Source organism: Stappia sp., assembly GCF_048268045.1.
Classification (GTDB): Bacteria; Pseudomonadota; Alphaproteobacteria; order Rhizobiales; family Stappiaceae; genus Stappia.
On the sequence record NZ_JBLWWG010000009.1, the window covers coordinates 115344 to 173014 of the forward strand.

Sequence of the window (57671 nt, forward strand, 5' to 3'; positions counted from 1 at the left end):
CGAGGCCGTCCCCGTTGCCTCCTTCATGTCGGACGCGGTCGAGCTTGCCGGCGAACTGGGACGCGGCGGCGGGCTCGGCACGCTTGCCTATTCCGGCGAGGGCAGCAATCTGCGGGACAGCTGGTCGCGCGATTTCGCCAGCCGTTTCCTCAAGGCGCGGGAGCTGGTCGCGAGGGCGGGCGCGCGTCTGGATGAAGGCGCGAGCGCCGACGAAGCCGAAACCGGAACATCCAGACCGTGACGCCGGATTTCACCTCGCTGAAGTCGAAGCTTCTGGCGGCGCTGGCTGCGGCGGCCGGGCTCGCGGTCGTGGCGACGCTGATCACCAATGTGACGCTGGGCAGCGTCGGGCGCACGGTCGCCGACCTTGCCTCGGACACCCTTGCGACATCGGCCGGCAGCGCCCGGCTTGCGGAAATCGGCCAGGCGATCCGTGTCGATGTGCCCGCGCTCGGCGATGCACGCACAAGATTCGACCGCGAGAACGCGATGCGTCGCCTCGATGGCCACTTCGCGGCCCTGCGCGACCAGCTTGCCGCTGGCGCCGGGCCCGCGGGCGGGTTTCCCGGCCTGACGCAGGTGCTGTCGGGGGTCGAGGCGAACGTCCTCGAGCTTGATCGCAACGTCTCGCGCCGCTTCCGCCTGGCCGAGGCGCGCAAGGAGAACACGGCCCGTCTCAACCGGCTGCATGGCGACTTCCTGCTGGAAATCGACCCGCTGCTGGTCGACGCGCAGTTCAACGTCCAGAGCGCGCTGGAGACCGGCGACGGGGCCGCCGTCGAGGAGCCTTGGCGACGCGGGCGCGTCGCGCGGGAAGTGCGCATGACCGAGGCCCTCGGACGGCTGCACGCAAGCGCCAACCTTGCCGTCGGCATGATGCTGCGCGGCGTCGGCGAGACTGACTTCCGGATGATCGAGAACCTGCGCGGCCGGCTCTCCGAGGCGGTGGAGGAGGGCAACACCAGTGCCGAACTCCTGGCCGGGAACGCCAGCACCATCACGCTGCGCCAGATCTGGAGCGACATCGCCGGCTTCGCGTCCGGGCCGGACAGCCTGCTCGACCGTCGTCTCGCCGAAAGCGGCCTGCTGGCGCAGAGCATCCAGTTGCAGGAGACCAACAGCGCCCTGCTGAAGGAACTCGGCGACATCGTCGCCGGCGCGGTGCGCGAAACCGGCCGCAGGTCGAGCGCGGCCTCGCAGAGGATCGGCGAGATCATCGTCGGCGGCAGGCTCTTCAACGCCCTCGGCACGGCGGTGCTGCTGGCGCTGTTGGTGCTGTTTTCCTATGTCTTTGTGCGTGGCCGGCTGTTTCGCCGCCTGATGCAGGTGCTCTCCTCCATGCGCCGGATCGCCGCCGGCGAGACGGGGATCGAGGTGGCGGTCTCCGGGCGCGACGAGATCGGCCAGCTTGCCGATGCGGTGCGGCTGTTCCGCGACCGGTCGCACGCGCTCGACCTGCGCGCGCGGGAACTGCGGGAGACCAATGCCACGCTGACACATGAGGTCGCGCGCCGCCGGCAGGCGGAAACGGACCTGCGCGAGACCCAGGCGGAACTCGTTCAGGCAGCAAAGCTCGCAGCCCTTGGCCAGCTTTCCGCCGGCATCGCCCATGAGTTCAACCAGCCGCTGACCGCGATGCGCTCCTATGCCCACAACGCCATCCGCTATCTCGACCGCGAGGATGTGGAGAAATGCCGCGAGAAGCTTGGCGACATCGAGCGGCTGATCAAGCGCCTGTCGGCGTCGTCCAACCACCTGAAGACCTTCGCGCGCCGGCCGCAGGAGGTGCTGAGCCGGCATGACGCGATGGAGGTCCTGACAAACGCCCTGTCGCTGTTCGGCGAGCGCATTGCGCGCGAGGGCGTGCGCGTCGATATCCGCCACCCCGACCACAGCGTTCATGTGATGACCGAGCCTGCCCTACTTGAGCAGGTGCTTGTCAATCTCGTCAGCAACGCGCTCGACGCGATGGGCGATACGCCCGCGCCGGTGCTGAAGCTGAGGGTCAGCGAGACGGCCAAGCTTGCCCGCATCCGTGTCGAGGACAATGGCGTGGGGCTCGACGAGGCGACGCTGGGAAAACTGTTCGATCCGTTCTTCACGACGAAGCCCCCGGGCGAGGGGCTGGGTCTTGGACTTTCCATTTCCTACAATGTGATACGCGACCTGGGAGGGCGGCTGGACGTGAGGGCGAGAAAGGGAGGAGGCGTGATGGCGACCGTGGAGCTGTTCAAGTCATGAGTGCGGCGCAGGTGATCCTCGTCGACGACGAGGCGGAAATTCGCAACGCTTGGGCGGAAACGCTGGCGCTGGACGTCTACGAGCCGCGCGCCTTTGCCGACGGACGCGCCGCGCTTGCTGCGCTCGACGCCAATTGGCCGGGCGTTGTCGTCACCGATCTGCGGATGCCGGGCATGGACGGCATGACGCTTCTGGCCGCGGTTCAGGCGGTGGATGCGGACATCCCCGTCATCATCGTCACGGGGCATGGCGACGTGCCGATGGCGGTCGCCGCCGTGCGCAAGGGGGCCTATGACTTCATCGAGAAGCCGGCCGAGCCGGAGGCGCTTCTGGCCGTGGTCGAACGCGCCATGCGGATGCGTGCGCTGGTGCTGGAGAACCGGCGGCTGTCGCGCAAGGCCGGCGAGGCCTATGCCATCGACAAGCACCTGATCGGCAACAGCGAGGCGATGCGCCGGCTGCGCCAGCGGATCACGGCGATCGCGGCGGCCGACGTGAACACGGTCATCTATGGCGAGACCGGGTCTGGCAAGGAGGTCGTCGCTCAGGCGCTGCATCGGCTCGGTCCCCGGCAGGGCGGGCCTTTCGTTGCGCTCAACTGCGGAGCCTTGCCCGACACGCTGATCGCCAGCGAGCTTTTCGGCCACGAGCCGGGCTCCTTCACCGGTGCCGACCGGCGGCGCATCGGACGGCTGGAACAGGCCAGCGGTGGCACGCTGTTTCTCGACGAGATCGAGAGCATGCCCGTCGCCCATCAGACGCAGCTTCTGCGCGCGCTCCAGTCGCAGACCATCGAGCGACTTGGCGGCAAGGACGAGATCCCCATCGACGTGCGGGTGGTGGCGGCCTCCAAGGTGGACCTGGAAGCCGCATCTGCGGATGGTGGCTTCAGGGCCGACCTCTACTACCGCATCGCGGTCGCCAGTGTGTCGTTGCCGCCGCTTCGCGAGCGCGCCGAGGACATTCCCGTCCTCTTCATGCACTACGCGAGCCGCATGAGCCGGAAGATGAACGCGAAGCTGGCGGAGCCGGATCCGGGCTTTCTCGACGGGCTGCGCGAGAGGAGCTGGAAGGGCAACGTGCGTGAGCTTATCAACTTCGCCGACCGCTATGCGCTGGGCATTGGCGCGGAACCCGCCGCCGACGCCTTCGGCGCGGTTTCGACGCGCAGCCTGCCCGAGCAGATGGATGCCTTCGAGAAGCGGGTGCTGTGCGAGACGCTGGCGCGCACGAAGGGGCGCATCCAGGAAGCCGCCGATGCGCTCGGCATTCCCCGCAAGAAGCTCTATCTGCGCATGCAGCGCCACGGCATGGGGCGGGAGGAGTTTCTTGAGGAGGATCGTGTCGAAAGTGACACGTAATATCTCATGATTGGGTCAAAAATGACCCGAGAAACGCAAGCCGTCTCTTGCGAAACCTAACGAAAATCAATGATTTGGGCGAAATTGTGCGGGACGTCGCCACTTGGCGCGAAGGTTGCTCTGCTGTCAATGCGACACATTGGTCGCGACAGGCTTATTGGGAGGATCTTTATGCCTGAGAAAAAGACAAGCCGGCTGCGCAAGTTCGGTTTCGGTGCCGCGATGGCGGCGCTTCTGGCGTCCACGCCACTGCATGCGGCGGACGACAAGCTGGTCATCGTCACCTCGTTTCCCTCGGATCTGACGGACGTCTTCAAGACGGCCTTCATGAAGGAGAATCCGTCGGTCACCGTCGAGGTCGTCAACAAGAGCACGTCTTCGGGCGTGAAGTTTCTGATCGAGACCGCGCAGAACAACCAGACCGACATTTTCTGGGCTTCGGCGCCGGATGCGTTCGAGGTGCTGAAGGGGCAGAACCTGCTCACCAGCTACTCGAAAGAAGTGGAGGGCATCCCGGCGGACCTGAACGGCTATCCGATCAACGATCCGGACGGCAAGTATCTCGGTTTCGCGCTCTCCGGATACGGCTTCATGTGGAATACGCGCTACATGGAGGCCTATGGCCTTCCGGCGCCCAAGGAGTGGAGCGATCTCGAAAAGCCGATCTACCACGGTCATGTCGGCATCTCGGCTCCCTCGCGCTCCGGGACGACCCACCTGACCGTCGAGACCCTTCTCCAGGGCGAAGGCTGGGATGAGGGCTGGAAGACGCTGAAGGCCATCTCCGGCAACGCCAAGACGATCACCGAGCGCAGCTTCGGCGTGCCGGACGGCGTCAACAGCGGTTCCTTCGGCATCGGCATCGTCATCGACTTCTTCGGCTTCTCGTCGAAGGCGTCGGGCTTCCCGGTCGACTTCCACTACCCGAGCGTGACAGCGCTGGTGCCGGCGAACATCGGCATTGTCGCCAACTCGCCCAATGAAGGGCCGGCGCAGAAGTTCATCGACTTCCTGCTGTCGGAGAAGGGGCAGGCTCTGCTGTTCGATCCGAAGATCATGCGTCTTCCGGTCAACAAGAACGCCTATGGCAGCGCTCCCGAGGGACTGCCGAACCCGTTCGACGGATCGATCAAGACCGAAGTCAACTTCGACAGCGACATCTCCGAGAAGCGCTACAACGTCGTCAACTCGCTCTTCGACGTGATGATCACCTATCGTCTCGACGGCCTGCAGCAGGCGACGGCCGCCATCCAGGCGGCGGAAGCCGCCCTCGCGGATGCCGGCGGTGAGAACGCCGAGGCCAAGGCCCTGATCGAGCAGGCCCGCGGTCTTGTCGACGAGCTTCCGGTGAGCGCCGAGCAGGCGAGCGATCCGGAATTCAACGCGATCTTCAAGGTCAAGCGCAAGAAGGCCGACACCAAGGTCGAGGGCCGTCAGGCCGAGGTCGAGCAGCAGTGGGACGAAATGGTGGTGAACAACTACCGCAAGGCGATCGAACTCGCCGAACAGGCCCGCTCGATGCTCTGAGCAAGGCTCAGCCTGCCGCAGAAAACCCGTGAAGAGGTGCCCCGCAAAGGGGCGCCTCCAGCCTGCCCGCTCCCGCGGGCAGGCGCGGGTGGCCTGCATGCTATCTCACCCGATGGAGCATCCCTCATGTCGTCCGCAGCTCTCCGGCGACCGGTGTTCAGCGTTTCCCTTGGCCCTTATGTCGTCGCGGGCCTTGTGTTGCTGTTCCTCGGAGCCTTTCTTGCCGTCCCGGTCCTGAAGGTCATCCAGGTCGCCTTTCAGGATCCGGCTTCCGGTGGCTTCACCCTGGTCAACTTCCAGGACTTCTTCGCCAGTTCGCTGTTCCGCCAGTCGTTCTTCAACTCGATATATGTGGCCTCGGTCTCGGTGGTCATCGCTACCGCGATTGCCCTGCCGCTTGCCTATTTCACGACGCGGTTCAATTTTTCCGGCTCGGTGATCATCCAGACGCTGGCCTTCGTGCCGCTGATCATGCCTCCGTTCATCGGCGCGGTCGCGATGCAGCTGCTCTTCGGTGCCAACGGCAGCGTCAATCTGCTTCTGCGCCAGTATTTCGGGATCACGATCCCCTTCATGGAAGGCCTGAACGGCGTCATCTTCGTTCAGAGCATCCACTACTTTCCCTTCATCCTGATCAACCTGTCGGCAAGCCTGCAGAACATCGACCGGTCGATGGAAGAGGCGGCGCAGATGCTCGGGTCGAGTGGCGTGCGCATGTTCCGCCGCATCGTCTTTCCGCTCGCCATGCCTGGCTACATCGCCGGTGCGTCGCTGGTCTTCGTCAAGGTGTTCGACGATCTGGGTACGCCGCTGCTGCTCAACGTCAACACGATGCTGGCGCCGCAGGCCTATCTGCGGATCTCCTCCGTCGGCATCTCCGATCCGATGGGCTACGTCATCTCCTGCATCCTGATCGTCTTCTCGATCTTCGCGATGTGGGTCTCCTTCCTGGGGATGCGCGGCAAGGATTACTCCACGACCCAGAAGGGCGGCGGCGGCCTGTCGAAGCGCGACCTGAGCACCCATGAGGCGGTGCTGTGCTACATCGTCGTGCTGTCGCTGCTCGCCATCGTGCTGGCACCGCATCTCGGCCTGCTGTTGCTGTCCTTCGGCACCGTGTGGTCCTTCGGCGTCCTTCCCGACGGCTACACCCTGGCCCACTACGAGACGGCGCTGACCTCGGCCTGGGGCTTCATCCAGAACACGCTGCTCTACGCCGGCCTTGCCGGGCTCATCGACATCCTGCTCGGCACGGCGATTGCCTATGTGGTCATGCGGACCAATGTCATTGGCCGCAAGTGGCTGGACTACATGGCTATCTCGGCCCTTGCCGTGCCCGGTGTGGTGCTCGGCATCGGCTATCTTCGGGTCTTCTACGGCGTCGAGATGCCGGTGACGGGCCAACCGCTCGCCACCTGGTGGGGCATCATCGTCATCGCGCTCGCCGTGCGGCGGCTGCCCTATGCGTTGCGTTCGTGCACCGCCGCGCTCCAGCAGATCTCGCCATCGCTCGAAGAGGCGGCGGAGAATCTTGGCGCGCCGAAGCTGCGCACCGTCCGGCGCATCGTCGTGCCGCTGATGGCGAGCGGCCTTGTCGCCGGCTTCGTCACCAGCTTCGCGACCGCGGCGGTCGAGCTGTCGGCGACGATCATGCTGGTGGCGAGCGAGCGCGACGCGCCGCTGGCCTATGGCCTCTATCTCTTCATGCAGTCGGCCGCCGGCCGTGGCCCGGGTGCCGCGCTCGGCATCATCGCCGTCATCATCGTCGGACTGGCGACCTATCTGTCGCATCGCCTCGTGGACAATGCACGCCGCAACCAGACGGCCTCGGGGAACAACGGGGGAGGACACTGAAATGAGCACGACAAAGACCGAGGCGGCTTCGACCGGCGGGGAAATCGGCAGCCGTGTCGAGCCGGTCGCCATCGACATTCGCGACCTGTCGCTTTCCTTCGGAAGCACCGAGGTGCTCAAGGGCATCGACCTGAAGGTCGAGCCGGGTGAGTTCTTCGCCTTTCTCGGCCCCTCGGGGTCGGGCAAGTCGACGCTGCTGCGCGCCATCGCGGGCTTCGGCCCGACACCGCGCGGCAGCATCCTGCTCGGCGACCAGGATGTCGTCGGCCAGGCTCCCTGGAAGCGCAACGTGGGCATGGTGTTCCAGAGCTACGCGCTCTGGCCGCACATGACGGTCGCACGCAATGTGGCCTTCGGCCTCGATGAGCGTCGCGTGCCCAAGGCGGAAAGCGCGGAGCGGGTGAAGGCGGCGCTGGAGCTCGTCGGCATGAGCCAGTACGCCGACCGCTATCCCTCCCAGCTTTCAGGCGGGCAGCAGCAGCGTGTCGCCCTTGCCCGAACGATCGTGGTCGAGCCGCGCGTGCTGCTGCTCGATGAGCCGCTGTCCAACCTCGACGCCAATCTGCGGGTGCAGATGCGCCAGGATCTGCTGAAGCTGCAACGCCGGCTCGGCATCACCACCATCTTCGTGACCCACGATCAGGAGGAGGCCAACACCATCTGCGACCGCATCGCGGTCATGGCGGATGGCGTGGTGCAGCAGGTGGGCAGGCCCGACGATGTCTACGACAATCCGACCAACGCCTTCGTCGCCAACTTCCTCGGCACCGCCAACGTGCTCGAAGGAACGGTGGAACGCGCGGGGAAGGGCGCCGTGTTTCGCGGAACGGGTGGTGTCTCGCTGCCCTGCGCCGACGACGCACAGGCCGGCCCGGCGAAGCTCGTCGTGCGTCCGCAGAGCATCTCCATCGTCGAGGGCGGCGCGCCGTCCGGAGAGGATGCCGTTCTTGAGGGCGTGGTCAGCGCGGCCGAGTTCCTTGGCGGCATGATCCGCTACATGGTGGACGTCGCCGGCCAGACGCTGCTGGTCGATGAGCTTCACACCAAGGGCAGCGGGCGTCGCGAACAGGGCGAGCCGGTGCGCCTTAGGGTTCGCCACCGGGAAGCGGTGCTGATCAGGGGCTGAACAAAAAAAACGGCCGGGGCGTCCTGCGGGAGCGCCCCGGCCTGGCCGGTCCGGGAGGAGTTGGGGCCGGCGGCCGGCGGGGATCGGGCTAGTGGCCGATCATCCATTTGTGCCGGGTCGGCGTGGGCTTCTTCGGTCCCACCTTGCACAGCGCGCAGCCGCAGCCGGCAAGATGCTTGCGGTTCACCACCTTGGGCTCGCTGGTGCTGGCGTCGGAACTGTTCAGCGCCCGGCGAAGTTTGGAATTCATCATGTTGAGCCGGGGAGCGGCCACATCGCGGGCGCTCGGTGCGCTGCAATCAGGACAGGCGCAGGCCTCGCCCGCGTTGCTCATCTTTTCCCAGCTGTCGAACGGTCCGCATTCTTCGCAGACGTAGTTGTAGAGAGGCATGGCTCGATCCAGGTCGTTTGTCCGTTGATGGGCAGCGGACGGAGAGCGACGTGTCCCCCCGTCCGCCAAGGGTCACATCATTCCGTCGAGAAGCAGGTAGCCTGGCATCCACCCCGTGACGATGCCCGCCACGAGGGTCAGCAGGGCGGTGGCCCTGAGGACCGGCTTCTGCAGGCCGAGCAGCAGGAAGTACATGAACCAGAGCACGGCCCAGATGGCCCAGTTAAGCCCGAGCCAGACCTCGCCGAAGGTCTGGGCGGAGGCAAGGCTCTGGGCGGCCACCGGCACCACGGTGATGGCCACGAACAGGCTGAACCAGCCAAGTCCGCGCCCGTCGACCGAGACGATGCGGTTGTAGGCCACCCAGAGATAGGTGGTGGTGAAGAGCAGCGTCAGCGCGCCGGCCTTCACGGAGGTCGCGTCGGCATTGGCGCCGAAGGCGGAACTCAGCGCGACGCCGAAGGTGACGACGCCGGAGACGACGTTGATGACGACGATTTCCCGATCCTGGATCTTGCCCATCAGCCAGAGGCCGTTGAGGAAGAGGACCGCGCCGACATAGAGCAGAGCGAAGCCGAGCAACATGGCTCATTCCTCCGAGTGAGGGTCCCGACCGGGGCGCGTGCGCCCCGGTCGGGACACCGGGATGGAACGGTGGTTCGCGGCCGAGCGTCAGCTCGTTTTCGCGACGTCGGCTCCAATTGCCTGCTTTATCGGACCCGACGCATTTGGCCGGATATCGAAGTCGAAGATGGCCGTCGGGATGGCGAGCGTCGCGCATACATTGGGGATGTCGACAATGCCGGCGATGCGTCCTTCAACTGGCGCGGTGCCCAGGATCATGTAGGCCTGTTCGCCCGAGTAGCCGAATTTCTTCAGGTATTCGATGGCGTTGAGACAGGCGCGCCGATAGGCGACATGGGCGTCGAGATAATACTGCTCGCCCGTGTGCTCATCGACCGAGATGCCCTCGAAGATCAGGTAGTCGTCGAAATGCGGATCGATCGGGCTCGGCTTGAAGATGGGGTTGATGACCCCGTATTTCGCCATGCCGCCCTTGATCACGTCGACGCTGATGTCGATCCAGCCGGCCATCTCGATGGCGCCGCAGAAGGTGATCTCGCCATCGCCCTGGGAGAAGTGGATGTCGCCCATGGAAAGGCCGCCACCCTTCACGTAGACGGGGAAATAGACCTTCGAGCCGCGCGACAGGTTCTTGATGTCGCAGTTGCCGCCATGCTCGCGCGGGGGAACCGTGCGCCACGCCTCGGCCGCCGCCTTGCGGGCCGCATCGCCCTTCATCTGCCCCATCAGCGCCGTGTCCGAATACGGAAGCGCGGCAAGCGGGGGCACCCGGTTCGGGTCTGTCGCGACGAGTTCCGCCTCGCGGCGGTTCGCCTCGGCGAGCAGCTTGTGGTCCGGCAGGCAGCCGATCAGGCCGGGGTGGATGATGCCGGGATAGCGCACGCCGGGAATGTGGCGCGAGGTGGTGTAGATGCCCTGGAAGTCCCAGCAGGACTTGCTGGCCTCGGGGTAATGCTCGGTCAGGAAGCCGCCGCCGTTCTCCTTGGCGAAGAGGCCGTTGAAGCCCCACTCGGAATCGGGCTTCGCACCGATATCGAGAATGTCGACGACAAGCAGGTCGCCCGGTTCCACGCCCTCGAAGCCGAACGGACCGCTCAGATAGTGGACGCGGGTAAGGTCGACATCTCGCACGTCATTGGCGCTGTTGTTGTTGCCGATCTGGCCACCGGTCCAGTCGTGGCACTCGACGCGGATCACCTCGTTGCGCTTGAAGGTGTCGATCATTGGAATGTCGGGATGCCAACGATTGTGCGTCTTGATCTCGTGGTCTTCCGGCGCCTTGTTCAGGTCGACCGAGAATACTGTCTTGGGCATGGTTTCCTCCGGTTATGCAGGCAGGGACGAGCAGGGGATGCTCGCCCGCTAGCGCGTGTCCCGTCTTCGGGCGGGCGCACGGCTGCACTTGCGGAGGTTAGGTGGCCATTGTAATTCCAGCGGCTCCGAACAGGGGCTTTCCTGTAATTTTTTGTAACTGGCGCGTGATCGGACGTCGTGTGTCTGCACGGTCGCCGGAACCGGCTTGTCGCTTGAGATGCAAAGGAAAACCTTGCTTCCTGTGACGTTGGAGCCTGCAGACGCGCCCCGCGACGCATCGTCACTCCTCACCGGCCGCGCGTAAAGCGGCTGCGACTTTATCCGGGGTGCTCGACCCCCGTGCGCGAATGCGGCTATCGTTGTTTCATGCAGAGTGATGACACACGATCCCGCATTCTCGTGGTCGACGACGACCGGCTGCTTTGCAACTTCCTCCTCAAGTTCCTGACGGGGGAGGGTTTCGTCGTCGATTGCGCCAACGAGGGGCGCGAGATGCGCCGTGCGCTTGCCGACCGTCCCTTCGATCTCGTCATTCTGGACCTGACCTTTCCCTCCGGCGAGGACGGCGTGACACTCGCGCGCAACCTCAGGTCCCAGCACGACGTACCGGTCATCGTGCTGTCGGGAAAAAACTCCACCATCGACAAGGTCGTCTGCCTCGAGCTTGGTGCCGACGACTATGTAACGAAGCCCTTCGAGCCGCGCGAACTGCTGGCGCGGGTCAGGACGGTGCTCAGGCGCAGCCTGCGCCAGATCGACGTCGCCGCCGTCGAGGAGGCCTCGGAGGCGATCTATTGTTTCGCCGGCTGGCGGCTCGACCCGGCAAGCTATCAGTTGAGCTCTCCCGAGGGCGAGCCGATCCGGCTCACGAGCCAGGAGTTTCAGGTGCTGGCGGCGCTCGTGCAGCGGCGTGGACGCATCCTGTCGCGCGAGCAGATCCTGGAAATCGTCGCCAACCGGAACTGGACGCCCTACGACCGCAGCATAGACGTGCTGATCGGCAAGATCCGCCGCAAGCTCAATGACAATGTACGCGAAATGCAGTTCATCAAGACGGTCCGGGGCGTCGGCTACGTCTTTGCTCCCCCGGAGGGGGGCGTTGAAACAAGGGGCAGGTAGAGGCTCACTGTCGTTCCCGCGCCGGGGGCGCTGTCGATGCCGAGCCGCCCTCCGACATGGCGCAGGAAATTGTCGACCATCGGCAAGCCCAGGCCGCAGCCGGCTCCGGCGGGTTTCGTCGTGAACAGCGGGTCGAGTGCGCGCATCCGTACCGCCGGCGTCATGCCTTCGCCTGTATCCCTGATCGAGAGAACGCAGTAGTCCCCCGGCATCAGGCCCGCGGTGGCGGTCTCGGCGTGCCGTCCGAGGTGCCTGCGTTCCAGCCGAAAGACGATCGTGCCCCCCTCCGGCATCGCGTCGCGGGCATTGAAGGCGAGGTTGAGCAGGCCGGTCTCGAGCTGTCCGTGGAGGATTTCGGCCGGGAAGGGCCCATCCTCCATCTCAAGCCGGATGTCGATCCGCTCTCCGAGCGTGCGCTCCAGCACGCGCACGATGCCCGGGAGTTCACGCGAAAGATCGACGCGTACGACGCTTTCCTCCGGCGGTTGACCAAACCGCAGCAGTCGGGTCGTCAGGTCCGTGCCGTTCGACACGGCGGCGAGCGCGTCGGAAACGAGGTCGGTGAGATCCTCATCGGATGAGACCCGCTCTTCCAGTAGCCGCAGGTTGCTCAGGAGAACGGCAAGTACGTTGTTGAAATCATGAGCGATGCCGCTGGTGAGCTGGCCCATGGCCTGCATGCGCTGCGCCTGGCCGAGGCGTTCCGCCGACCGCGCCTTGTCGCGCAGGAGCTGGATGCGTTCGAAACAGCGGTTCAGTGTGGCGAGCAGATCCTCGCTGTGAAAGGGCTTCATCAGGTAGTCGTAGGCACCGGCCTGAAGCGCCTCGACCGCCGTCTCGACCGATGCGTAGGCGGTGATCATGACGCAGACGAGGTCGGGATCGCTCTTGCGGAGCCGCCGCACCACATCGATGCCGTCGCCGGTGCCGAGGCGCACGTCGACAAGCGCCACCGCGACCGGCTCGCGCGCGAGACAGGCCAGCGCCGTGTCGCCGTCATGCGCCTCCACCACCCGATATCCCTCGAGTACGAGCAGGCCGGCCAGGCTTGCCGCGAAATCGGCGTCGTCGTCGACGATCAGGATGCTGCGTTCGACCGCAGGGGAAAGCGGCATCGCCGCGCTGTCGCTGCCGGGCGCGTTCATGCTGCCTCCTCCGGCAGGATCAGGGTAATGCAGGATCCTTCGCCAGGCGCGGTTTCGAGCATCACCTCGCCGCCATGGGCCTCGACGATGCGCTTGACCAGCGGCATGCCGAGGCCGACGCCGAATGCCTTGGTGCTGAACAGCGGCTCGAAGACCCGCCCGATCACCTCATCATCCATGCCCGCGCCATTGTCGCTCACCGACAGCAGGACGCGGCGATGCGCGCGCCGTGTCGCCACGGTGATCCGCGTGTCGTGCCCGGGCATCGCCTCGCAGGCCTGAATGGCGTTGGTCAGGACATTCGAAAACGCCTGGCGCAGCCTTTCGCCGTCGGCCGTGACACGGCAGTCGGCGGCAAGGTCGAGCGCGATGGTGGCGCGGGTCTTCTCGCTGAGTTCCGAGATCTGGGTTGCGACCCAGCGGTCGATCGAGAGCGGGGACGGGTTGAAGCTGTGTCGGCGCGAGAAGTCGAGCAGGTCCTCGATGATGCGCACGCAGCGCCATACGTTGCGCTGCAGGCGCTCCAGTTCGCCGGCGACGGGTTCGCCGCTGTCCTTGAGCGAGCGGCGCAGGATCTCGGTCGAGGTGGCGAGCGTGCCCAGCGGGTTGCGCAACTCGTGGCTGACGGTGGCCGTCACCTTGCCGATGGCGGCGAGCCGTTCGCTGTTGGCGAGTTCAAGTTGCGCCTGCTGGAGCTTTTCCATGGAGGCCATCAGGTCGCGCTCGGCCAGTTCCCGACTTTCTTGCGACAGCACGATCCACCAGGCGCCGATGCCCAGCAGCGGCAGCAGCGCCAGGAAGAGGTCGATCAGAAGGTTCTCGCTCTTGAGGTGGGGCTGTCCGGTGCCGGGCTCGATGAGCCGATAGGTCAGGAGCATGGCCGCCGCCGTGACGATGGCGAGCGAAAACAGCACGCCGCCGACCTTGAGCAGGCGCTGGCGCGTGTGCGGGGCGATCTTGTCGCGCAGGCTGCGACCGACATAGTTCGCCCGGGACTCCTCCAGCGTGATGCCGGATGATTTACAGACGTCATGGCAGTGGGAATCGAGGCTGCAGCACAACGAGCAGATCGGCCGCTGGTAGAACGTGCAGCGGACCATGTCCGGCCGCTCGTAGTCGACGCCGCAGAGCTCGCAGCGCACTTCCAGCGCGCCCGCCTTGGCGACCGGCTCGGCCGGGCGGGCGATATAGGTGCGTCCGCGCGTGCCCACGCCGATGGCGATGGCACTGAGCAGCGACGAGACGAAGGCGACCGGAGCCGCATAGGCCTGCGCGATCTCGCCGAGCTCGCCGGTGAAGCAGATCACCGCGACCAGCGAGCCGAACGCCATCGAGCCGCAGCCGACGGGATTGAAATTCGGCAGGTAGGCGCGGCGGAACTCGGGGTAGGGCGGGCTGATGCCGATGGGCTTGAGGACGGCAAGGTCGGCGAAGATGGCACCGACCCAGGCTGCGGCGATGACCGAATAGACCGCGAGCACCAGCTCCAGCGTCTGGAAGATGCCGAGCAGCATCAGCAGCAGCGAGATCAGGATGTTGAACACAAGCCAGACCACCCGGCCCGGGTGGTAGTGGGTGACGCGGGAAAAGAAGTTCGACCAGGCAAGTGAGCCGGCATAGGCGTTTGTGACGTTGATCTTCACCTGCGAGATCAGCACGAAGACCGCCGCAGCCGCCAGCACGATGGCCTGGTCCGAGCTGACGTAGCCATAGGCCAGGATATACATGTGGATCGGCTCGAGCGCGGTTTCGCTCGAGAGGCCGCTGGTGATGGCGACGGCCGCGAGGAAGCTGCCGCACAGGATCTTGAAGCCGCCGATGAAGATCCAGCCCGGGCCGGCGGAAATGACGGCGGCCCACCAGCGCACCCGGTTTTCGGGCGTCTTGTCGGGCAGGAAGCGGAGATAGTCGACCTGCTCGCCGATCTGGATGGACAGGGCGAAAAGCACGCCGAGCGCGGCGCCGAAGGACAGCACGTCGAAACCGCCGCCGGCATTGTGGAGGCCGGCGAAGGAAACCCACTCGCTCGCCGTTTCCGGATGTCCCAGCGCGATGGCGACAAAGGGCAGAAGCAGCATCGCGATCCAGATCGGCTGCGTGATCATCTGCAGCCGGCTGATCATCGTGATCCCCATGAAGGTGATCGGGATGATGACGAGCGAGGAGAGGATGTAGCCGAGCACGAGCGGCACATCGGCGAAGAGCTTCAGCGCCTGCGCCATGATCGCCCCTTCGAGGGCGAAAAAGATGAAGGTGAAGGTGGCGTAGATCAGCGACGTGATGGTCGAGCCGATGTAGCCGAAGCCGGCGCCACGCGTCAGCAGGTCCATGTCGATGTTGTGCCGGCTCGAGTAATAGGCGATCGGCAGGCCGGTGACGAAGACGAAGAGACAGGTGACGAGCACTGCCGGCAGGGCATTGGCAAAGCCGTAGCTCAGCGTGATCGCCCCGCCGATCGCCTCTAGCGCAAGGAAGGAAATGCCGCCAAGCGCGGTATTGGCGATGACAAACGGAGACCAGCGCCGAAAGGACCGCGCCGCGTAGCGCAGCGAGTAGTCCTCGAGCGTCTCATTGGCGATCCAGGAATGGTAGGATCGCAAGGCTGGCAGATGCGGCAGGTCCATCAGCCGGTCAGAGGCGTGATGGGGTGCCGTTGTGCAGGTGTGATCCGTGTCATGGGACCGAGCGTCTCCCCCCGATGAGCTGCGCCGGTTGCGTGCTTTCTTGTTTTGCCGGGATCATAGCAGCATCCGGGGGCTCCGCTCCAGAGCGCGTATCTATCTCTGCACGGAGGAAACGGTCGCGCCGGGCGCACTCGCCGGTGTAGTGTGCCGCCGCGCCGTGCGCAGCCGCAATCCCGCCCGCACTCCGACGAACGTTCCGGCCCCATGAACCTGCGTCATATCGAGGTCTTCCACGCGATCCGGCTTGCCGGGTCGATCAACGCCGCCGCCGTCCGGCTCAATGTTTCCCAGCCGGCGCTCAGCCGCACGCTGAAACACGCCGAATCCCTGCTCGGTTTCAAGCTCTTCGACCGCGTGAAGCAGCGTCTCGTCCCGACCAAGGAGGCGGAGTTGCTGTTCGAGGAGGCGAAGGACGTGCAGGTCGCGCTTGACCGGTTCCGCGCGCTTGCCCGCAATCTCGGCCGCAATCCGGACAATGTCCTGCGCGTCGGCTTCCTGCCGAGCCTTGGTGTCGGGCTCGCGCCCCGCGTCATCTCGCGCCTGCCGCTGCATTGGGAAGGCTTCGAGCTGGAGGTGTTCACCCACCACTACGATGTGCTTGTCGAGCGGCTTCTGGCCTTCGACCTCGATCTCGCCGTCGCCTTCTCGATCGCGGAAATTCCGGGGGTGAACATCATGACGGTGGGCAAGATGCAGCTCACCTTTCTGGAGACCGATGATCCCGCCGTGCCGGTCGAAACGTCGGCGAAGCACCTGCGCGACATCGACATGGCGGACCTTGTCGGCCTGGAGCGGGAATCGCCGGTGGGCGTGTTCCTGCGCGCCGCCTTCGAGGGGGTCGGCGTGCCGTATGAGCCGAGACTGTCGGTCCACACCTATTCCGTCGCCGCCGCCTGTGTCAGCGAGGGCATCGGCTGCGCCATCGTCGATGAGTTCTCGGCCCGCTTCACACGGGGCGTGCGGCTTCGCCCGCTCGAGCCGCCGCTCGAATTCACGATCACCGCGCTGACGGCGGAAAACCGCCCTCTGTCCAACGCCGAGGAAGTGTTCCTCAAGGTGCTGAAGGTCGCCTGCCGGGAACTCAATCCGTCCGCCTGATCTGCTCAGGCGGCGCCGCGCCGCAGGAAGCGGCCGCCGCGAGCACCCGTCACCTTGCCATCCTCGAGCACGGCCGTGCCGTTGACGAAGACATGGGCGATGCCGGCGGACGGACGGTCCGGTGTGTCGTAGTCGGCAAGGTCCAGCACCTCTTCCCGGTCGAAGGCGACAAGGTCGGCAGCGAAACCGCTTTGCAGCCGGCCGCGTCGGGCGATGCCGAAGACCTGCGCCGGCAGAGAGGTCATCTTGCGGATCGCCTCCTCCAGCGGCAGCACGTTGTCCTCACGCACGTAGCGCCCGAGAACGCGCGGGAAAGTTCCCCACAGGCGCGGGTGCGACTGCGGCCCGGGAATGCCGTCGGAGCCGATCATGGTGCGCGGATGCGTCATGATGCGGCGGATGTCCTCCGGCGACATCTGGAAATAGACGCCCATGGCCGGGGCAAGACGGCGCGCGGCCTCTTCTTCATCGCAGCCCATCTGCTCCGCCGCATGGGAGAGCTCCTTGCCGTTGAACTCGGGATGACTGCGGGAGTTGATGACGAGAATGCGCTCCGCGTGCCGCGTCAGCTCCGGCAGCAGCACGGTCGAGCTTGCCTCGTAGGGATAGACATCCATGGCGATGTCCTGATGGCGCAGCGCCTTGTCGATCATCGAGAGCGTGCGTTGCGAGCGGCCGTAGTTGTGCCGGCCGATGCACTTGTGGTGCGAAATCACGACCGGGACGCCGGCCTGGCGGCCGATGTCGATGGTCTCGCCGACGGCCTCTTCGACCTTGTCTCGCTCGTCGCGCATGTGGGTGACGTAGAGCGCGCCGGGAAAGGCCGCCAGCTCGCGCGACAGCGTCACGATCTCGTCCGTGGGAGCCGAGCGCGCGACCGGATAGGCAAGCCCCGTGCTGAGACCGAGAACGCCGGCCTCGAGCGCCTCGCGCAGCAGCGCGCGCATTTTCTCGATCTCGGCCTGGCTCGCCGGAGCCTCCGTGTCCTCCATCGACATGGCGCGCAGTGTGCCGTGACCGGCAAGGGCGGCGACATTGACGGCGACATTCGCCGCGTCCACGGCCTGCCCGTACGCGGCGAAGCTGTCGAAACGATAGTCCTGAGGATCGCCGAGCAGGCCGAGCGGGGGCACCAGTCGCGGCGGGTTCTTGTAGGGAGCGAGGCTGATGCCGCAATTGCCGACGATGACGCTGGTCACGCCCTGCGTGATCTTCGGCTCCATGCCGCTGTCGTCGAGGACGGCCCGGTCGTCATGGGTGTGCACGTCGATGAAGCCGGGTGCGAGGCAGAGACCGCCAAGATCGCGGATCTCCCGGGCGCGCCAGTCGGAAACGTCGCCGACCGCGAGGATATGCCCGTCGCCGATTGCGACGCCGCCGCGGACAGGCGGGCGGCCAAGACCGTCGTGGATCTCGGCGTTGGCAAGCAGCAGGTCGCAGGTGTTCTGGGGCATGAGGTTTCCTCCCGGTCGGGCGCGTGGTCGGATATCAGGCGGCAAGCCCCTCGGGCCGGCGCTTGTCCGCTGCAAGCAGCGGCTCCAGGGCCGAACCGAGCGCGAGCAGGCTTTCCTCGCCAAAGGGCTGGCCCATCAACTGGATGGCGAGCGGCAATCCCGCCTCGTTGAAGCCGGCGGGCAGCGACAGCGCACAGGCTCCGACGTAATTCGCCGGGCGACCGAAGAGCGCCAGCGGCACGGTGGTCTCGTCGACCTCCGCAACCGGGACCGCCGCGAACGGCAGCATCGGGGTCAGCAGGCCGGCGAACGGGCGCATGAACTCGGCATAGCGCCGCTTGGTCTCGCGGTAGTGGGCGAGCGTGGCGATATAGGCGTCCGCGCCGATGCCTTCGCCGGCGAGAATGCGCTTGCGGACATGGGGGCCGAACGGCCGCGCTTCGTCATGGATGTAGTCGCGGTGAATGGCAAAGGCTTCGGCGGCGATGATCTCGCCGTTGCGGCGGGTGAGGTCGTCGAAGTTGAAGGGCAGGGAGACTGGGACGAGCCTGACCCCGAGCGCGACGAGCGCCTCCTTGGCCCGTTCGAATGCGGCCTGCATGTCCGGCGAGAGCGCGATGGGGAAGTCATCCTCGCGCATGACCGCCACATGGAGACCGTCGACCGCCTGGCGCCGCCAGGCGCCTGCCTCGAGCAGGGGGGCGGCAAGCGTAGCGGGATCGTCCGGGTCGGGGCCGCTAAGCGCTTCCAGCAACAAAGCCGCGTCTTCCGAGGTACGTGTCATCGGTCCGACGGAATCGAGCGTGCCGGAGAGCGGGAAGCAGCCCTTGAGGCTGATGCGACCGTAAGTCGGCTTCAGGCCCGCAAGGCCGGTGAGGGCTGCGGGAATACGGACGGAACCACCTGTGTCGCTGCCGATCGCGGCCGGCGCAAGGCCGGCCGCGACGGCAACACCCGATCCGCTGGAAGAGCCGCCGGGAATGCGATGTGTTTCGCGATCCCAGGGGTTCCAGGGGGTTCCGCAGATCGGATTGGTGCCCCAGCCGCCAAAGGCGAATTCGACCATGGCGGTGCGGCCGATGGGGATCATTCCTGCAGCGAGAAGACGCTTCATGACCGTTGCATCGGTCGTGGAGCGCCGGCCGGACCACGCGGCGCTGCCCACGGTGCAGGTCTCGTCGCGCCAGTCGACGAGATCCTTCACCGCAATGGGCAGGCCGTGCAGCGGACCGTAGACAACGCCGGCGGCACGAAGCCGGTCGTGGCCTTCGGCCATGGCCATCGCCTTGTCAGCATCGACATGGACAAAGGCTCCCAGCGCCGCATTGTGGGCGGTGATCCGATCCAGGAAATGCGCAGTGATCCTGGTTGCGGTGAGCGACCCTTCTGTGAGGGCCTTGGAAAGCTCCGCAAGGGAGGTGAATGACAGGTCCATGTCCACTACTTCTTCTTTTGGGGGAGAGCTCCAGGCCCGGCGGCGAACCGCCGGGCCGGGCGCGTGATTACTTCCGCTCGGTCCAGGCCGGGATCGGGTAGATCGGCTCGGAGACCGCGACTTCCTTCGGCCACACGGTGACGAGACCCTTGCCCGGCTGAAGCTGGACAACGGGGAACGGCATCTTGAGCTGCATGCCGGTCTCGTCGATGGCGTAGGGGCCGGCGAGAACGGTGACGTTGTCGCTGAGCTCCATGGCTGCCTTCTTCAGGTCGGCTGCCTCGAGGCTGTTGGCCTTTTCGATGATCTCGCCGGCGATGACGCCCGCGCCATAGGCGAGGACGGTCTGGAAGTCCGGCTCATAGGAGACGTCCGGGAACAGTCGCGCATAGGCCTTGAGGAAGCCCTCGCGGTCGAGACCGGCCGTCACCTCCCAGTTGATCGTCGGGTGGAAGTTGGTGTGGCTGTAGATGTACTGGGCATCGTCGCCGATCTCGATGAACTGCGGCGTCGAGGCGTAGACCATGAACGTGAAGGGGAAATTCACGTTCATCTGGCGCATCTGGCGCACCATGGAGATGAGGTCGCCCTCATAGCTCGTCGGGAAGAACACGTCGGCACCGGCGGCGCGCGCCTTCTGCAGCAGCAGGCTGAAGTCCTTGGTGCCCTTGGGATAATCTTCCTTGAGCACGACTTCCATGCCGAGCTTCTTGGCGATGGCCTCGGCACCGTCGGCAAGGCCGGCGGGGAACGGCTCGTCGACGTTGACGATCGCGACCTTCTTGCCGCCAAGCGCGTGGGCGGCCTCGAGGCCGGCGCTCGGCATGCGCGACACCGGCATCTGGGTGGCGGAGACGATGTTCTTGAAGCCCTGGGCATAAAGGGCATCGGAGGCGGCCGACCAGATCACCATGAACTTGTCGAGGCGCTCGGTCACCGTCGCCGCCGCGGCACTCAGCGTCGAGCCGAAGGGCGCCATCAGCAGGTCGACGTTCTCGTTGGCGATCAGATCCTCGTAGACGCGGGCGACCATCTGCTTGTCGCTGCGGTCGTCGCGCTTGACCAGCTCGACGAGACGCTTCTCGCCGTTGACGGTGAGGCCGCCATTGGCGTTGACCTCGTCCACCCAGATCTCGACGCCACGCACGCCCGACTGGGAGGCGAGGGCGAAGTTGCCGGAGGAGGAGACGGTCATGCCGATGCGGATCGGATCCGCGGCCTTGGCGGCGGTCATCGGCAGGACAAGGCTTGCGGCAAGCAGCGTGCCTGCCAGGAAACTACGCTTGGTGATGGTCCACATGATTGTCCTCTCTGGTTTTTTTGAGTTGGCGGATGGCGTCTTCAGACGTCGATCCGGTAGTTCATCCACTCGGCGACCATCTCCTTGAGCTGGCCGTCGGTGGCAAAATCCTCCCGGGTTCCCTCGGCTTTGTTGCGACCGAGCTCCAGGACGTGGAGACGGTCGGATACGGCCGCGCATTGGCGGACGTTCTGGTCGACGAGGATGATGGTCGCGCCCTGGTCGGCCAGTGAGCGGGTCAGGGCGTAGATGTCCTTCGAGATCTTCGGTGCGATCATCGCCGTGGGCTCGTCGAGAAGGATCACCTTGGGATCGGTGACGAGCGCGCGGGCGATTTCCAGGAAGCGCTGCTGGCCGCCACTCATGGCGCTGGCCGGGCTGGAGCGGCGTTCCTTGAGGATCGGAAAGCGGTCGAAGATGCCGTCGATCGCCCGCTCGATGCGGGCCTTGTCCTTTCGGAAGGGCCAGCAGCCGAGCAGCAGGTTGTCATAGACGGAAAGGTCCGCGAAGACACTGCGGTTCTGAGGAACGAAGGAGATGCCGGCGAGCGCGCGCTGAAAGGCCTTGAGGCCAGTGATGTCGCGGTCGCCAAGCCGGATGCTGCCCGTGCGCGTCGACAGGAGACCGAAGATGGTCTTGAGAACCGTCGACTTGCCGGCGCCGTTCGGCCCGATGATTCCGGTCACCTCGCCGGGGCGGGCGTGGAGTGCCACGCCGTTGAGAACCGTGATGTCGCCATTGTAGGCGACGCTGATGTTCTCCATGCTGAGTTCAACGCCATCCATGATCAGGCTCCCAGATAGGCTTCGATGACGTCGGGGTTCTTCTGGATGGCGGCGGCGTCGCCTTCGGCGAGCACCTTGCCTTCGTGCATGACCAGAATGTTGTCGGACAGTTCGTAGACGGAGGTGAGGTCGTGGCTGACCAGCAGGACCGAACATCCGACCTCCTGGGGCATCTCGCGGATGATGCCGATCAGCAGCAGCGCAAGGCTCGGGTTGACGCCGGCAAAGGGCTCGTCGAGCAGCACAAGCTTTGGCTCCGCGACCATGATGCGGGCGAGTTCCAGCAGCTTCTGCTGGCCGCCGGACAACTCCTCCGCGTAGTTGTGGCGCAGCCGGTAGAGCTCGACCTTGTTCAGCCAGTGGGCGCTGAGCTCGGCGACCTCGGCGTTGCCGAGCCCCTTGCTCAGCAGGGCGACCGAGAGGTTTTCCAGCAGCGACATCTGCGGAAAGATGCGCGGCACCTGGAACGTGCGGCCAACGCCCTCGGCGAAGACGGCGTGGGGCTCCTTGCCGATCAGGCTCTTGCCGTCGAGCTCGATGGTGCCGGAGGTCGCCTGGTAGATGCCGTTGACGCAGTTGAGCATCGTCGTCTTGCCCGAGCCGTTCATGCCGAGCACGCCAAGGATGGAGCGGTCGGGGACGGTGAGGCTGATGCCGGCGAGAGCCGTTACGCCGCCGAAAGTCTTGATGAGGTTTTCGATTCTGAGCATGTCCTCACCTCTGCTTCTGGATGCCGAACAGGCCGGCGGGGCGGATGAGGATGACGGCGATCAGCAGCACGAAGCCGAGCAGCATCGCCACGGTTCCGCTGAAGAAGACCATCGCGGTCTGCTCCGCCAGGCCGAACAGGATGCCGCCGGCGACCGCGCCGATGGGGTGGCCGAGGCCGCCGAGAACGATCACGATGAAGCCGATCAACGTGTAGTCCTGTCCGATGAAGGGGGAGAAGGAGGGGAAGATCATCGACACAAGGATGCCGGTGATGCCCGCCAGCCCCAGCCCGAGCCCGAAGGTCAGCGCCGAGAGATGATCGAGATCGACGCCGACGATCTGCACCGCGTCCCGGTTCATGATGATGGCGCGCAGCGCCTTTCCGGGCATGGTGCGATAGAGGAAGAAGGCGAGTGCCGCGGTGATGACGATGCTGACGGCGAGGCCGAGCAGCTTGGTCGTCGGCAGGATGACGTTGCCGAACATCAGGAACGGCGGCTCGAGCGAATAGTTGAGTGAGCGCGCGTCCGCCTCGAAGACGAGCAGCATCAGCGCGCCGAGCACGAGCGACAGGCCGAACATGACGAGCAGCGAGGCGTGCTCGGGGTCATTGGAGCGCGCGAGCCGCTTCACGAGGATGAAATAGAGGCCGTAGCCGGCGGCGCCGAAAACGGCGAACACGAGCGGCATGGCCATCAGCGGCGAGAGGCCGAGCCAGGTCTGGGCGAAGAAGGCGCCATAGGCACCGAGCACGATGAACTCGCCATGGGCGAAGTTGACGACGCGCAGCACGCCGAAGATGACATTGAGGCTGACACCGATCAGCGCGTAGATCAGCCCGACGACGATGCCGTTCACAAGGCCTTGAAGCAGAAGGTCATTCATCTTTTTCAATCCTGTCAGGCTTACGGGATGAAGCGGCGGAAGCGCGAGAAGCGCTGCGCGAAGGCACCGACGATGCCGCGCGGCAGGAGCAGCATCAGGCCGATGATCACGAGCCCGAGAATGAGCAGGTTGAGGGTCGGGAACTGGCGCCAGATGAGCTGGTCGATGCCATAAAGCGCGCCCGCGCCGATAATCGGTCCGACGAGGAAGCCGAGCCCGCCCGCCATGGCATAGACGATGCTCTTGGCCGTCACGAGCAGGTTGAAGGAGGAGTCGAGGTCGATCGCGTTGGTGTACCAGGCCTCCACTCCGCCCACGAGCGCGGGGAACATGGCGGCCATCAGCCAGGCCTTGAGGCGGGTGCGCACGACGTTGACGCCGACAACCTCGGCTGCCTCGCTGTCATCGCGGATGGCGCGGAGCGCGACACCGAGGCGCGACATGGAAAGCCATGTGCCGGCGGCCAGCGCGCCGAGGAGAACGGCGAACATGGCGTAATAGGCGGCGACCGGATCATTGGCGCTCGACAGGATGAGGCCGAGGCTGCCGCCGGTGATCTCCGAAGGCATCAGCGAGATCGTCAGTTTCAGCGCCATCGCCAGAGCCAGGCTGACGATGCCGAAGTAGACGCCGCGCAGCTTCAGGGTCGGCGCGAGCAGCAGACCGAAGGCAAGCCCGGCGAGCGCAGCGCCGGCAAGAGCGACCGGAATCGGCAGGCCGAAACTCTTGTAGAGAGCACCGGTCGCATAGGCGCCAATACCGTAGAATGCGACATAACCAAAAGGCATATATCCGGCCATTCCGGCTACGAAGTTGAACGATGTGGCCATCGTAAGCCAGAGCATCATGTAGAACATGAAGGAGAGATTGTCCGTAAACATCGGCGCGGGCAGAAACGCGACGATGATTGCGGCAACGACTCCGGCCCAGATCAGGCGTTTGGTCCGGTTGGTGTTTTCCGGAAGCGATGAGGCGGCAATAGGCGGCCGTTCGGCCGCGATTTGCGGATCCGCTGACTGTTCTGACACTGTTGACCTCTGTCGATATTGCTTTTTTTTGAAGCGTATCCCGGTGCCCGGGTCCTGTCCTATCGCAATTGCGCGAAACCTCATAACCTGATGACATAACTTTCCGGGATTTGTGATGCTTCATGCGGCAGCTTGTGGTGCATTTCACGTCATATCAAGACATAAGCATGTCTTTATATCGCTTGACTTTGGCTGTCGCGAGGCCCACTCTTCGGGCGTCGTGGTTCTCTGGACGTCGCGATGACGTCGGAGCTAAGAGGGAATCCGGTGCGCCTGTCCACGCGACAGGCAAGACCGGAGCTGCCCCCGCAACTGTGAGCGGCGAGCCGAAGTCCAATTCGCGTCACTGGAACCGCAGGGGTTCCGGGAAGGCCGGACGGAAGCGTTGACCCGTGAGCCAGGAGACCTGCCGCGACAAGATAGTCGTCCCTGGGCGGGGTGTCCCGGTGGTGCGCTTGCGCTTCCGTCGGCGACCTGTCGCGGAAGATCATGGCATGCGTCCGCTCGGCCTTTGCCCCCAACACATTGGGGTTTGAAGCCGATGTCTCTACTTTCTCTCGCAGTCAGCACTCTTGGAGCGCCGCGGATCGGCCCGCGGCGGGAGCTGAAGTTCGCACTCGAATCCTATTGGTCCGGCAGGTCTGACGCGGCATCGCTGCAAGACGCGGCGGCCGGTCTGCGCGCCGCCAACTGGGCCCGCCAGCAAGCGCTTGGCGTGACCAATATTCCTTCCAACGATTTCTCGCTCTACGACCATGTCCTCGACACCAGCGTGATGGTCGGCGCGATTCCGGACGTCTATGGCTGGGAGGGCGGCGAGGTGCCGCTCGATACCTATTTCGCCATGGCGCGGGGCAGCCAGGGAGCAGGCGATCAGGCCTCCTGCGGTCATGGACAGCGATCCGCCGGGACCGGCGTTCCCGCGCTCGAGATGACCAAGTGGTTCGACACCAACTATCACTACATGGTTCCGGAGTTCGCGGCCGGCCAGAAATTCACGCTCGCCTCGACCAAGCCGCTCGACGAGTATCTCGAGGCAAGGTCGCTGGGATTTCAGACGCGGCCGGTCCTGCTTGGTCCCGTAACCTTTCTGAAGCTCGGCAAGAGCGCCGATCCGGGGCTCGATCCGCTGTCGCTTCTCGACGGCCTGCTCGATGTCTATGTGGAGCTTCTCGCCCGGCTCGCCGAGGCCGGCGCGGACTGGGTGCAGATCGACGAGCCATGCCTTGCGACCGACCTTGAGCCAGCGGCGCAGGACGCTTTTCGCCACGCCTATGCCCGGATCGCCGGAGAGGTGCGGGGCCTCAAGGTGATGCTCGCCACCTATTTCGGCGCGCTTGGCGACAATCTTCCGCTTGCCGCGTCGCTCCCGGTCGCCGGTCTGCATGTCGACCTGGCGCGCGCGCCGGAACAGCTCGACCAGGTGCTGGAGAGCGTGCCGGCGGACACGGTCCTGTCGCTCGGTGCGATTGACGGACGCAACATCTGGCGCGCCAATCTGCCGGCGCTTCTCGACCGGCTCGAACCGGTGGTCGAGAAGCGCGGTCTCGACCGGATCGAGATCGCCCCGTCGTGCTCGCTGCTGCATGTGCCGATCGATCTTGATCTTGAAACCGGTCTCGATGCCGACCTGAGGGACTGGCTTGCCTTTGCCGTGCAGAAGATGGACGAGCTGTCGACGCTCGGAAAGGCGCTGGTGAACGGACGCGAGGCGGTTGCTGAGCGGCTCGCTGCATCCGCATCCGCCGTGGCGCGGCGCGCCTCGTCCGCCAAGGTGCACGATCCGGTGGTGAAGGAGCGGCTCGCCGCGATTCCCGCTTCGGCCAGCCGCAGGGCCAGCGCCTATGCGTCGCGGGCACGCCTGCAGCATTCGCAGTTCGGGCTGCCGTTGTTCCCGACGACGACCATCGGCTCCTTCCCGCAGACCGCGGACGTGCGCAAGGCGCGTGCCGCCCACGCCAAGGGCACGCTCGATTCCGCCGGCTACGAAGGGTTCCTGCGCGAGGAGACCCGGCGCGTCATCCGCTGGCAGGAGGACATCGGTCTCGATGTGCTCGTCCACGGTGAATTCGAGCGCAACGACATGGTGCAGTATTTCGGCGAGCGCCTGTCGGGTTTCGCCTTCACGAAACACGCCTGGGTGCAAAGCTACGGCTCGCGCTATGTCCGGCCGCCGATCCTCTTCGGCGACGTCTCGCGGCCGAAGCCGATGACGGTTGGCTGGTGGCGCTACGCGCAGTCGCTGACGCAACGGCCGGTCAAGGGGATGCTGACCGGTCCGGTCACCATCCTCAACTGGTCCTTCGTACGCGATGACATCCCCCGCAGCGAAACCTGCCGCCAGGTCGCGCTTGCGATCCGCGATGAAGTCGCCGATCTCGAGACGGCCGGCGCGCGGATGATCCAGATCGACGAGGCGGCATTACGCGAAGGATTGCCACTGCGACATGCGGACTGGAAAGCCTATCTCGACTGGGCTGTCGGCTGTTTCCGCCTGGCGTCTTCGGGCGTCGAGGACGAGACCCAGATCCATACGCACATGTGCTACTCGGAGTTCAACGACATCATCGAGGCCATCGCGGCGATGGATGCGGATGTGATTTCCATCGAGACCTCGCGCTCGAAAATGGAGCTGCTCGATGCGTTCCAGGGGTACAGCTATCCGAACGAGATCGGGCCGGGTGTCTACGACATCCACTCGCCGCGCGTGCCGACGGTGCGGGAAATGGCGAACCTGCTGATGCTCGCGCGCGAGCGGCTTTCCGACGCACAGCTCTGGGTCAATCCCGACTGCGGCCTGAAGACCCGCAAGTGGGACGAGGTGCGCCCGGCACTCGTGAACATGGTCGAGGCCGCACGCCAGTTGCGCTCGCTTGCCCGGGAGGCGGCGGAATGACGGCCGAAGCGCCGCTCGCGGGACGTGCCGCCACCGCCTGACCGGCGATATCGCATGAACAGGGCCCGTGCCGGAGCGATCCGGCACGGGTTTTCGCTGTCTCAGTCCCAGGCGAGCGCGCCGCCGTTCTGGTACTCGATCACGCGGGTCTCGAAGAAGTTCTTCTCCTTTTTCAAGTCCATCGCCTCGCTCATCCAGGGGAAGGGATTGTCCGTCTCCGCAAAAACCGGAGAGAGGCCGAGCTGCGCGCAGCGCCGGTTGGCGATGAACTGCATGTACTGCTCGCAGGCAGCGGCATTCAGACCCAGGAAACCGCGCGGCATCGTGTCCCGTCCGTAGGACGCCTCCAGGTCGGCCGCCCGTTTCACCATGTCGCGCAATTCGTCCTGGAACGCCGGTGTCCAAAGATGCGGGTTCTCGTGCCGGATCTGGTTGATCACGTCGATGCCGAAGTTCAGGTGAATGCTCTCATCGCGCAGGATGTATTGATACTGCTCGGCGATACCGACCATCTTGTTGCGCCGTCCAAGCGAGAGGATCTGCGCGAAGCCGGTGTAGAACCACATCCCCTCGAAGACGACGTAGAAGGCGACGAGATCGCGCAGAAACGCCTGATCCGCCTCCGGCGTGCCCGTCTCGAACGAGGGGTCGTCGAGATGACGTGTGTACTCCAGCGCCCAGGCGGCCTTGTCGGTGATCGAGGGCACTTCCCGGTACATGTTGAACAGCTCGCCTTCGTCGAGGCCGAGGCTCTCCACGATGTACTGGAACGTATGGGTGTGCACCGCCTCCTCGAAAGCCTGGCGCAGCAGATACTGCCGGCACTCCGGGTTGGTGAGATGGCGGTAGATCGCCAGCACGATGTTGTTGGCGACAAGGCTTTCCGATGCGGCGAAGAAGCCAAGATTGCGCTTCACCATCCGCCGCTCGTCCTCCGTGAGACCGTCGCGCGATTTCCACAAGGCGATATCGGCCTGCATGGAAACCTCGGTGGGCATCCAGTGGTTGTTGCAGCCGGAGAGATATTTCTCCCAGGCCCATCGGTACTTGAGCGGCAGAAGTTGGTTCACGTCGGCGCGCGCGTTGATCATGCGCTTTTCGTCCACCGTGACGCGGGCGGCTCCGCGATCGATGGCGCCAAGACCTGTGGCATCCGCTGCGGGAAGCGGCGAGGACGGGGCGGCGGGCGCGGCCGCCGTGCCGTTGTCTGACCAGTCGAGCATGTCTGTCTCCGTTGTCCGGTGTGTCTTGAGGGCCGCTTACTGGCAGGCTTCGCAGTCGGGATCGTCGATGGCGCAGGCCTGCACCTGTGTTGCCGGGACGGGGTCAAGCGGGGCGGACGCCGGGCCGCCGGCGGAGACGGCGTTGAGCTTGCCGTCCGTGCCCTTGAGGGTCGACTTCTCGACGTGGGTCGCGGAGCTGGAACGCAGGTAATAGGTGGTCTTCAGCCCGCGCTGCCATGCGAGCCGATAGGTCTCGTCGAGCTTTCGGCCCGACGGATTGGCGACATAGAGATTGAGCGACTGCGCCTGGTCGATCCACTTCTGTCGACGCGCGGCGGCCTCGATCAGCCATGATGCCTCGACTTCGAAGGCCGTTGCGTAGAGAGCTTTGAGATCATCGGGGATACGGTCGATCCTGCCGACGCTGCCGTCGTAGTACTTCAGGTCCGAGACCATGACCTCGTCCCACAGACCGCGTGCCTTGAGGTCGCGAACCAGTGCCGCGTTCACCACGGTGAAGTCGCCGGACATGTTCGATTTGACGAAGAGGTTCTGATAGGCCGGCTCGATCGACTGGGAGACGCCGCAGATGTTGGAGATCGTTGCCGTCGGCGCGATCGCCATGCAGTTGGAATTGCGCATGCCGACGCGCCTGACGCGCTCACGCAGGGAGTCCCAGTCGAGCCGGGAGGTGCGGTCGGGCACGAACCCGTCGCGCGCCTCCGCCAAGAGATCGAGGCTGTCGAGGGGCAGGATGCCCTTCGACCACAGCGAGCCTTCGAAGCTTGCATAACGACCGCGCTCGGCGGCAAGCGCCACCGAGGCCGAGATCGCGTGGAAGCTCACGGCCTCCATGCTCCGGTCGGCGAAGTCGACGGCCTCCGGCGAGGCATAGGCGATGTGCTGGGCCTGGAGCGCGTCCTGGAAGCCCATGATGCCGAGGCCGACCGGGCGGTGGCGCAGGTTGGAGCGCCGGGCCTCCGGGATCGTGTAGAAATTGATGTCGATGACATTGTCGAGCATCCGCATCGCGGTGGCGACCGTGCGCGCCAGCCGGTCGTGGTCGAGACCGTCCGCGGTGACATGGGCGGCAAGGTTGACCGAGCCGAGATTGCAGACGGCGACCTCGTCCTCCGCCGTGTTCAGCGTGATCTCCGTGCACAGGTTGGAGGAATGCACGACGCCGACGTGTCCCTGCGGAGAACGGATGTTGCAGGGATCCTTGAACGTGATCCAGGGGTGCCCCGTCTCGAACAGCATGGTCAGCATCCGCCGCCACAGGTCGACGGCCCGCACCTGCCTGAACACCTTGATCTCGCCGCGCGCGGCGCGCGCCTCATGGGCCTCGTAGGCGGTCTTGAAGGCAGGGCCGTAGAGATCGTGAAGCTCCGGCGTCTCGTCGGGCGAGAACAATGTCCAGGCCGCATCGGCCTCTACACGCTCCATGAACAGGTCCGGCACCCAGTTGGCGGTGTTCATGTCGTGGGTGCGCCGGCGGTCGTCGCCGGTGTTCTTGCGCAGGTCGAGGAATTCCTCGATGTCGATGTGCCAGGTCTCGAGATACGCGCAGACCGCGCCCTTGCGCTTGCCGCCCTGATTGACGGCGATGGCTGTGTCGTTGGCGACCTTCAGGAAGGGAACGACACCCTGGCTCTCGCCGTTGGTGCCCTTGATATGAGCGCCGAGCCCGCGCACCTGCGTCCAGTCGTTGCCAAGTCCGCCGGAGTATTTGGCCAGCAGCGCGTTGTCCCGGATCGCCTTGAAGATGCCGTCGAGATCGTCCGAGACGGTGGTCAGGAAGCAGGACGAGAGCTGCGGGTGGCGGGTGCCGGAGTTGAAGAGTGTCGGCGTCGAGGTCATGAAGTCGAAGGAGGAAAGAAGCCGGTAGAACTCGATGGCGCGGGCTTCCCGGTCTATCTCGCGCACGGCGAGCCCCATGGCGACGCGCATGAAGAATGCCTGCGGCAGTTCGATGCGGGTGCCGCGCGCATGCAGGAAATAGCGGTCGTAAAGCGTCTGCAGGCCAAGGTAGTCGAATTGCATGTCGCGCTCGGGCGCGAGTGCGGCGGCAAGAGTGGCGAGATCGAAGCGGGCGAGCTCCGGATCGAGAAGTTCCTCCTCGATGCCGCGTCGCACATAGGCGGTGAAATAGGCGCCGTAGCGTTCCGCCATCTCCGCCTGCGTCGCCTGGTCAGGGCGTCCGGCAAGGAACGACAGCGCCTCGCGGCGCAGCTTGTCGTTGAGCAGGCGGGCGGAGACCTTGGCGTAGTTCGGCTCACGCTCGATCAGCGTGCGCGCGGCGAGGATCGGTGCCAGTGCCAGCTCGTCGGCGCTGATGCCGTCATAGAGATTGCGTCGCGTTTCGGCGAGGACCGTCTCGCTCGACACGTCGGCGAGTCCGCCGGTCGCTTCGCGAATGACGGTTTCGAGCCGGGCGTCGTCAAGGGCGACAAGGGTTCCGTCCGCCGAAGTCATGCGCAGGGCGGGCGGCGCGGTCTTGGCCGGAGCCGTCGCGGCGCGCTCGCGCTCGCGTTCCCGCGCGCGCTCCTCGCGGTAGAGAACATAGGCGCGGGCGACCTTGTGGTGACCGCCACGCATCAGCGCCAGTTCCACCTGGTCCTGGATGTCCTCGATGTGGAAGGTGCGACCGGCCTCGCCACCGCGCGTCAGGCCGGCGACGACCTGCTCCGTCAGTCCCTCGACGATGTCGTGCACGCGGTGCGAGGCCGCGGAGCCGCTGCCCTCGATGGCGAGGAAGGCCTTCGACAGCGCCAGCGTGATCTTGGAGGCGTCGAACGGCGTCACGGTGCCGTTGCGGCGGATCACCCGGCAGCCGGGATCGGCGGCCGGAACGGATTGAGCCCGGAGATCCGGACGTTCGGTTGCGATGGTCAGAGACATCGGCTTCAAACCCCAATTTATTGGGGGCAAAGGCCGAGCGGATGCAGGAGGAGGCCGCCGCGTGATGCAGCGACGATTGATCCATGCGATCCACCGGGACACCCCGCCCAGGGACGATACGTTGGTGTCACGGCAGGTCTCCTGGCTCGCGGGTCACAGCTTCCGTCCGGCCTTCCCGAAACCCTCAGGTTCCAGTGACGCGATAGGGACGTTGGCTCGTCGCTTACAGTTGCGGGGGCAGCTTCGGCCTTGCCCGTCCCGATTCAGGACGGCGCACCGAATTCCCTCTTAGCTCTCGATCCTGAGAATCGAGAGACCATGACTACAAGATATGGTGGTTGAAGCCGGATCTTCCGTCAATTGATTGTGTTCGACCATCCAAGAGATTTTCTCAGTGGGAGCCTGGCGCGGCGAAGCGTCGCCATAAGAAAAGGCCACGGCCGCTTGCGCGACCGTGGCCCCGTGATGCCGGGTCAGGGAGACCCCGGCCTCACTTCATGCCGAGCTGGACGCGCAGCGTTTCGGCAAGCTCCTTGATCGTCGCCTCGGGATCGGCACCCTCGGTGACCTCGACCAGTGCGGCCGAGATAAGGTCGGTCACGGCGACGCCCTCGGTGCCCGGATAGGCGTACCAGGGGCCGGCGTAGTTCGCGATCTGGGTGTGGGCGACAAGCGCGTTCGGGTTCTTTTCATAGAACGAGCCGAGATAGGCCTTGTCCTCGATCACGATGGAGTTGGCCGGGGCATAGCCGGTCGATTCCACGATGATCTTCTGGCCTTCGGGGCCGGTCACGAAGGAGATGTACTCCCAGGCGGCCTTCTGCTTGGCCGCATCCTTGGTCAGCATGACGATGCCGGAGCCGCCGGTGGGGAAGTAGACCTTCTCCTTGTCCTCGGTGGCGATCGGCAGCGGCTTCACCGCGAGCGTGAAGGCATCTCCGGCGCCCTGCTCGAAGCGCGTCTGCAGCGAGGAGCTCTCGAACATGATGCCAAGCGTACCGGCCGGCAGCGCCTGGCGGGCGTCGCTGTCGGCGTAGGACTTCATGCCGCCTTCCTTGGCGAAGCGCTGGTAGAGGCGCGCGGCCTCGATGCCGGCTTCGCTGTCGAGGGTGATGTCGGTCTCGTCCTCGTTCATCGGGCGCCCGCCATAGGCGCCGAGCAGCGACTGGTAGCGCCAGTCGTGGCGGTCGATCCATACGCCGTCGATGTTGTCGCCAAGCGCGTTGATCTTGGCAGCGAGCTCGATCACCCCGTCATACGTGGTGGGGAAATCGTCCATCGAGCCGCCGGCCTGCTCGACCAGCTTGGGGTTGACGTACATCACCAGCGTCGAGGCGGACGTGGCAAGCGCGTGCTGCTGGCCCTTGAAGCTGCCGAGCGAGAGCAGGGCGGGCGTGTAGCCGGCCTTTGCGGGATCCTCGCCGAGGAAACCCTCCAGCGGCTGCGTCAGGCCGCGCTCCTGCAGGATGCGCCAGCGGTTGAGGCCGACATAGGCGACGTCCGGCGCGGTGCCGGCGACAGCCTCGCGCAGCAGGCGCTGGACGCCTTCCGGATAGCCCTCGGCGGCGCCGTCGAGGGTGACCTTGATGTCGGGATGCTTGGCCATGAAGGCATCGGCGAGCACCTTCTGCGTGTCCGCCCAGATGGTCGGAATCGCATAGTGCACGCGGATTTCGGTTTCCTGCGCGGTCGCGGCGGTGGCGGTGAGCGCGAAGGCGGCGGCGAATAGGGCACGTCTCATGCTTGACACTCCTTGTTGACGTTTCTGCACGCGCGGTTTCTCCCGCGTCTTTCGTGGTTCCCGCGTTTCAGCCCTTGAGCCCGCTTGCCGCGAGGCCCTGGGTGAACTTCCGCTGCGCCACCAGAAAGGCGATGACCAGCGGAGCGGTGATGATCACGGCCGCTGCCATCAGCGGGCCGACGTCGTCACCGGATTCCTCGTCCCGGAAGTAGAGAATGCCGCGCGGCGGAGTGGCGAGATGCGGATCGGTCGTGGCGATCAGCGGCCAGAACAGGTCGTTCCAGTGCGCGGTGACGGAGAAGATCGCAAAGGCGGTGGCCGCCGGCATGACAAGCGGGAAGGCGATGCGCCAGACGATGGCGGTCTCGCTCAGCCCGTCGACCCGGGCGGCCTCGAAGAGCTCCACCGGAAGCTGCGAGAAGGCCTGGCGAAACAGGAAGATGCCGAAGGCTGTGGGGACGAACGGCAGGATCAGCGCCCAGTAGGAGTTGAGGATGCCAGCCTGCGCGAAACCCAGGAAGATCGGGATCGCGGTGACGTGGAACGGCACCAGCAGTGCGGCCAGAACCAGCGCGAAGACGAGGCCGCGCGCCTTGAAGTGGCGCTGGGCGAGCGCATAGGCGCAGGGCACGGCGAAAAGGACCTGGAAGATCAGGATGCCGGACACCACGACCAGCCCGTTCCACAGGAACAGCGGCACGTCGGTGCTCGTCAGCGCGACCCAGAAGTTCTGCCATTCGATGCGCGACGGCAGGAGTTGCAGTTCGGCGGTAAAGATTTCGTCCCGGGGCTTGATCGACAGAAGCAGCATCCAGGCGAAGGGAAGCAGGATCGCAGCAGCTCCGAGAAGCAGAAGCAGTGTCGAGACGGCATGGCCTGTGAGCTTTCGGATCATCTGTAGTGCACCTTCTTTTCGACGACCCGGAGCTGGACGAAGGTCAGGATCAGCAGGAAGGCGAAAAAGACCATGGTGATCGAGCTCGCATAGCCTGCCTTGAAGTAGACGAAGCCTTCCCGGTAGAGCGCATAGACGAGGGTGTCGGATGCAAATGCCGGACCGCCCTTGGTCAGGGTCGCGACAGTCTCGAAGACCCGGAACGCATTGGTCGCGGTGACAACCAGGACGAAAAGCGTGGTCGGGCCGAGCATGGGCCACGTCACCGTCCAGAAGCGCGACCAGCCGCCGCCCGCGCCGTCGACTTCGGCTGCGTCATAGAGCTCCGGCGGAATGGCGACGAGCCCGGCCAGGAACAGAACCATGTTGTAGCCGACGGTCTGCCAGATGCCGATCGTGGCCAGCGTGTAGAGCACCAGGCCGCGGTCGCTGAGCCAGTTCTGCGGCTCGCCGCCAAGCGCGACGATGGCGTGGTTGACGACGCCGAGCGAGGGGTGAAGAACCATCTGCCAGGCGACCGACATGGCAACGAGCGTTGCCGCCACGGGCAGGAAGTAGATGGCCCGCAGCGCATGGGCGAGGCCGGGCGCCCAGCCGGTCATCCGGTGCAGCCCGAGAGCGACGAGCAGGCCAAGCCCGACCGAGGCCGGAATGACGATGGCCACATAGATCAGCGTGTTGGTGATGGCGCGGCGCCCGAGCGTCGAGCCGAAGAGCTTCGCGTAGTTCTCCAGGCCGACCCAGTTCAGGCTGGGCGCGCCGAACTGATAGTCGGAGAAGGACAGAAATGCGACGATGGCGACCGGCACGAAGATGAACACGACCATCGCAAGCGTCGCAGGCCCGGCAAGCCACAGATCGGTGAGCGCCTCGCGTCGGGCGATGGAAAGGCGGCTCATTGTCCTGCCTCGCGCCGTTTGCCGGAGGCGGCATCGAAGAGATGCACGCGCTTGTCGTCGAACCCGAGCCGTACGGTGGCTCCCGGAGCCGGGATCTCGTAATCGCCGGGCGCCAGCGCGCGAAGCTCGGCTCCGCTTTCCGCCCGCAGCCCGAGGACGATCTCGGAACCGAGATACTCGGCCGTCTCGAGCCGCGCCTCTATCCTCCCGTCCGCCAGGGGCGAGAGATGTTCGGGGCGCAGGCCGACCAGCATTTCGCCGGCCGCCGGATGCAGCCCCGCCGGAGCCGTTCCCGGCTCGAAGAGGTTGATCGCGTTGGTGCCGATGAAGGCGGCGACGTCACGCGAGGCCGGCCGGTCGTAGAGGTCGCGAGGGCTGCCCGCCTGAGCGACCTGGCCGGCGATCATCACCACGATCTGGTCGGCCATTGCCATCGCCTCGGACTGGTCGTGGGTGACATAGACGAAGGGTCGTCCCGTGCGCTTGTGCAGGGCGACGAGTTCCGTCCGCATCTTGACGCGAAGGCGGGCGTCAAGATTCGACAGCGGCTCGTCGAGCAGGAAGAGAACGGGATCGCGCACCAGTGCCCGACCGAGGGCCACGCGCTGCTTCTGGCCGCCGGAGAGCTGCGCCGGCTTGCGGGCAAGCAGGGCTTCGAGCCCGAGCATGTCGGCCACGTCGGAGACCGCCTTGCGAATGCGCTCGCGCGCCGCGCCGCTCCCCGGCGCGAACCGGCCGAGGAACGGTGTGCGGCCGAGCGTCGTCAGATGGCGCATGGCAAGGGGGAGGGCGATGTTCTGCGCCACGGTGAGGTGCGGGTAGAGGGCGTAGGACTGGAAGACCATCGCCACGTTGCGCTCGTGCGCGGTCTTTCCGGCGACGTCGGTGCCTTCGAGCAGCACCTGCCCCGTGGTCGGACGGTCGAGCCCGGCCATGATCCGCAAGGTTGTCGACTTGCCGCAGCCCGACGCGCCCAGCAGCGCCGTGAAGCTGCCGGCCGGGATCGAGACGTCGATCCCGTCGAGGACCGTCTGGGGGCCGAAACGACGCGTGACGCCGCGCAGTTCCAGTGTCGTGGGTGTGACCATTGTGTTCGCCAGGTTTGTAAAGTTTCTTACATTATGCGGAGCGCGCGTGTAACTTTTATGACGAGGTCGCCATAGCCATCACATGTCCGGCGAGCCGCTCGACTGCGTCCTGCGGATCGCGTGCCATTTCAAGCCCTTCCACATCCGGCGCGCCCAGCAGGCCGATGACTGGCTTGGAGAAATGCAGGCCGTAGGCGATCTCCGAGAGCGTGCCGTAGGAGCCGCCGACGGCGACCAGAACCGCGCAGGACTTGGCGATGATCATGTTGCGCGCCTCGCTCAGGCCAGTGGCGATGGGCAGGGCGATATAGTCGTTGGCACAACGCCAGTCATGGTCCGGAACCAGACCGACCGAAAGGCCGCCCGCCCCAAGGCAACCCTTGGCTGCAGCTTCCATCACACCGCTCTTGCCGCCGCACATGACGGTGAGGCCGAGAGCGCCGAGCGCGGCGCCGATCTCTTCTGCACCGGCGTATTGAGCATCCGTTGCCGCGCGTGGGCCGATAATGCCGACGGGCACCCGGCGCGCCTTGCCGCCGCGCGTCGCGGCAGCCAGCGCCTCGCGCGCCGAGACGTCCTTCGCTCCTGCCGGGAGATCGGTCGGCTCCCAGCGCCACTGCCAGGGATCCAGTCGCCCGGCGTCGCTGTGGACCGTGTCACCGGAAAGAAAATATCGCGTGTTACCCATTGGCCAGCTCCGATCGTTGATGTAAACTTTTTTACATTCAAATAGCGAAGCAGGACAAGACCATGAATCGCGGCGCCCCGCACTCGACCCTCAGCGCGCGGCAGCGGAAGATCCTGTCGCTGACGGAGCAGAACGGCTTCGTCACCATCGAGAGCCTTGCTGAGGAGTTCGGCGTTTCGGCGCAGACGATCCGCCGCGACATCATCGCGCTTGCCGACGCGGGCCGGCTGCAGCGGTTCCATGGCGGTGCCGGGCCCACCGAGACGTTGCGGCTCGATCATGGTCAGAAGGAGCAGCTTTCCGTCGAGGACAAGGTGCAGGTCGCGCAGACGGCGGCGGCGCTGGTTCCCGACGGCGCAAGCGTCTTCCTCGATGTCGGCACGACGGTGGAAATGGCGGCCAAGGCTCTGAACGCGCGCGCGGGCTTTCGTGTCTTCACCAACAGCATGCGTGCCGCGCTCGCCTTCGATCCCTCCCGGCACGACGTCAATGTGCTCGGTCGCCGAGTCGCCGGTCGGGACGGCTCGCTTGTCGGTGAGGAGATCATGCTGGCTCTTCAGGGCCTGCGTCTCGACTATGCTCTGATCGGCTGTTCCGCGGTGGATGGAGAAGGGCGCGTGATGGACTTCGATCTGTCGAAGATCGCCGTCAAGAAGGCCGCGATGCAGGCGGCCGAAAAATCCCTGCTGCTCGCCGCATCGAGCAAGTTCGGCCGTTCCGCCCTGTCCACGATCGCCATGCTTTCCGACTTCGACATGGTGGTCGACAGCGGTCGCGAGCTCGAGGCCGGCACAGGCTAGGCGCGCAGCGTGTCGCTGTCCTGCGCCATGGAGTAGGTTGTCACCAACTGACCGCTCACCCGGTGAACTTCAATGGGCAGCCCGTAGATCGCTGAGAGCCTTTCGCCGGTGATCACGGCTTCGGGCGCGCCGTGGCAGGCGACGCGAGCGTCCTTCATGGCAATGATCGTATCGGAGAAATTGGCGGCGAGATTGATGTCGTGCAGCACGATGACGACCGTCTTGCCGTTTTCCCGCGCGGCCTTGCGCAGGAGATGCATCATCGAGACCGCGTGGCGGATGTCGAGGCTCGCCAGCGGCTCGTCGAAGAGCATGTAATCCGTGTCCTGACACAGCGCCATGGCCACGAAGGCGCGTTGACGCTGCCCTCCCGAGAGCTCGTCGAGATGGCGTTCGGCGAGCGCGCCGAGTTCCAGATGGGCGAGGGCACTTTCGATGTGGGTATGGTCCTCCGGCCCGAGGCGGCCGCGCGAATGGGGGAAGCGGCCAAAGCCAACCAGATCGCGCACGGTGAGGCGGGTTGCGACGTGGTTGTCCTGCTTGAGCACGGACATGTGCCTGGAAAGCTCTTCACCGGGCGTTCGCGCCACATCGAGGCCGCCGACGCGGACCGTGCCCGTGTCCGCCGCCAGCAGCCGTGAAATGAGACCCAGCAGGGTCGATTTTCCCGCCCCGTTCGGGCCGATGATGCCGGTGACACCACCGCGCGGCAGTGTCAGAGTGACGTCGTCAACGACGGGCGTTCCGTCGTAGGCCTTGCTCAGCCCCTTGATCTCGATCACCGCGCAAGTCCTCTCAAAAGCAAGACAATGAAGAGCAGTCCGCCGGCGAACTCGATGACGATGCCGACAACGGCCTCGAGTCCGAGGATCCGTTCAAGCACGAGCTGCCCGCCGAGCAGGATGATGATCCCCACAAGGGCTGCTGCCGGCAGGACATGCCGGTGCCGGAAGCCGGGGACCAGAAGGTAGGTCAGGTTCGCCACCAGCAACCCGAAGAAGCTCACCGGCTCGAAGGCGTTGAGCGGTCCGACGAGCGCGGTCGCGACGGAAACCTGGAGCGACACCAGCACGAGCACCAGCGCCACCTCGCGGCGGTGGTTCAGCCCGAGGTTGATCGCCACGTCGCGGCCGAGCAGCAACACGTCGAGACGGTCGCACATGCGCCACAACACCAGCGACACGAGGCCGATCAGCACGGCCGCTATGACAAGCAGGTCCGGCGCGACGCTGTTGAAGCTCGCGAAGAGCCGGTCCTGCAGCACGACGAACTCATTCGGATCGATCACCCGTTGCAGGAGCACGGTGATGCTTCGAAAAAGCAGGCCGAAGACGACGCCGACAAGCAGCAGGAGATGCAGGCTGCGGCGCTCACCGAGGAAAAGCCACCGGTAGAGCGCGAGCGAGAAGACAAGCATGACTGCCGTCTCGACGGCGAACATCAGGCGCGGCTCGACGGTGGAGAGCCGATGCGCGCCGATGGCGAAGACGAGGCCGGTCTGCAAGAGGGCGTAGAGCGCGTCGAAGCCCATGATCGAGGGCGTCAGGATGCGGTTGTTGGCAATGGTCTGGAAGATCACCGTCGAGATGGCGGTCGCCGTGGCGACGAAGCAGATCGCGGCCAGCTTGCGCCCGCGCAGAGCCAGAACGAACTCCCAGTTTCCGCGCACGCCAATGGTCATGAAGCCGACCGCGGCCACGGCCGCGAGGGCGGCGAGCAGCGCGATAACGACGACGGGGCGGGTCGTCAGGGCGGTCCGCAAGCCGGTCTCATGCGGCACGGGTCGCGTGCCTCAGCAGGAGGTGGAGGAAGATGGCGCTGCCGACGACTCCGAAGACCGTGCCGACGGGGATCTCGTAAGGGGCGACGATCAGACGGCCGATCATGTCGCAGGCAAGGACCAGTGCCGCGCCGGTCATGGCGATAACGGGCAGCGTGCGGCGCAGGTTGTCGCCCATGATCTGGCTGACGAGGTTCGGCACCACGAGCCCCAGAAACGGGATGGAGCCGACGGTGGTGACGACGATGGCCGAAACCATCGACACGATGACGAGGCCGGCGGACATGGTCTGCCGATGGTTGAGACCGAGGTTGCGGCTCATGTCGCCGCCGAGCCCGGCGATGGTGAAGCGGTCGGCGGCAAGATAGGCGAGCGCGGCCAGCGCGAAGGTCAGCCACAGCAGCTCATAGCGTCCGGCAATGACGACGGAGAAGTCGCCATGCCGCCAGGCGCCAAGTGACTGCATCATGTCGAAGCGGAAGGCGATGAAGGCGGTCAGCGATCCGATGATGCCGCCGAGCATGATCCCGGTAAGCGGCACCAGCAGCGGCGCATGAGGCGGAACCCGGCGCAGGAGCCGCAGGAAGAGCGCTGTGCCGGCCAGTGCGAAGAGCGCTGCGACCAGCGACTTGACGACGACCGGAGCACCAGGAAACACCATAAGCATGAGGAGCATGCCGAGCCCGGCGGATTCGACGGTGCCCGCCGTCGACGGCTCGACGAAGCGGTTGCGGGCAAGCAACTGCATGATCACGCCGGAGACAGCCAGGCTCGATCCGGCGAGAATGAGCGCGAAGGTGCGCGGAACGCGGCTGTCGAACAGCGCCTCCAGTGCGACCGCGCGCGTTTGCGGGTCGAGCAGGCTTTGCGGGGAAACGTCGGCGACGCCGATGAACAGGCTGGCGAGGGCCAGAAGCCCCAGCAGCGCCAGCCCGATTGCCAGGCGTTGCGTTGCCCGCCGCCGCTCCTCATTTCTTGGTTTACTCATGTCTCGTGCCGTCAGGAGGGAATGCCGCGGCCCTCAGTCGAGAGCGGCGGAGACCTCGTCCACCATGGTCTGCATCGCGGTGAGGCCGGTGCCGCCGAGGTACCAGGTGTCCGGCTGGAGATAGGTTACCTTGCCCTCCTTCCACGCCTTCGTCCGCCGCACGATGTCGTTGTCGAGCATCGCCCGTGCGGCCTGTCCCTTTTGTCCGATGGCGGCGTCGCGATCAACGACGAAGAGATGCTCTGGGTCGGCCTTGAGGATGAACTCGTAGGAGATCGCCTGCCCGTGGGTCGCCACGGCGAGATCCTTGACCGCCGGCTCCAGGCCGAACGCGGTATGGAGAATGCCGAAACGCGATCCCGGGCCATAGGCGCTCATGCGCCCGCCGGTCGTCAGGATGACGAGAGACGTGCCGGCGTCCTTCGCCTTCTCCCGCAGGGCGGCGACCGAGGTGTTCAGAGCCTCCAGCCGCCGTGAGGCTTCCGCTTCCTTGTCGAAGACCCGCGCGAGCGTCAGGACCCGCTCCTCGGCGCTTTCCAGATAGTGGTCGAGATCGGCGGAGACGTCGATGGTCGGGGCGATGGCCGACAGTTCGCGATACTTCGCGGCGGAACGGCCGCCAATGATGATCAGGTCCGGTGCCATGGCCGCCACGGTCTCGAGGTCCGGCTCGAACAGGGAGCCGATCTTTTCGTAGCGGTCCTCGTTGAATTTTCGCAGGTGCGCCGGCTTCACGCCGCTGGGCACGCCCTGAGGGTCGATGCCAAGCGCATCGAGCGTGTCGAGGGCTGCAAGATCGAAGACGAGCACGGTCTTCGGCGTGTCGGGGAGCGTGGCGACCCCCTGGGCGTGCTCAACGCGCAACTCCTCGGCCCGGAGCGTTCCCGGGATCATGGCAAGGACGCAGGCGGCGAGCGTCAGTGCCGCAGCGTGTCGTGCAAGCAGGGAGGTCATGTCTGTCTTCCGTTCATGGTCGAAGCGGTTGGTTCGCGGAGCAACCGAGTGCCGTTTCCACGGCATCAAGCGCCGCGACGATCCGGGCGGTCTGGTGGTTGCGTCCGGCGTATTCGCGGTAGGTCAGGCGCAGCTTGTCCGCGCCGGCGGCCTTCACGATGTTTGCCAGGGTCCTGGCGTTGGTGACCATCGCGTTGCCGGTCACCCATTTTCGGCGCGCCTCGATGCCGTCCTTCTGGCGCAGGTCCAGGGGGCTGAGATCCTGCTCGGCGTCCCCGACCGAGAGGGAGAGGTGCGGCGGCATCGTGTCGGGGACACGGGAAGCCTGCAGGGAGGCTTTCATGTCCAGGAGCATGCGGCGGTCATTGACCCAGAGGGACGGGCTGCTCGCCACATAGCAGTTGAACGCGCCGGGAGCCGTGCGCAGTCTCTCGAGCACCATGAGCCCGCCCAGCGAGTGCCCGAACAGCGTCTCGCTTGCCACTGTGCCTCCTGCGATCTCTCGCACAAGCGGCTTGGCATCGCGCTCCAGCATCTCGAGGAACGCGTCGCCGCCTCCAAGCTCCGGCCAGGGCTCGCCGTTCGGTCGCTCGGGCATGACATGGGTCTCCGCCGCCGGCGTCATGTCATGGACCCGGCGCGCGATAGACGCGCGCCCGAGCGGATAGGCGATGGCGGCGACCATAACCGGCGGCAGTCCGGCCCTGGCCGCCGCCGCGTTGAGCGACCTGGCGATGTCGGTGAGAAGGGCGAAGCTCTCCTCGCCGTCGAAGCTGTAGAGGATTGCATAGCCCGCCGGCCCCGCCGGCTGGTCGGGCGACCAGACGAGCAGGCGAAGCGTTTCGCCGGAAACGGAGGAGGTCAGCGGGAGCTCGATCCCGCCTTCGATCCGCACGGGTTCTTGCGCATGACCGCCGACGGCCGCGGCGAGAAACGCCGCGGCCGCGAGGGCAAGGCCCGCGATGGGGTGTCTTGTGCTCATTCACGATCCGTTGGCTGCCAGACGATCTCGGGCTTTTCGCGCCAGGCGAACCGCTCGAGATGGTCGTGGACGACGAACTGGGTCCGGCGAAGCGTGTCCTGGGTGTCCGACACGCATTCGATGTGCAGCACGTCATCCCCGGCCTTCAGGCGGCAGTCACCGAAGGGAAAGTCGACGGAGCCCTCGCTGGCGTCGAATGTGACCGAGACCTTGTGCGCGAAGTGCTTGCAGAGCTGCTGCAGGTAGCGCGACGCGTGCTGGGTCTCGACCCTGGCTTGCGATCCTGGCATGGGCGATCCTAGAACCTTGCTGACAGGCGGAATTTCGCCGCACGCGGCTCGCCGTAGAAGTTGAAGACCGAGGTGCCGCCGACGCGCGAGTAGTACTTCTGGTCGAAGACGTTGGTCACGTTGAGCGTGGCCTTCAGGTTGTCGTTGATGTTGTAGCCGGCCATCACGTCCGCCGTGGCATAGCCGGGCGCCTTGATGGTGACGCCCTGCGATACGCTCGAGAACGAGCTGAAGGCGCTGACGCCCGCGCCGACGAAGGCCCCCTCGAGCGCGCCGAAGCGGTCGTCGAAGGAGTATTTCGCCCAGAGCTGCAGCATGTGCTTCGGCGTGTAGGTGCTGAAGGTCTCGCCGGCGGAGGCGGCGTTCAGATACTGGCTGTAGGTGTAGGTGTAACCGGCCGTGACCTCGAGACCCGGAAGCGGAGAGCCGAAGGCCTGAAGCTCCACGCCCTGCACCTCGACCTCGCCCTGGGCGATGGAAGAACCCGGGTTCAGCGGATCGGAAATGGCGCGGTTGTTGTCGCGAAGATTGAAGTAGGAGAGCGACGTGGTGACGTTGCCGTCGAAGAACTCGCCTTTCAGCCCGACCTCGTACTGACGTCCCTCGCGCGGGTCGAGGAGATTGCCGGATACATCGGTTGCCGACTGCGGCTGGAAGATCTCCGTGTAGCTCGAATAGGCCGACAGGAGGTTGTTGATGTCGAAGACGATGCCGGCATAGGGGGTCACATGGGCATTGACCGACTGCTTGTTGGTAACGGCTCCGGTCGCCAGGTTCTTCGTCGTCGCGCCATACCACGTCAGCCGGCCGCCGCCGATCAGGGTCAGGCGCTCGATCGGCTTGACGCGCAACTGGCCGTAGACGCCGAGCTGGTCGGTCTGGGTGCCTGTGTTGACGGTGTAATTGACCACTGGATACGGCAGGTTGGTCTGCCAGTTGTAGATGTTCTGGTCGACCGTGATCGTTCCTGCACCCTGGTGCAGAGTGGCGTCCTGGTTGCGGTAGTCGGCGCCGAGGATGACATTGTGCTCCTGGCCGAAAAGCTCGAACGGCTTGCTCACGTGGGCATCGACCGAAAGCGCGTCCGACTTGTACTTGCGGGCGAGCCAGCGCGAGTCCGATGTGTCGCCGCCGCCGGAAACAATGTCGCCGTTCGAGGCGACATAGCCATTGGCCCAAGCGTACATGAAGTCGACGTCCGTGACCTGATAACGGGCGGAAACCTTTGCGTGCCCGCCGTCATCGAACTTGTGCTCGACCTCGCCGATGTAGTCGGTGACGCTGTTGTCGAAATTGTTCCAGTCGGCGCCCGTGAAGGTCGAGCGGTCGAGGTTCAGCAAGGTGCCGTCCTGTGCGGTCGGCAGTCCGTTGAACGGGGTGATATCGCGGACCTGATGGCTGATCGAAAGCGTCGCCGTGGTGTTTGTGCCGATATCGGCCTGTATCGTGCCATAGGCGACGCCGACGCCGTTCGTCACTGTGTCGACGAAGCCGTCCTCGCTCTCGAGTACACCGACGAACCGGCCGCGCACGGAGCCGGATTCATTGAGCGGCCCGGTGATGTCGATTTCACCGCGCTTGTCGGCCCAGGACCCGAAGGCGCCGTCGAAACGCGCCTCAAAGTCGCGTTTGGCCTGCTTCAGGCGCATGTTGATCGTGCCCGCCGGTTCCCCCGTTCCGCCGAACAGGCCGGAGGGACCATGCAGGATCTCCACGTGATCGACGATGGCCATGTCCGGCTGGGTGCCATAGACGCTCGAAAGCGGTGCTGACAGGCCGTTGAAGTAGAGAGAGTCGAATTCGAAGCCGCGGGAGAACAGGCTTGAGCGGCCATTGTCATTGTTCAGAACGACGATGCCGGGCGTGTCGCGGAGTGCCGTGTCGAGTGAGGTGTAGCCGCCGTCGTCCAGCCTCTCCCGTGTCAGGACTGTCGTCGTCTGCGGGATCTCGCGAACCGACATCACGTCCTTTTCGCCAACGCTGATGAGGTTCGTCGTGTAGCTGTTGCTGTCGTCTGTCTCGTAGCTCGCGCCCTCGATCACGATGCGGTCAAGTGTCGTCGCTCCGCCATCCTGGGCGAACGCTGGGCCGGCAAGCCAGACGCCAATGAAGGTGGACGCCAACAGGGCGCTGCTGGAGCGCACCAGCACACCGCCCGGACGCATCCGGCAGGTCTTTCTCGTAGCCATCTGTACCCCCATACACCGTTCGGCCCTGTTCGCCGAACGTAAACTTGATGAAAACATTCATGTTTGTTAGTGAAGGCGGGAACGACGCGCCAGCGCCCTTTCTTTGAGGAGGCGTCAAAGATGTTTGCAGGAGCGGCGGCGTGCACGAAAGGCGGCTTCAGGTGGCGACCGGTTTCAACATCAAGGACAGCGACGTGCTGGCGACGGACCTCAGCGAACATGCGACGCTGACCGGTCCGGGCTTTCAGCTCCTGCGTCCTCTCATGACCTCTCCGCAGGCGATCCTGCACGGCGATCACCGTATCGCGCGGCTGCGCTCGGGGCTCAGCATCCACACGTCGGATACCGTTACACTTCAAGATGTTACCACGGTCGTCGAGCAGCCGGCCGGCCTGACGGTGATGGTCTTTCTGTCCGGGGCCGTCGACGCCACGATCGGTGGGGTGCCGCTCGACGTGGGGCGGCGCGCGGACGAGCCCGTGCGCGGGGTGATGATCTCGAGGGCACGGGCGGATCGATTCGTCCGCCACGCCCGCAAGGGCGACCGTATGCGCAAGGTGACCGTCACCGTTTCTCCTGCCTGGCTGGGCGAGAGCGGCTTCGATGGCACGGCGGATCGGCAGACCCTTCAAGCGTTCTGTCGCACCCATCTGGCGCGTGTCGACTGGGTGGCGAGCCCGGCGTTGATCGCCATCGCGGAGCAGATGCTGCATCCGCCGGAGAACGGCATTTACCCCGAGCATCTCTATCTGGAGAGCCGGGCCCTAGATCTTTTGGCGGAGGCTTTTGCGGCGTTGGCGGCGCGCGGGCGGGCGAAACCGCTGGCGCAGCTTTCACCGGTGGACGCGCGACGTCTTCAGGCAATCGAGGAGAACATGCAGGCGGCCGATGCCGAGGGCATGTCGATCGAGCAGCTCGCGCGGCTCAGCGGTGTCAGCGTCAGCAAGATGCAGCGGCTGTTCCGGCTCGCGCATGACATGACGGCCTCGGAGTTCATTCGCCGTCGCCATCTGTTGCGCGCGCGCCAGTTGCTCGAGCGGGAGGGCGTGAGCGTTGCCGTTGCCGCCGACCTGGCGGGTTACGCAAGCGCCGCGAATTTTGCCACGGCCTTCCGTCGAGAGTTCGGCCTGTCTCCGCGCGAGGCGCGCAAGAGCGCGAAGGGGTGAGGCGAGGCCCTCTTCAGGGCTTTATAAACAGCCCCAGTGCGCGGGAAAGCAGCGGCTGAAGCGGCTTCAGGCGGAAAAGACGGGTGAGTGCGATCATCGCCTTGAGCCGTGTGCTGCCGATACGCCCGATCTCCCTGCCTTCGGCGTCTCGCCAGATATGCGCCTGTCCGGACGCAAGCAGCCTGCGACGGTAATCCTTGCGCGCCTCATTGTAGACGTCGACCCAGGAGCCGACCTGGTTGCTGACCTGGTGCTGACCAGGATGCTTGCGGCCGAAGTTGGCGAGTTCATTGAGATACAGCGGCAGATAGCCTTGCTTGATGAATTCGAAATGAAAGTCGAGGACGGGGTCGATCCCTTCCAGCCGGGGCTCTTTTTCCTCCCCAAGCATGATCGAACGGAAGACATCGGCGCGCACGACATAGCTCAGTTCGGAAAAGTAGGAGATCCATTTTCCGTCGTCCGTGATCCACGGCAGGAGCCACTGCCGCTTCTGGGCGATGGGGTATTTCTTGCGAAAGTTCGGCGGATAGAACGAGCGGCGCAAGGTGCCGTCCGTCTCCATGTTGGCGCTCGCTCCCCAGATCAGGGACGTCTCCGGATCGGCGTTCAGCGCCGCCACCGCATGGGACAGCCAGTGCGGTCCGAGATAGCCGTCGGTCGACGTCATGAAGGCGATGTATTTGCCTCTGGCGGCGCGGGTCGCCCGCTTGACGCCGTCGGCACGTGACCGATCCGCTCCCTCAAGAACCGTGAGCTCGGGATATCGAGCCATGATTTCCAGGGATCCATCGGTCGAACCGCCATCGGCGACGATCACCTCGATATTGACATCGCTCTGGAGCAGGATTGTCTTGATGGCCGTTTCCAGATGATCGGCGTTGTTTTTGTTGAGGAACAGGATCGAGATCAGCTCGGAAGACATGTTGCTGCTTTCTTGGCTTCCCGAGCGCCGCACGTGCTCAAGCCGACTCTGGAACGGGGCAATCGATAAAAAGGCCGGTGCAAATTCAATTCGCCATGAGGGGAATGTGAAATTCACCGAACTCTTGGTTGCACGATCAACGCGTCACCTGCAAGCACGATCCGTGCTATCTGAAGGCGCTTGTGCAGCGTTGCCGACAGGGACGGAAGTGTATGACTTCATTGCTGACGGGCTCGCACACCGGCGGTTTTGCCGCCGTCTGGTGGGTTGACTGTGCAGCTGGTTGTTGCGACACGCTAGCTGTCCGACGCCTGATTTGCCGCAACGGTCACCGGATCGTGGGGAGCGGTGCCGAGAAGGAAGATTGAATGAACAGAAAGCTCGACCTGCTGATCGTCAATCCGAGTTCTGCCGCCAAGGCTTATCAGGATCTGGCCAAGGTCTATGCAGCGATCGAGCCTCCGACCTGGGCTCTGTTGCTGGCCCAGTCGATGCGCAGCAAGGGACACGGCGTCGCCATACTCGACTGCGACGCGGAGAGACTGTCCCTTGAAGAGGCGGCCGAGCGTATTGGCGATGCCGACCCCCGCGTGGTGCTCTTCTGCGTCTATGGCCAGAATCCGAATTCCGGCACCACGAGCATGATTGGCGCCACCCTGCTGGCCGAGGCGGCGAAGAACGAAGCACCGGAGCGGACCGTTGCTTTCGTCGGCTCTCACACGAGCGCGCTTCCGCGCGAGGTGTTGGCCTATCCCTTTGTGGATGTGGTGCTCCTCAATGAGGGCGTTTACGCGCTCGACAATTTGCTGAAATCGGATCTTGCGAGCGACCTGCCCGCCATTCGCGGCATCGGCTGGAAGTTGCGCGACGGTGGTGGCGCGGCGCGCCAGGTCATCAACCCGGCGGAGCGGGTGGTGCCCAACGAGCTGATGGATCAGGACCTTCCCGGCTATGCCTGGGACCTGCTGCCCTATCGCGAGAAGCCTCTGGATCTCTATCGTGCGCATTTCTGGCACGCCGGCTTCGATCACGACAAGCGAACGCCATTCGCCGCGATCTACACCTCCCTGGGGTGCCAGTTCGCCTGCAATTTCTGCATGATCAACATCGTGAACCGCACCGACGCGGACGACGATGTCGACGCATCGCACTCCAGGGGCATGCGGTTCTGGAGCCCTGAGTTCATGCTTGCCGAGATCGAGAAGCTGGCGGGCATGGGTGTCGAGACGCTGCGCCTGTCGGACGAGATGTTCTTTCTCAACCGGCGCTACTACCATCCGCTGCTGACCGGCATCATCGAGCGCGGGCTGGACCTCAACATGTGGGCGTATTCACGTGTCGACACGGTGCGCAAGGATCGCCTCGAGCTCTTCAAGAAGGCGGGCGTGAACTGGCTGGCGCTCGGGATCGAGGCAGGGAACCAGGTCGTGCGCCAGGAGGTGTCGAAGGGCAGCTTCAAGGATGTGAACATCCGCGAGATCTGCGGCACGATCCAGGACAGCGATATCAATATCATCAGCAACTACATCTTCGGCTTTCCCGAGGATACGCAGGAGACGATGCAGGAGACGCTGGATCTCGCCCTCGAACTCAACACCGAGATGGCGAACATGTATCCGTGTCAGGCGCTGCCCGGCAGCCCGCTCTACACGCAAGCACGGCGGGAAGGGTGGGATCTGCCCGACAGTTACGAGGCCTTTGCGTTCCTGTCCTATGATGCAAAGCCCCTTGCGACCCGCCACTGCAGCGCGGCAGAAGTGCTGCGGTTCCGCGACGATGCCTGGCAGACCTATTTCACCAATCCCGACTATCTCGATGTCGTCGAACGCCGCTTCGGATCGCAGCAACGGGCCAACGTCGAGGACATGACGAAGATTCGCCTTAAGCGCAAACTGCTGGGGGATTGAGCCGCAGCATGATCATCACCCGCACGCCCTTCCGGATTTCCTTCTTTGGAGGAGGTACCGATTTCCCGCCCTGGTTCATCGAGAATGGCGGTGCGGTGATCTCGACCACAATCGACAAGTATTGCTATATCACCTGTCGATATCTGCCGCCGTTCTTCGAGCATCGGCACCGGATCGTCTATTCGAAGATCGAGAACGTCCAGCGGATCGAGGAAATCCAGCATCCCGCGGTTCGCGGCGTTCTCTCCGATCTCGGCGTGGTCGACGGCATCGAGATCCACCACGACGGCGACCTGCCCGCCCGTTCGGGGCTGGGCTCCAGTTCGTCCTTCACCGTCGGTCTGTTGCACGCCATCAATGCGCTCGAGGGCCGCATGTCGAGCAAGCAGGGGCTGGCCGAGAGCGCGATCCGCATCGAGCAGGACGTTCTCGCGGAGAATGTCGGTTGCCAGGACCAGATCGCCGTCGCCCATGGCGGCTTCAACCGCATCGATTTTCTCAAGGGCGGAGGGCACGAGGTTCGGCCTGTGGTCTGCACGCAGGACCGGCTCGCAGCGCTCGAAGGTCGCCTCATGCTTTTCTTCACCGGCGTGAGCCGCTTCGGATCGCAGGTCGCCGCCAAGCAGGTCGCCAACATCGGCAAGAGCGGCGCCAATCTGGAGCGCATGCGGGAGCAGGTCGACACGGCCGTTGGCATTCTCTCCGACCCGTCCGCCGACATGGACGACTTCGGCCGCCTTCTGCATGAAGCCTGGCAGCTCAAGAAGGGGCTCTCCGACAGCATCAGCACCGCCATGATCGACGAGATCTATGCCCGGGCGATGACCGCAGGCGCCATTGGCGGCAAGATTCTCGGGGCCGGCGGCGGAGGTTTCATTCTCTTCTTCGTGCCGCCGGAAAGGCGTCGCGACGTTGCCAGGGCACTCGACGGCCTGACCCATGTCCCCTTCCATTTCGAGCGAGACGGAAGCCAGGTCGTGTACTACAAGCCCTCTGACGGGCCGTTGCGCCCCGGTCATGCCGGTTGATGCGAGGAACAGCCACATGCTCAACGACCTGACACATCTGGCCGACAAGGCCGCCTGGGTCTGGCGTCAGACGCTGGAGATCCATGCGCGCGCGCCGGAAACGCGCATTGCCTCATCGCTCTCGCCCATCGAGCTTTTCGTCACCCTCTACTACGGCGAGGTTCTGAAGCAGTTCCCCAAGGATCCGCTGAACCCGGAGCGTGACCGGCTGATCATCAGCAAGGGGCATGGCTCGATCTGCATGTATCCGATCCTCGCCGATCTCGGTTTCTTTCCGGTCGAGGAACTGCAGAGGGTGTGCAAGGCCGGGGGCTTTCTCGGCGGCATTCCCGATCCGGTGATCCCCGGCTACGAGACGGTGAACGGCTCGCTCGGTCACGGGCTCGGCGTGGGGACCGGCATGGCGCTGGGTTCGAAGCGCGGGGCAACCGATCGCAACGTCTTCGTGCTCTGCGGCGACGGCGAGTTGCACGAGGGATCGAACTGGGAAGCGATCATGTTCGCCGGCCATCATGGCCTCGACAACATGCATCTCCTCGTCGACGACAACGCCATCGCGATGCTTGGCCGCACCCATCAGATCGTGGGGCATGGAGACCTCGCCTCCAGGCTGGAGAGCTTCGGCTGGGAGACGGTTGTGGTCGACGATGGCCACGACGTGACGAAACTCTATCCCGCGCTCATGGACATGAAGGCCCGGCGCAAGGGAAAACCCAAGGCGCTTGTTGCCAAGACAATCAAGGGACGCGGCGTGCCGGGCGTGGAGGACATGCCGCTTGCTCACGTCATGGCGCCGCGGCCCGAGGTCCTTGCCAGCCTGTTGGAGAGAGAATGACCCTCGCAGCAGTAAAGCCGATGGCCATGCGCGATGCGCTTTTGTCGCGCATTCGCGACGCCATGGCGGATGATCCGACGATTTTCTTCGTGACTGCCGATTTCGGCTCGCCCGTCATCGACGATATCAGCACGCGTTTCGCGGATCGTTTCGTCAATGTGGGCGTCGCGGAGCAGAACCTGATCAATGTGAGCGCCGGCCTGGCGCTCGAAGGCTACAACGTCTTCGCCTATGCGATCGCCCCCTTCATCACGATGCGCTGTCTCGAGCAGATCCGCGTCAATCTTTGCCTGCTCTCGCAGGTGCGCAGCATGTCCGTGACGCTGATCGGCGTCGGCGCGGGCTACAGCTATGTCGTCTCGGGTCCGACGCACCAGTGCTACGAAGACATCTCGATCATGCGCTCGCTGCCTGTGGTGGGACTGTATTCGCCAAGCGACCATCTGGAGGCGGCGGCAACGTTCGATGCGTGCCGCGAGCCCGGCATTCGCTACCTGCGGCTCGACGCACAGGTGCTGCCGCCGCTCGACGAGAATGGCGCCGCGTGGCGCGCCGACGGTTTCCGGCTGTTGCGTGACGGGGCCGCGGCGTCCAGCGGCGGCAAGACCGTCGCCCTGGTTGCCTCCGGCTACATGACCCACACCGCTCTTGCCGTCGCCGATGCTCTGGCGCAGCGGGGCGTCGGTGCGGTGCTGGTCGATCTGGTCGATATCACGGGTGTCGACCGCGATGCGCTTGCGCGCAAGCTCGCAGGGGTCGACCTGATCGTGTCGATGGAAGAGGGTTTCGCCGGTCGCGGCGGCGTCGATGCGGTTATAGGCGGGCTGATCCGCGAGGCGGCCATCGAAACGCGCTTCCTGCCCATCGGCGTGCCGCCTGAATACAGTTTCGAGCTCGGCACCCGCGTCGAGCTTCATGATCGCATCGGCATCGGTGCGGACGCCTGCCTGAGGCGTATTCTCGAGCTTCTCTAACGCGAGATCGTTACAGCCATGAAATACCCCCTGATGCGGAACAACTTCGAGCGGGAAGACCTCGATCTTGTCATCGAGCACCTGCGGCAGGACGATCCGAAGCTCACGCACGGCCCCAACGTCAAGGCATTCGAGGAGGAGTGGTCGGACTGGCTTGGGGTGAAATACAGCACCTTCGTCAACTCCGGGTCCTCGGCCAATCTCCTGACGCTCTCGATCTTGAGGACGAAACATCCGGAAGCGGGCGAAATCATCGTTCCGACGCTGACCTGGATCTCCGACATCGCGGCTGTGCTGCAGTGCGGTTTCACGCCGGTCTTTGTCGATGTCGATCCCAGGACGCTGTCCATGTCGACGCAGGGCATTCTCGACAAGATCACCGAGAGGACCCGCGCGGTGTTCCTGACTCACGCGCAGGGCTTCAACGGGCTCACCGACGCGCTGCTGGTCGAACTCGAGCGGCGCGGCATTCCGCTTATCGAGGATGTGTGCGAGTCCCACGGCGCCACGCACAAGGGGCGTCGCGTCGGCTCCCTTGGCTGGGTGTCGAACTTCTCCTTCTATTACGCGCACCACATGAGCACGATCGAGGGCGGGATGATCTGCACCGACGATCCCGAGGTGCATCGGGCGGCGCGGATGTTCCGTTCGCACGGCATGCTGCGTGAAGTGGGCAACGACAGCTATCGTGACGAGATCGTCGCCAGCGAGCCGGAACTCAACCCGGACTTCATCTTCATGTATCCGGCATACAACTGCCGGAATACGGAGATCGGCGGCATCCTGGGGCGCAGCCAGCTCAAACGTCTTGATGCCAACAATCTTCGCAGGACGGAGAACTTCCTCCGTTTCCTCGATCGCATCGATGCCACGCGGTTCCGCACCGACTTCGAGACCGAGGGGTCTTCGAACTACGCCTTCAACCTCATCCAGACGGACGCGGACCGGGAGTTTTCCGGACGGCTGATGGGACGGATGCGCGAGGAGGGGATCGAGTTCCGGCGCGGGAGCGCCGGCGGCGGCAACCAGCTTCGCCAACCCTACCTGCGCGGCATCGTGCCCGAGGGGGCGTACAAGGATTATCCGCAGACCGAACACATCCATTTCTTCGGCTATTACATCGGCAATTTCCCCCAACTCTCGCTTGCCGAAGTCGACGATATCACCCGCATCCTCAATGCTGTCTGAGGGTATTGGCGGACGGCCGCGCAGCGGCAACAAGATGATGAAAGGCTGATCCCTTGGCTGAACATATTCTCGTCACCGGCGGTGCCGGATATCTCGGCTCGACCATGGTCCCCATGCTGCTTGACGCCGGCTACAAGGTTACCGTTGTCGACAACTTCATGTTTCGACAGTCGAGCCTGAACCAGCTTTGCCACAACCCGAATTTCGAGGTGGTGCGCGCCGATATCCGCAGCGAGGAGGAGATGCGTCCACTCTATGCGTCGGCGGATATCATCATCCCGCTTGCCGCCTATGTCGGCGCTCCGCTGTGCAAGGCGGATCCGGTCGGCGCCACGACGGTCAACCACGATGCCGTGCTGATGATGCTGGACAATGTGTCGCCGGACCAGGCGGTCCTGATGCCGACGACTAACAGCGCCTACGGCACCGGCGACGAGAACAACTTCTGCACCGAGGAGTCCCCGCTGCGGCCGATCTCGTCCTATGCCATCGACAAGGTGGCGGTCGAAAAGCGCCTCATGGAGCGGACGAACTCGATCAGCTTCCGCCTTGCCACCGTCTTCGGCATGTCGCCTCGGATGCGGCTGGACCTGCTCGTCAACGACTTCGTCTGGCGCGCTGTCAACGACCGGTTCCTGGTGCTGTTCGAGGGGCACTTCAAGCGCAACTATATCAACGTGCGTGATGTAGCCCGTGCCTTCCTGCACGGCCTGTCGAATTTCGAGTCCATGAAGGGTGAGATCTACAATGTCGGCATGTCCGACGCCAACCTGTCCAAGATCGAGCTCTGCCAGGCGATCAAGCGGCATTTGCCGGACTTCTATTTTGTAGAGGCCGATATCGGCAAGGACCCGGACCAGCGCAACTACATCGTCTCGAACGAGAAGATCGAGCGCACGGGATATCGCCCCGAAGTGTCGATCGACGCCGGCATCGAAGAGCTGATGAAAGGCTTCCGGATGATCCGCAACTCGGTCCACGGCAACGTCTGATCGGTGACCGCAGGGCCTTGTGAGGGCCCCCAAATGGACGAGGCTTGGATGGCGAAGGCACCGACACAGGCCGTGATTTTGGCGGGTGGGCTCGGCACCCGGCTTGGCGAGGTGACGAAGGTCACTCCCAAGCCTCTCGTGTCCGTTCTCGATGTGCCGTTCCTCCATCATCTGATCGGCAATGTCGTCCGCCATGGCTTTACCGATATCGTGCTGCTGTGCGGCTACATGGCCGAGAAGTTCGACGTTCTGACCGAGCCTGGCGTCTTCGGGGAGGCGACGGTTCGGCTGTCGATCGAACCGCCCGGCCTGCTCGGAACGGGAGGGGCGGTGCGGCACGCCGCGCCGCTGCTCGACGAGCGATTTCTGCTCATGAACGGCGACACGTTCTTCGACATCAACCTGCTCGATCTGTGCACCGAGCCCGACGATGGCGCCTGGATGCGCATGGCGCTGCGGCGAGAGCCGGCCGCCGGCCGCTACGGCTCCGTTGCGCTCGAAGATGGTCGTGTCACGGGGTTCGACGCATCTGCGCAGGATGGCGACGGGCTTATCAACGGCGGCGTCTACTGCATGGACCGCCGGGTGCTCGGCGAGATCGGGCCTGGCGCGTGCTCCATCGAACGCGATGTGTTTCCCGTGCTGGCCAGGGCGGGGCGGGTCGAGGGGCGTGTCTACGAGGGCAGGTTTCTCGACATTGGCGTTCCCCTGGACCTGGCGCGCGCCGATGGCTTCGTCGAGGCCGTTCGGACCCGTCCGGCGGCCTTTTTCGACCGCGACGGTGTTCTCAACATCGACCACGGCTATGTGCACAGCGCCGACCGTCTTGATTGGGTCGATGGCGCTCGCGAGGCGGTGAAGGCGCTCAATGATGCCGGCTACTACGTCTTCGTCGTCACCAACCAGGCGGGCGTTGCCCGCGGGTACTACGGGCGCGAGCAAGTCGAAGCCTTCCATCGACACCTGAACGAGGACCTCAGGAATATTGGTGCACATATCGATGCGTTCGAGTATTGTCCATTTCATCCTGAGGGGATTGTTGAGGAATTTTCTTTCTCGTCTCGGCGACGGAAGCCAGAGCCGGGGATGTTGCTTGATTTGATTGAATGTTGGCCAGTTAAAAAGTCCGGTAGTTTTCTGATTGGAGACAGGGAAACGGACCTGGAGGCGGCGCGTGCCGCAGGTGTGAAGGACTTTCTTTTCCCAGGCGGAGACCTTTTTGCTTTCTGCAAAAATCTGCGGTTGGTGTGACGAGCTATCCTCTCGGTGTTTAGGGCTGCTGTCCGTCAAGCTTTTGCGTGACGTATGGAAACTGCGTGCGCTTCAGGCATTGAAAGAGGGTGGAATGGGCGGCATCAATATGCGTTGGTTGAAGCGGGGAGGTGCGCTTCGCGTTGCAAGCTGGATTGCCTCTATCCGGGTTCCTCATTCCCTGCTGCGGGCAGCAAGGATCAGCGTCAATCAGGCGAATCCGGAACGCGACGCGGCAATGCGCGCGATGATCGGGCAATATTTCTCCAGTTCCGCGTCGTTGCTCGAGATCGGATCGTGGTTTGGCGAAGGGTCGACGCGCATCTGGCTCGACGAACTGCCCTCCGGCTCCGATCTGATTTTGCTCGATCGCTGGGACTCTTATGTTTCCGCGGAGGATCTGGGCAAGGGCAGTGCCGGCTATGCCGGTATGGACCGGTTCCATCGGCCGGCCTTGATCAACACCGTCGATGTCGTGGACGCTCATCCGCGCCGGCACGAGATCGACGTCTCGATCATTCGATCCGAAACACGCCGGATAGGCAGGTTTCTCGAGAACGCGGCATTCGACGTGATCTATATCGATGGCTCGCACTATCACGATGATGTGGTCGCCGACATCGAGTTCGCCAAGAAGGCGATCAAGACCGGGTTCGGCATCATCTGCGGCGACGATCTCGAGATCCTGCCTGATGCGGAGGTCATCGAACATGCCCGGCGGTTCAAGGAACGCGATTTCGTTGCCTATGGAGACCGGCATTTTCACCCGGGCGTCGCTCTTGCCGTTGCCGAGCAGTTCGGACGCGTGAACATGAAGGACGGGTTCTGGTGGGTGTTCTGCCGCAATGGCGTGTTTGAGGCGGATGGCCCCGATCGGCAAGTCTGACGTGCCTGGGCTATGGCCCGGGCTTTCAGCCATAGCTCGGCGTGATACCCTCAAGAAGCAAAAGACATTTCCCCCGGACGGCGAGACCTGCGATTTTGCCGCCATGACAATTTCCGGGGACCATCATGGAAGCTTTTGATCCGACCGCCGAATATGCCTCCATCCGCGAGGGTGTGGCCAAGGTCTGTGCCGCATTTCCCGGCGAATACTGGCGCGATCTCGATGCGCGCCGTGCCTATCCGAAGGATTTCGTCGACGCGCTCATTCGCGAGGGGTATCTCGCCGCCATGATTCCGGAGGAATATGGCGGCTCGGGCCTCAATCTTTCGGCTGCCGCGGTCATCCTCGAGGAGATCCATCGCAACGGCTGCAACGCCGCCGCCTGCCACGCGCAGATGTACACGATGGGCACCGTGCTGCGGCACGGCAATCCCGAGCAGAAGCAGAAGTACCTGCCCGGCATCGCTGACGGATCGCTCCGCCTGCAGGCCTTCGGCGTCACCGAGCCGACCAGCGGCACGGACACGCTCTCCCTGCGCACGACCGCGCGGCGCGACGGTGACGACTATGTCGTCAACGGCCAGAAGATCTGGATTTCGCGCGCCGAGCACTCTGACCTCATGGTTCTGCTGGCCCGCACGACGCCGCGCGATCAGGCAAAATCGCGCACCGACGGTCTTTCGGTGTTTCTCATCGACCTGCGTGAGCTCAAGGGCAATGGTGTCGAGATCCGCCCGATCCGCACCATGATCAACCATGCGACGACGGAGATCTTCTTCGACAACGCGCGCATTCCCGCCTCCAGCCTGATCGGCGAGGAAGGCAAGGGCTTCCGTTACATCCTCTCCGGCATGAACTCGGAGCGGATCCTGATCGCCGCGGAATGCATCGGCGACGCCAAGTGGTTCATCGAGACCGGATCCGCCTATGCCAAGGAAAGGGTCGTCTTCGGTACGCCGATCGGCCAGAACCAGGGCATTCAGTTCCCGCTGGCGCGGTCCTACGCGCATATGCTCGCCGCCGAGGCCATCGTCTATCGCGCGGCTGCCATGTATGACGCCGGGCACAATCCGGGGGTCGAGGCGAACGCGGCGAAGATGCTTGCCGCCGATGCGAGCTGGGAGGCGGCCGAAGCCTGCCTCCAGACCCACGGCGGCTTCGGGTTCGCCGAAGAGTACGATGTCGAGCGCAAGTTCCGCGAGGCGCGCCTCTATCAGGTTGCTCCGATTTCCACCAACCTCATTCTCTGCTTCATCGCCGAGCAGGTGCTGGGGCTGCCCAAGTCCTATGGGCCGACCAAGGGCTGAGACCCGCATATGAACGGCGACTGGGAGAAGACATGAGCGCCATCGACCGGATACTCGATCTTGCGGCCATGGAGCACGGGGACATTCCCGACTCCGCGCTCGCCATGGCCCACCTGTCGCTCTTCGACTGGCTCGCCTGCGGTCTCGCCGGCGTCAATGAGCCGCTGGCGGAAAAGCTCCGGGAACTTGCCGCAGCGGAGGGCGGTCGCGCCTGTGCCACGCTGTTCGGTGGCGGCCGCGTGCCCGCCCGCATGGCAGCGCTGGTCAATGGCGCCACCAGCCATGCGCTCGACTATGACGACACCCATTTCGCCCACGTCGGTCATCCGTCCGTCGCCATCTATCCGGCGGCGATGGCGGTGGCGGAGGAGCGCGGGCTGTCGGGTGCGGCGCTGGCGGAGGCCTTCCTGATCGGCGCGGAGGCCTCGGTGCGGATCGGACTGGCGCTGGGGGCCGCGCATTACAACCGTGGCTTTCACCAGACGGCGACGGCCGGCGCCTTCGGTGCAACGGTCGCCGCCGGTCGCCTCATGGGCCTGTCGCGCGATGCCATGCGGGTCGCCATCGGCCTTTGCGCCACGCGCGCCTCGGGCCTCAAGTCCCAGTTCGGCACAATGGGCAAGCCCTACAACGCCGGTATCGCCGCCTCGAACGGTGTCGAATGCGCGACCCTTGCCGCGCTCGGCTTTACCTCCTGCGACGATGGCCTGATGGACCCCCAGGGTTTTGTTGCAACCCATTCCGACACGCCCGACGGCGATACGATATCGAGCGCGCCGCCGCAGACGCGGTTCCTCTTCGAGGACATCAAGTACAAGCTCCATGCCTGCTGCCACGGTACCCACGCGATGATCG

48 protein-coding genes and 2 riboswitches (2 of these 50 cut by a window edge) are annotated in these 57671 nt (G+C 64.7%); of the genes, 21 read left to right on the top strand and 27 right to left on the bottom strand.

Features of this window, described 5'->3' with window-relative positions; all coding sequences use genetic code 11:
- The 6 genes from ACN0WF_RS15215 to ACN0WF_RS15240 all read left to right on the top strand — a co-directional run.
- Positions 1 to 241 carry the 3' portion of an ABC transporter substrate-binding protein gene (locus ACN0WF_RS15215; protein ID WP_417773621.1) on the top strand. 1142 nt of this gene lie to the left of the window's left edge, so only the last 241 of its 1383 coding nucleotides appear in the window; the start codon falls outside the window, past its left edge; its stop codon occupies positions 239 to 241.
- Positions 238 to 2241: a sensor histidine kinase gene (locus ACN0WF_RS15220; protein ID WP_417773622.1), complete on the top strand. Its 2004-nt coding sequence runs from the start codon at positions 238 to 240 to the stop codon at positions 2239 to 2241. The genes ACN0WF_RS15215 and ACN0WF_RS15220 overlap by 4 nt, the downstream gene beginning before the upstream one ends.
- The gene (locus tag ACN0WF_RS15225) at positions 2238 to 3602 is read left to right on the top strand and encodes a sigma-54-dependent transcriptional regulator (RefSeq protein ID WP_417773623.1); all 1365 of its coding nucleotides are present in this window, start codon (positions 2238 to 2240) and stop codon (positions 3600 to 3602) included. Before ACN0WF_RS15220 ends, ACN0WF_RS15225 begins: the two co-directional genes overlap by 4 nt.
- 171 nt (positions 3603 to 3773) lie before the next feature.
- A complete protein-coding gene (locus ACN0WF_RS15230; RefSeq protein ID WP_417773624.1) occupies positions 3774 to 5129 on the top strand; it encodes an ABC transporter substrate-binding protein in 1356 nt (451 codons plus the stop codon).
- 126 nt (positions 5130 to 5255) lie between these two features.
- Positions 5256 to 6983 (top strand): ABC transporter permease, encoded by a 1728-nt coding sequence (locus tag ACN0WF_RS15235; RefSeq protein ID WP_417773625.1) that lies wholly within the window; start codon positions 5256 to 5258, stop codon positions 6981 to 6983.
- A gap of 1 nt (position 6984) precedes the next feature.
- On the top strand, positions 6985 to 8109 hold the full coding sequence (locus ACN0WF_RS15240; RefSeq protein WP_417773626.1) for an ABC transporter ATP-binding protein: 1125 nt from the start codon (positions 6985 to 6987) through the stop codon (positions 8107 to 8109).
- An 88-nt stretch (positions 8110 to 8197) separates the two neighbouring features.
- Here ACN0WF_RS15240 and ACN0WF_RS15245 read toward each other — a convergent pair whose 3' ends face one another.
- From ACN0WF_RS15245 to fmdA, 3 genes are all read right to left on the bottom strand, one after another.
- Entirely contained in the window at positions 8198 to 8500 is a 303-nt protein-coding gene (locus tag ACN0WF_RS15245; RefSeq protein WP_417773627.1) for an FmdB family zinc ribbon protein, read from the bottom strand.
- 72 nt (positions 8501 to 8572) lie between these two features.
- The gene (locus ACN0WF_RS15250) at positions 8573 to 9085 is read right to left on the bottom strand and encodes an AmiS/UreI family transporter (RefSeq protein ID WP_417773628.1); all 513 of its coding nucleotides are present in this window, start codon (positions 9083 to 9085) and stop codon (positions 8573 to 8575) included.
- An 87-nt stretch (positions 9086 to 9172) separates the two neighbouring features.
- A complete protein-coding gene (gene fmdA / locus ACN0WF_RS15255; RefSeq protein ID WP_417773629.1) occupies positions 9173 to 10399 on the bottom strand; it encodes a formamidase in 1227 nt (408 codons plus the stop codon).
- A 366-nt stretch (positions 10400 to 10765) separates the two neighbouring features.
- Here fmdA and ACN0WF_RS15260 point away from each other — a divergent pair, with 366 nt between their 5' ends.
- Positions 10766 to 11518 (top strand): response regulator, encoded by a 753-nt coding sequence (locus ACN0WF_RS15260; protein WP_417773630.1) that lies wholly within the window; start codon positions 10766 to 10768, stop codon positions 11516 to 11518.
- Here ACN0WF_RS15260 and ACN0WF_RS15265 read toward each other — a convergent pair.
- Positions 11470 to 12663, bottom strand: coding sequence for a sensor histidine kinase (locus tag ACN0WF_RS15265; RefSeq protein WP_417773631.1), 1194 nt, complete (start codon positions 12661 to 12663; stop codon positions 11470 to 11472). The genes ACN0WF_RS15260 and ACN0WF_RS15265 overlap by 49 nt on opposite strands.
- Entirely contained in the window at positions 12660 to 15287 is a 2628-nt protein-coding gene (locus ACN0WF_RS15270) for an ATP-binding protein (RefSeq protein ID WP_417773632.1), read from the bottom strand. The genes ACN0WF_RS15265 and ACN0WF_RS15270 overlap by 4 nt, the downstream gene beginning before the upstream one ends.
- Positions 15288 to 15551: 264 nt before the next feature.
- On the opposite strand from ACN0WF_RS15270, the gene ACN0WF_RS15275 reads away from it, so the two are divergent.
- On the top strand, positions 15552 to 16445 hold the full coding sequence (locus ACN0WF_RS15275) for a LysR family transcriptional regulator (protein ID WP_417773633.1): 894 nt from the start codon (positions 15552 to 15554) through the stop codon (positions 16443 to 16445).
- Positions 16446 to 16450: 5 nt separating this feature from the next.
- On the opposite strand, the gene ACN0WF_RS15280 is transcribed toward ACN0WF_RS15275, so the two are convergent.
- The 7 genes from ACN0WF_RS15280 to ACN0WF_RS15310 form a co-directional block, all read right to left on the bottom strand.
- A complete protein-coding gene (locus tag ACN0WF_RS15280) occupies positions 16451 to 17899 on the bottom strand; it encodes an N-acyl-D-amino-acid deacylase family protein (RefSeq protein WP_417773634.1) in 1449 nt (482 codons plus the stop codon).
- A 34-nt stretch (positions 17900 to 17933) separates the two neighbouring features.
- Positions 17934 to 19334 (bottom strand): amidase, encoded by a 1401-nt coding sequence (locus tag ACN0WF_RS15285; protein WP_417773635.1) that lies wholly within the window; start codon positions 19332 to 19334, stop codon positions 17934 to 17936.
- A gap of 67 nt (positions 19335 to 19401) precedes the next feature.
- Entirely contained in the window at positions 19402 to 20634 is a 1233-nt protein-coding gene (locus tag ACN0WF_RS15290; protein ID WP_417773636.1) for an amino acid ABC transporter substrate-binding protein, read from the bottom strand.
- Between the two features lie 41 nt (positions 20635 to 20675).
- On the bottom strand, positions 20676 to 21419 hold the full coding sequence (locus ACN0WF_RS15295) for an ABC transporter ATP-binding protein (protein ID WP_417773637.1): 744 nt from the start codon (positions 21417 to 21419) through the stop codon (positions 20676 to 20678).
- Positions 21420 to 21421: 2 nt separating this feature from the next.
- Positions 21422 to 22129: an ABC transporter ATP-binding protein gene (locus ACN0WF_RS15300; RefSeq protein WP_417773638.1), complete on the bottom strand. Its 708-nt coding sequence runs from the start codon at positions 22127 to 22129 to the stop codon at positions 21422 to 21424.
- Positions 22130 to 22133: 4 nt separating this feature from the next.
- A complete protein-coding gene (locus ACN0WF_RS15305; protein ID WP_417773639.1) occupies positions 22134 to 23015 on the bottom strand; it encodes a branched-chain amino acid ABC transporter permease in 882 nt (293 codons plus the stop codon).
- Positions 23016 to 23035: 20 nt separating this feature from the next.
- Positions 23036 to 24043: a branched-chain amino acid ABC transporter permease gene (locus ACN0WF_RS15310; RefSeq protein ID WP_417773640.1), complete on the bottom strand. Its 1008-nt coding sequence runs from the start codon at positions 24041 to 24043 to the stop codon at positions 23036 to 23038.
- Between the two features lie 204 nt (positions 24044 to 24247).
- Positions 24248 to 24472, top strand: a riboswitch (cobalamin riboswitch).
- 112 nt (positions 24473 to 24584) lie between these two features.
- On the opposite strand from ACN0WF_RS15310, the gene metE reads away from it, so the two are divergent.
- Entirely contained in the window at positions 24585 to 26939 is a 2355-nt protein-coding gene (gene metE, locus ACN0WF_RS15315) for a 5-methyltetrahydropteroyltriglutamate--homocysteine S-methyltransferase (RefSeq protein WP_417773641.1), read from the top strand.
- Positions 26940 to 27040: 101 nt separating this feature from the next.
- Here the strand turns inward: metE and ACN0WF_RS15320 are convergent, their stop codons facing one another.
- From ACN0WF_RS15320 to ACN0WF_RS15350, 7 genes are all read right to left on the bottom strand, one after another.
- Positions 27041 to 28162 carry a ribonucleotide-diphosphate reductase subunit beta gene (locus ACN0WF_RS15320; RefSeq protein WP_417773642.1) on the bottom strand — a complete coding sequence of 374 codons (1122 nt, stop codon included), beginning with the start codon at positions 28160 to 28162 and terminating at the stop codon, positions 27041 to 27043.
- Positions 28163 to 28198: 36 nt separating this feature from the next.
- Complete coding sequence (locus ACN0WF_RS15325; RefSeq protein WP_417773643.1) at positions 28199 to 31063, bottom strand: ribonucleoside-diphosphate reductase subunit alpha; 2865 nt, start codon at positions 31061 to 31063, stop codon at positions 28199 to 28201.
- A gap of 113 nt (positions 31064 to 31176) precedes the next feature.
- A riboswitch (cobalamin riboswitch) is annotated at positions 31177 to 31399 on the bottom strand.
- 154 nt (positions 31400 to 31553) lie between these two features.
- Positions 31554 to 32804, bottom strand: a complete 1251-nt coding sequence (locus ACN0WF_RS15330; RefSeq protein WP_417773644.1) for an ABC transporter substrate-binding protein — start codon at positions 32802 to 32804, stop codon at positions 31554 to 31556.
- 67 nt (positions 32805 to 32871) lie between these two features.
- The gene (locus tag ACN0WF_RS15335; RefSeq protein WP_417773645.1) at positions 32872 to 33699 is read right to left on the bottom strand and encodes a carbohydrate ABC transporter permease; all 828 of its coding nucleotides are present in this window, start codon (positions 33697 to 33699) and stop codon (positions 32872 to 32874) included.
- On the bottom strand, positions 33696 to 34598 hold the full coding sequence (locus tag ACN0WF_RS15340; protein WP_417773646.1) for a carbohydrate ABC transporter permease: 903 nt from the start codon (positions 34596 to 34598) through the stop codon (positions 33696 to 33698). The genes ACN0WF_RS15335 and ACN0WF_RS15340 overlap by 4 nt, the downstream gene beginning before the upstream one ends.
- On the bottom strand, positions 34595 to 35686 hold the full coding sequence (locus ACN0WF_RS15345; protein WP_417773647.1) for an ABC transporter ATP-binding protein: 1092 nt from the start codon (positions 35684 to 35686) through the stop codon (positions 34595 to 34597). The genes ACN0WF_RS15340 and ACN0WF_RS15345 overlap by 4 nt, the downstream gene beginning before the upstream one ends.
- 55 nt (positions 35687 to 35741) lie before the next feature.
- Positions 35742 to 36374: a TIGR00725 family protein gene (locus ACN0WF_RS15350; RefSeq protein WP_417773648.1), complete on the bottom strand. Its 633-nt coding sequence runs from the start codon at positions 36372 to 36374 to the stop codon at positions 35742 to 35744.
- A gap of 62 nt (positions 36375 to 36436) precedes the next feature.
- Between ACN0WF_RS15350 and ACN0WF_RS15355 the strand changes: the two genes are divergently transcribed.
- Positions 36437 to 37174 carry a DeoR/GlpR family DNA-binding transcription regulator gene (locus tag ACN0WF_RS15355; protein WP_417773649.1) on the top strand — a complete coding sequence of 246 codons (738 nt, stop codon included), beginning with the start codon at positions 36437 to 36439 and terminating at the stop codon, positions 37172 to 37174.
- On the opposite strand, the gene ACN0WF_RS15360 is transcribed toward ACN0WF_RS15355, so the two are convergent.
- Genes ACN0WF_RS15360 through ACN0WF_RS15390 form a run of 7 tightly spaced genes read right to left on the bottom strand, consistent with a single transcriptional unit; the run spans position 37171 to position 44357 of the window.
- Positions 37171 to 37956 carry an ABC transporter ATP-binding protein gene (locus ACN0WF_RS15360; protein WP_417773650.1) on the bottom strand — a complete coding sequence of 262 codons (786 nt, stop codon included), beginning with the start codon at positions 37954 to 37956 and terminating at the stop codon, positions 37171 to 37173. The two genes, ACN0WF_RS15355 and ACN0WF_RS15360, sit on opposite strands and share 4 nt — an antisense overlap.
- Entirely contained in the window at positions 37953 to 38924 is a 972-nt protein-coding gene (locus ACN0WF_RS15365) for an iron chelate uptake ABC transporter family permease subunit (RefSeq protein ID WP_417773698.1), read from the bottom strand. The genes ACN0WF_RS15360 and ACN0WF_RS15365 overlap by 4 nt, the downstream gene beginning before the upstream one ends.
- Before the next feature lie 19 nt (positions 38925 to 38943).
- Complete coding sequence (locus tag ACN0WF_RS15370) at positions 38944 to 39942, bottom strand: ABC transporter permease (RefSeq protein WP_417773651.1); 999 nt, start codon at positions 39940 to 39942, stop codon at positions 38944 to 38946.
- 33 nt (positions 39943 to 39975) lie between these two features.
- A complete protein-coding gene (locus ACN0WF_RS15375) occupies positions 39976 to 40896 on the bottom strand; it encodes a siderophore ABC transporter substrate-binding protein (protein ID WP_417773652.1) in 921 nt (306 codons plus the stop codon).
- 13 nt (positions 40897 to 40909) lie between these two features.
- Positions 40910 to 41878 carry an alpha/beta hydrolase gene (locus ACN0WF_RS15380; protein ID WP_417773653.1) on the bottom strand — a complete coding sequence of 323 codons (969 nt, stop codon included), beginning with the start codon at positions 41876 to 41878 and terminating at the stop codon, positions 40910 to 40912.
- The gene (locus ACN0WF_RS15385) at positions 41875 to 42168 is read right to left on the bottom strand and encodes a DUF2218 domain-containing protein (RefSeq protein WP_417773654.1); all 294 of its coding nucleotides are present in this window, start codon (positions 42166 to 42168) and stop codon (positions 41875 to 41877) included. Before ACN0WF_RS15385 ends, ACN0WF_RS15380 begins: the two co-directional genes overlap by 4 nt.
- 8 nt (positions 42169 to 42176) lie before the next feature.
- The gene (locus ACN0WF_RS15390) at positions 42177 to 44357 is read right to left on the bottom strand and encodes a TonB-dependent siderophore receptor (protein ID WP_417773655.1); all 2181 of its coding nucleotides are present in this window, start codon (positions 44355 to 44357) and stop codon (positions 42177 to 42179) included.
- A 140-nt stretch (positions 44358 to 44497) separates the two neighbouring features.
- Between ACN0WF_RS15390 and ACN0WF_RS15395 the strand changes: the two genes are divergently transcribed.
- Complete coding sequence (locus ACN0WF_RS15395; RefSeq protein WP_417773656.1) at positions 44498 to 45523, top strand: helix-turn-helix domain-containing protein; 1026 nt, start codon at positions 44498 to 44500, stop codon at positions 45521 to 45523.
- Positions 45524 to 45536: 13 nt separating this feature from the next.
- Here the strand turns inward: ACN0WF_RS15395 and ACN0WF_RS15400 are convergent, their stop codons facing one another.
- The gene (locus ACN0WF_RS15400; RefSeq protein WP_417773657.1) at positions 45537 to 46565 is read right to left on the bottom strand and encodes a glycosyltransferase; all 1029 of its coding nucleotides are present in this window, start codon (positions 46563 to 46565) and stop codon (positions 45537 to 45539) included.
- Positions 46566 to 46816: 251 nt separating this feature from the next.
- On the opposite strand from ACN0WF_RS15400, the gene ACN0WF_RS15405 reads away from it, so the two are divergent.
- The 10 genes from ACN0WF_RS15405 to ACN0WF_RS15450 all read left to right on the top strand — a co-directional run.
- Positions 46817 to 48355 (top strand): B12-binding domain-containing radical SAM protein, encoded by a 1539-nt coding sequence (locus ACN0WF_RS15405; RefSeq protein ID WP_417773658.1) that lies wholly within the window; start codon positions 46817 to 46819, stop codon positions 48353 to 48355.
- 8 nt (positions 48356 to 48363) lie between these two features.
- Complete coding sequence (locus ACN0WF_RS15410) at positions 48364 to 49383, top strand: kinase (RefSeq protein WP_417773659.1); 1020 nt, start codon at positions 48364 to 48366, stop codon at positions 49381 to 49383.
- A gap of 16 nt (positions 49384 to 49399) precedes the next feature.
- Positions 49400 to 50218, top strand: a complete 819-nt coding sequence (locus tag ACN0WF_RS15415; RefSeq protein WP_417773660.1) for a transketolase — start codon at positions 49400 to 49402, stop codon at positions 50216 to 50218.
- Positions 50215 to 51192, top strand: coding sequence for a transketolase family protein (locus ACN0WF_RS15420; protein ID WP_417773661.1), 978 nt, complete (start codon positions 50215 to 50217; stop codon positions 51190 to 51192). Before ACN0WF_RS15415 ends, ACN0WF_RS15420 begins: the two co-directional genes overlap by 4 nt.
- Positions 51193 to 51210: 18 nt before the next feature.
- Entirely contained in the window at positions 51211 to 52380 is a 1170-nt protein-coding gene (locus ACN0WF_RS15425; protein WP_417773662.1) for a DegT/DnrJ/EryC1/StrS family aminotransferase, read from the top strand.
- 53 nt (positions 52381 to 52433) lie between these two features.
- Positions 52434 to 53372: an NAD-dependent epimerase/dehydratase family protein gene (locus tag ACN0WF_RS15430; RefSeq protein WP_417773663.1), complete on the top strand. Its 939-nt coding sequence runs from the start codon at positions 52434 to 52436 to the stop codon at positions 53370 to 53372.
- 48 nt (positions 53373 to 53420) lie between these two features.
- Entirely contained in the window at positions 53421 to 54623 is a 1203-nt protein-coding gene (locus ACN0WF_RS15435; RefSeq protein WP_417773664.1) for an HAD-IIIA family hydrolase, read from the top strand.
- Entirely contained in the window at positions 54592 to 55509 is a 918-nt protein-coding gene (locus ACN0WF_RS15440; protein WP_417773665.1) for a class I SAM-dependent methyltransferase, read from the top strand. Before ACN0WF_RS15435 ends, ACN0WF_RS15440 begins: the two co-directional genes overlap by 32 nt.
- 125 nt (positions 55510 to 55634) lie before the next feature.
- Positions 55635 to 56816, top strand: coding sequence for an acyl-CoA dehydrogenase family protein (locus ACN0WF_RS15445; RefSeq protein WP_417773666.1), 1182 nt, complete (start codon positions 55635 to 55637; stop codon positions 56814 to 56816).
- Positions 56817 to 56848: 32 nt separating this feature from the next.
- A protein-coding gene (locus ACN0WF_RS15450; RefSeq protein ID WP_417773667.1) for an MmgE/PrpD family protein crosses the window boundary here: on the top strand, positions 56849 to 57671 show its 5' portion. Its footprint extends 491 nt past the window's final position; 823 of the gene's 1314 nt are visible here — the first part of the coding sequence; the start codon lies at positions 56849 to 56851; its stop codon lies beyond the right edge, outside the window.

Excerpts from the sequence above, each read along its gene's own strand:
- ACN0WF_RS15225 (WP_417773623.1), top strand. The coding sequence starts at position 2,238 with ATGAGTGCGGCGCAGGTGATCCTCGTCGACGACGAGGCGGAAATTCGC.
- ACN0WF_RS15230 (WP_417773624.1), top strand. The coding sequence starts at position 3,774 with ATGCCTGAGAAAAAGACAAGCCGGCTGCGCAAGTTCGGTTTCGGTGCC.
- ACN0WF_RS15235 (WP_417773625.1), top strand. The coding sequence starts at position 5,256 with ATGTCGTCCGCAGCTCTCCGGCGACCGGTGTTCAGCGTTTCCCTTGGC.
- ACN0WF_RS15240 (WP_417773626.1), top strand. The coding sequence starts at position 6,985 with ATGAGCACGACAAAGACCGAGGCGGCTTCGACCGGCGGGGAAATCGGC.
- ACN0WF_RS15245 (WP_417773627.1), bottom strand. The coding sequence starts at position 8,500 with ATGCCTCTCTACAACTACGTCTGCGAAGAATGCGGACCGTTCGACAGC.
- ACN0WF_RS15250 (WP_417773628.1), bottom strand. The coding sequence starts at position 9,085 with ATGTTGCTCGGCTTCGCTCTGCTCTATGTCGGCGCGGTCCTCTTCCTC.
- fmdA (WP_417773629.1), bottom strand. The coding sequence starts at position 10,399 with ATGCCCAAGACAGTATTCTCGGTCGACCTGAACAAGGCGCCGGAAGAC.
- ACN0WF_RS15260 (WP_417773630.1), top strand. The coding sequence starts at position 10,766 with ATGCAGAGTGATGACACACGATCCCGCATTCTCGTGGTCGACGACGAC.
- ACN0WF_RS15265 (WP_417773631.1), bottom strand. The coding sequence starts at position 12,663 with ATGAACGCGCCCGGCAGCGACAGCGCGGCGATGCCGCTTTCCCCTGCG.
- ACN0WF_RS15270 (WP_417773632.1), bottom strand. The coding sequence starts at position 15,287 with ATGGACCTGCCGCATCTGCCAGCCTTGCGATCCTACCATTCCTGGATC.
- ACN0WF_RS15275 (WP_417773633.1), top strand. The coding sequence starts at position 15,552 with ATGAACCTGCGTCATATCGAGGTCTTCCACGCGATCCGGCTTGCCGGG.
- ACN0WF_RS15280 (WP_417773634.1), bottom strand. The coding sequence starts at position 17,899 with ATGCCCCAGAACACCTGCGACCTGCTGCTTGCCAACGCCGAGATCCAC.
- ACN0WF_RS15285 (WP_417773635.1), bottom strand. The coding sequence starts at position 19,334 with ATGGACCTGTCATTCACCTCCCTTGCGGAGCTTTCCAAGGCCCTCACA.
- ACN0WF_RS15290 (WP_417773636.1), bottom strand. The coding sequence starts at position 20,634 with ATGTGGACCATCACCAAGCGTAGTTTCCTGGCAGGCACGCTGCTTGCC.
- ACN0WF_RS15295 (WP_417773637.1), bottom strand. The coding sequence starts at position 21,419 with ATGGATGGCGTTGAACTCAGCATGGAGAACATCAGCGTCGCCTACAAT.
- ACN0WF_RS15300 (WP_417773638.1), bottom strand. The coding sequence starts at position 22,129 with ATGCTCAGAATCGAAAACCTCATCAAGACTTTCGGCGGCGTAACGGCT.
- ACN0WF_RS15305 (WP_417773639.1), bottom strand. The coding sequence starts at position 23,015 with ATGAATGACCTTCTGCTTCAAGGCCTTGTGAACGGCATCGTCGTCGGG.
- metE (WP_417773641.1), top strand. The coding sequence starts at position 24,585 with ATGTCTCTACTTTCTCTCGCAGTCAGCACTCTTGGAGCGCCGCGGATC.
- ACN0WF_RS15320 (WP_417773642.1), bottom strand. The coding sequence starts at position 28,162 with ATGCTCGACTGGTCAGACAACGGCACGGCGGCCGCGCCCGCCGCCCCG.
- ACN0WF_RS15325 (WP_417773643.1), bottom strand. The coding sequence starts at position 31,063 with ATGTCTCTGACCATCGCAACCGAACGTCCGGATCTCCGGGCTCAATCC.
- ACN0WF_RS15330 (WP_417773644.1), bottom strand. The coding sequence starts at position 32,804 with ATGAGACGTGCCCTATTCGCCGCCGCCTTCGCGCTCACCGCCACCGCC.
- ACN0WF_RS15335 (WP_417773645.1), bottom strand. The coding sequence starts at position 33,699 with ATGATCCGAAAGCTCACAGGCCATGCCGTCTCGACACTGCTTCTGCTT.
- ACN0WF_RS15340 (WP_417773646.1), bottom strand. The coding sequence starts at position 34,598 with ATGAGCCGCCTTTCCATCGCCCGACGCGAGGCGCTCACCGATCTGTGG.
- ACN0WF_RS15345 (WP_417773647.1), bottom strand. The coding sequence starts at position 35,686 with ATGGTCACACCCACGACACTGGAACTGCGCGGCGTCACGCGTCGTTTC.
- ACN0WF_RS15350 (WP_417773648.1), bottom strand. The coding sequence starts at position 36,374 with ATGGGTAACACGCGATATTTTCTTTCCGGTGACACGGTCCACAGCGAC.
- ACN0WF_RS15355 (WP_417773649.1), top strand. The coding sequence starts at position 36,437 with ATGAATCGCGGCGCCCCGCACTCGACCCTCAGCGCGCGGCAGCGGAAG.
- ACN0WF_RS15370 (WP_417773651.1), bottom strand. The coding sequence starts at position 39,942 with ATGAGTAAACCAAGAAATGAGGAGCGGCGGCGGGCAACGCAACGCCTG.
- ACN0WF_RS15375 (WP_417773652.1), bottom strand. The coding sequence starts at position 40,896 with ATGACCTCCCTGCTTGCACGACACGCTGCGGCACTGACGCTCGCCGCC.
- ACN0WF_RS15380 (WP_417773653.1), bottom strand. The coding sequence starts at position 41,878 with ATGAGCACAAGACACCCCATCGCGGGCCTTGCCCTCGCGGCCGCGGCG.
- ACN0WF_RS15385 (WP_417773654.1), bottom strand. The coding sequence starts at position 42,168 with ATGCCAGGATCGCAAGCCAGGGTCGAGACCCAGCACGCGTCGCGCTAC.
- ACN0WF_RS15390 (WP_417773655.1), bottom strand. The coding sequence starts at position 44,357 with ATGGCTACGAGAAAGACCTGCCGGATGCGTCCGGGCGGTGTGCTGGTG.
- ACN0WF_RS15405 (WP_417773658.1), top strand. The coding sequence starts at position 46,817 with ATGAACAGAAAGCTCGACCTGCTGATCGTCAATCCGAGTTCTGCCGCC.
- ACN0WF_RS15410 (WP_417773659.1), top strand. The coding sequence starts at position 48,364 with ATGATCATCACCCGCACGCCCTTCCGGATTTCCTTCTTTGGAGGAGGT.
- ACN0WF_RS15415 (WP_417773660.1), top strand. The coding sequence starts at position 49,400 with ATGCTCAACGACCTGACACATCTGGCCGACAAGGCCGCCTGGGTCTGG.
- ACN0WF_RS15420 (WP_417773661.1), top strand. The coding sequence starts at position 50,215 with ATGACCCTCGCAGCAGTAAAGCCGATGGCCATGCGCGATGCGCTTTTG.
- ACN0WF_RS15425 (WP_417773662.1), top strand. The coding sequence starts at position 51,211 with ATGAAATACCCCCTGATGCGGAACAACTTCGAGCGGGAAGACCTCGAT.
- ACN0WF_RS15435 (WP_417773664.1), top strand. The coding sequence starts at position 53,421 with ATGGCGAAGGCACCGACACAGGCCGTGATTTTGGCGGGTGGGCTCGGC.
- ACN0WF_RS15445 (WP_417773666.1), top strand. The coding sequence starts at position 55,635 with ATGGAAGCTTTTGATCCGACCGCCGAATATGCCTCCATCCGCGAGGGT.